Source organism: Kitasatospora sp. Root107 (genome assembly GCF_001424875.1).
GTDB lineage: Bacteria > Actinomycetota > Actinomycetes > Streptomycetales > Streptomycetaceae > Kitasatospora.
Window position 1 is genome coordinate 45810 of record NZ_LMCT01000040.1, and the last position, 42613, is coordinate 88422.

47 protein-coding genes and 1 pseudogene are annotated in these 42613 nt (G+C 72.4%); 22 read left to right on the forward strand and 26 right to left on the reverse strand.

Features of this window, described 5'->3' with window-relative positions; all coding sequences use genetic code 11:
- From ASC99_RS41280 to ASC99_RS27850, 4 genes and pseudogenes are all read left to right on the forward strand, one after another.
- Positions 1 to 497: pseudogene (locus tag ASC99_RS41280) on the forward strand (RimK family alpha-L-glutamate ligase); the annotation flags it as partial.
- 8 nt (positions 498 to 505) lie between these two features.
- On the forward strand, positions 506 to 1279 hold the full coding sequence (locus ASC99_RS27840) for a RimK family alpha-L-glutamate ligase (RefSeq protein ID WP_369825182.1): 774 nt from the start codon (positions 506 to 508) through the stop codon (positions 1277 to 1279).
- A gap of 154 nt (positions 1280 to 1433) precedes the next feature.
- Positions 1434 to 2102 (forward strand): HD domain-containing protein, encoded by a 669-nt coding sequence (locus ASC99_RS27845; protein WP_057237208.1) that lies wholly within the window; start codon positions 1434 to 1436, stop codon positions 2100 to 2102.
- A complete protein-coding gene (locus ASC99_RS27850) occupies positions 2090 to 3094 on the forward strand; it encodes a GlxA family transcriptional regulator (RefSeq protein WP_235502560.1) in 1005 nt (334 codons plus the stop codon). The genes ASC99_RS27845 and ASC99_RS27850 overlap by 13 nt, the downstream gene beginning before the upstream one ends.
- Before the next feature lie 40 nt (positions 3095 to 3134).
- Here the strand turns inward: ASC99_RS27850 and ASC99_RS27855 are convergent, their stop codons facing one another.
- From ASC99_RS27855 to ASC99_RS27865, 4 genes are all read right to left on the reverse strand, one after another.
- Complete coding sequence (locus ASC99_RS27855; RefSeq protein WP_057237110.1) at positions 3135 to 3365, reverse strand: ferredoxin; 231 nt, start codon at positions 3363 to 3365, stop codon at positions 3135 to 3137.
- Positions 3362 to 4144, reverse strand: a complete 783-nt coding sequence (locus tag ASC99_RS27860; RefSeq protein ID WP_369825183.1) for a cytochrome P450 — start codon at positions 4142 to 4144, stop codon at positions 3362 to 3364. The genes ASC99_RS27855 and ASC99_RS27860 overlap by 4 nt, the downstream gene beginning before the upstream one ends.
- On the reverse strand, positions 4141 to 4563 hold the full coding sequence (locus ASC99_RS42310) for a hypothetical protein (RefSeq protein WP_369825184.1): 423 nt from the start codon (positions 4561 to 4563) through the stop codon (positions 4141 to 4143). The genes ASC99_RS27860 and ASC99_RS42310 overlap by 4 nt, the downstream gene beginning before the upstream one ends.
- Before the next feature lie 184 nt (positions 4564 to 4747).
- The gene (locus ASC99_RS27865) at positions 4748 to 6196 is read right to left on the reverse strand and encodes a DUF2252 domain-containing protein (RefSeq protein ID WP_082598692.1); all 1449 of its coding nucleotides are present in this window, start codon (positions 6194 to 6196) and stop codon (positions 4748 to 4750) included.
- A gap of 17 nt (positions 6197 to 6213) precedes the next feature.
- On the opposite strand from ASC99_RS27865, the gene ASC99_RS27870 reads away from it, so the two are divergent.
- Together ASC99_RS27870 and ASC99_RS27875 are read left to right on the forward strand one after the other, a co-directional pair.
- A complete protein-coding gene (locus ASC99_RS27870) occupies positions 6214 to 6615 on the forward strand; it encodes a TIGR03618 family F420-dependent PPOX class oxidoreductase (RefSeq protein ID WP_057237114.1) in 402 nt (133 codons plus the stop codon).
- 109 nt (positions 6616 to 6724) lie between these two features.
- A complete protein-coding gene (locus ASC99_RS27875) occupies positions 6725 to 6916 on the forward strand; it encodes a hypothetical protein (RefSeq protein ID WP_057237116.1) in 192 nt (63 codons plus the stop codon).
- On the opposite strand, the gene ASC99_RS27880 is transcribed toward ASC99_RS27875, so the two are convergent.
- From ASC99_RS27880 to ASC99_RS27940, 13 genes are all read right to left on the reverse strand, one after another.
- Entirely contained in the window at positions 6850 to 8406 is a 1557-nt protein-coding gene (locus tag ASC99_RS27880) for a M4 family metallopeptidase (protein WP_200948448.1), read from the reverse strand. The genes ASC99_RS27875 and ASC99_RS27880 overlap by 67 nt on opposite strands.
- Positions 8407 to 8658: 252 nt before the next feature.
- The gene (locus ASC99_RS27885) at positions 8659 to 9465 is read right to left on the reverse strand and encodes a DUF3050 domain-containing protein (RefSeq protein WP_057237121.1); all 807 of its coding nucleotides are present in this window, start codon (positions 9463 to 9465) and stop codon (positions 8659 to 8661) included.
- Positions 9466 to 9482: 17 nt separating this feature from the next.
- Positions 9483 to 10451: an alpha-ketoacid dehydrogenase subunit beta gene (locus tag ASC99_RS27890; RefSeq protein WP_057237123.1), complete on the reverse strand. Its 969-nt coding sequence runs from the start codon at positions 10449 to 10451 to the stop codon at positions 9483 to 9485.
- A complete protein-coding gene (locus ASC99_RS27895; RefSeq protein WP_235502561.1) occupies positions 10448 to 11416 on the reverse strand; it encodes a thiamine pyrophosphate-dependent dehydrogenase E1 component subunit alpha in 969 nt (322 codons plus the stop codon). Before ASC99_RS27895 ends, ASC99_RS27890 begins: the two co-directional genes overlap by 4 nt.
- On the reverse strand, positions 11413 to 12318 hold the full coding sequence (locus ASC99_RS27900; RefSeq protein WP_057237125.1) for a phytanoyl-CoA dioxygenase family protein: 906 nt from the start codon (positions 12316 to 12318) through the stop codon (positions 11413 to 11415). The genes ASC99_RS27895 and ASC99_RS27900 overlap by 4 nt, the downstream gene beginning before the upstream one ends.
- A 9-nt stretch (positions 12319 to 12327) precedes the next feature.
- Positions 12328 to 13320 carry a 4-hydroxyphenylpyruvate dioxygenase gene (gene hppD, locus ASC99_RS27905; protein ID WP_057237127.1) on the reverse strand — a complete coding sequence of 331 codons (993 nt, stop codon included), beginning with the start codon at positions 13318 to 13320 and terminating at the stop codon, positions 12328 to 12330.
- Positions 13317 to 14600: a beta-ketoacyl synthase gene (locus tag ASC99_RS27910; protein ID WP_057237212.1), complete on the reverse strand. Its 1284-nt coding sequence runs from the start codon at positions 14598 to 14600 to the stop codon at positions 13317 to 13319. The genes hppD and ASC99_RS27910 overlap by 4 nt, the downstream gene beginning before the upstream one ends.
- Positions 14597 to 16159 carry a class I adenylate-forming enzyme family protein gene (locus ASC99_RS27915; RefSeq protein ID WP_157531792.1) on the reverse strand — a complete coding sequence of 521 codons (1563 nt, stop codon included), beginning with the start codon at positions 16157 to 16159 and terminating at the stop codon, positions 14597 to 14599. Before ASC99_RS27915 ends, ASC99_RS27910 begins: the two co-directional genes overlap by 4 nt.
- 84 nt (positions 16160 to 16243) lie before the next feature.
- Positions 16244 to 16744, reverse strand: coding sequence for a hypothetical protein (locus ASC99_RS27920; RefSeq protein ID WP_063857219.1), 501 nt, complete (start codon positions 16742 to 16744; stop codon positions 16244 to 16246).
- A gap of 68 nt (positions 16745 to 16812) precedes the next feature.
- The gene (locus ASC99_RS27925) at positions 16813 to 17874 is read right to left on the reverse strand and encodes a beta-ketoacyl synthase (RefSeq protein ID WP_057237133.1); all 1062 of its coding nucleotides are present in this window, start codon (positions 17872 to 17874) and stop codon (positions 16813 to 16815) included.
- Positions 17871 to 18119 (reverse strand): hypothetical protein, encoded by a 249-nt coding sequence (locus ASC99_RS27930; RefSeq protein WP_057237135.1) that lies wholly within the window; start codon positions 18117 to 18119, stop codon positions 17871 to 17873. Before ASC99_RS27930 ends, ASC99_RS27925 begins: the two co-directional genes overlap by 4 nt.
- On the reverse strand, positions 18116 to 18379 hold the full coding sequence (locus ASC99_RS27935; RefSeq protein WP_057237137.1) for a phosphopantetheine-binding protein: 264 nt from the start codon (positions 18377 to 18379) through the stop codon (positions 18116 to 18118). The genes ASC99_RS27930 and ASC99_RS27935 overlap by 4 nt, the downstream gene beginning before the upstream one ends.
- Positions 18380 to 18463: 84 nt before the next feature.
- Positions 18464 to 19894, reverse strand: coding sequence for a class I adenylate-forming enzyme family protein (locus ASC99_RS27940; RefSeq protein WP_057237139.1), 1431 nt, complete (start codon positions 19892 to 19894; stop codon positions 18464 to 18466).
- 182 nt (positions 19895 to 20076) lie between these two features.
- Here ASC99_RS27940 and ASC99_RS27945 point away from each other — a divergent pair, with 182 nt between their 5' ends.
- From ASC99_RS27945 to ASC99_RS27960, 4 genes are all read left to right on the forward strand, one after another.
- Positions 20077 to 21162 carry an alpha-hydroxy acid oxidase gene (locus ASC99_RS27945; RefSeq protein WP_057237141.1) on the forward strand — a complete coding sequence of 362 codons (1086 nt, stop codon included), beginning with the start codon at positions 20077 to 20079 and terminating at the stop codon, positions 21160 to 21162.
- 99 nt (positions 21163 to 21261) lie between these two features.
- The gene (locus tag ASC99_RS27950) at positions 21262 to 21978 is read left to right on the forward strand and encodes a class I SAM-dependent methyltransferase (RefSeq protein ID WP_082598700.1); all 717 of its coding nucleotides are present in this window, start codon (positions 21262 to 21264) and stop codon (positions 21976 to 21978) included.
- A gap of 59 nt (positions 21979 to 22037) precedes the next feature.
- Positions 22038 to 22940: an alpha/beta hydrolase gene (locus ASC99_RS27955; RefSeq protein ID WP_057237145.1), complete on the forward strand. Its 903-nt coding sequence runs from the start codon at positions 22038 to 22040 to the stop codon at positions 22938 to 22940.
- The gene (locus ASC99_RS27960; protein ID WP_057237147.1) at positions 22937 to 24217 is read left to right on the forward strand and encodes a PLP-dependent aminotransferase family protein; all 1281 of its coding nucleotides are present in this window, start codon (positions 22937 to 22939) and stop codon (positions 24215 to 24217) included. The genes ASC99_RS27955 and ASC99_RS27960 overlap by 4 nt, the downstream gene beginning before the upstream one ends.
- A 54-nt stretch (positions 24218 to 24271) precedes the next feature.
- Here the strand turns inward: ASC99_RS27960 and ASC99_RS27965 are convergent, their stop codons facing one another.
- From ASC99_RS27965 to ASC99_RS27975, 3 genes are all read right to left on the reverse strand, one after another.
- Entirely contained in the window at positions 24272 to 25027 is a 756-nt protein-coding gene (locus ASC99_RS27965; RefSeq protein WP_057237149.1) for an ABC transporter permease, read from the reverse strand.
- A gap of 40 nt (positions 25028 to 25067) precedes the next feature.
- Positions 25068 to 26024, reverse strand: coding sequence for an ATP-binding cassette domain-containing protein (locus ASC99_RS27970; RefSeq protein ID WP_057237151.1), 957 nt, complete (start codon positions 26022 to 26024; stop codon positions 25068 to 25070).
- A gap of 179 nt (positions 26025 to 26203) precedes the next feature.
- On the reverse strand, positions 26204 to 27487 hold the full coding sequence (locus ASC99_RS27975) for a glycosyltransferase (RefSeq protein ID WP_235583155.1): 1284 nt from the start codon (positions 27485 to 27487) through the stop codon (positions 26204 to 26206).
- 37 nt (positions 27488 to 27524) lie between these two features.
- On the opposite strand from ASC99_RS27975, the gene ASC99_RS27980 reads away from it, so the two are divergent.
- From ASC99_RS27980 to ASC99_RS28005, 7 genes are all read left to right on the forward strand, one after another.
- The gene (locus ASC99_RS27980) at positions 27525 to 28457 is read left to right on the forward strand and encodes a 3-oxoacyl-[acyl-carrier-protein] synthase III C-terminal domain-containing protein (protein WP_057237154.1); all 933 of its coding nucleotides are present in this window, start codon (positions 27525 to 27527) and stop codon (positions 28455 to 28457) included.
- A 110-nt stretch (positions 28458 to 28567) separates the two neighbouring features.
- On the forward strand, positions 28568 to 28855 hold the full coding sequence (locus ASC99_RS27985) for a phosphopantetheine-binding protein (protein ID WP_057237156.1): 288 nt from the start codon (positions 28568 to 28570) through the stop codon (positions 28853 to 28855).
- Positions 28856 to 29431: 576 nt separating this feature from the next.
- Positions 29432 to 29602, forward strand: a complete 171-nt coding sequence (locus tag ASC99_RS39005) for a hypothetical protein (RefSeq protein ID WP_157531793.1) — start codon at positions 29432 to 29434, stop codon at positions 29600 to 29602.
- The gene (locus ASC99_RS27995) at positions 29599 to 30372 is read left to right on the forward strand and encodes a 4'-phosphopantetheinyl transferase superfamily protein (protein WP_057237160.1); all 774 of its coding nucleotides are present in this window, start codon (positions 29599 to 29601) and stop codon (positions 30370 to 30372) included. Before ASC99_RS39005 ends, ASC99_RS27995 begins: the two co-directional genes overlap by 4 nt.
- Positions 30365 to 31246 (forward strand): hypothetical protein, encoded by an 882-nt coding sequence (locus ASC99_RS28000; protein WP_057237162.1) that lies wholly within the window; start codon positions 30365 to 30367, stop codon positions 31244 to 31246. The genes ASC99_RS27995 and ASC99_RS28000 overlap by 8 nt, the downstream gene beginning before the upstream one ends.
- Positions 31243 to 31686 carry a hypothetical protein gene (locus ASC99_RS41285; RefSeq protein ID WP_235583156.1) on the forward strand — a complete coding sequence of 148 codons (444 nt, stop codon included), beginning with the start codon at positions 31243 to 31245 and terminating at the stop codon, positions 31684 to 31686. The genes ASC99_RS28000 and ASC99_RS41285 overlap by 4 nt, the downstream gene beginning before the upstream one ends.
- On the forward strand, positions 31601 to 32869 hold the full coding sequence (locus ASC99_RS28005) for a hypothetical protein (protein ID WP_235583159.1): 1269 nt from the start codon (positions 31601 to 31603) through the stop codon (positions 32867 to 32869). The genes ASC99_RS41285 and ASC99_RS28005 overlap by 86 nt, the downstream gene beginning before the upstream one ends.
- 7 nt (positions 32870 to 32876) lie before the next feature.
- On the opposite strand, the gene ASC99_RS28010 is transcribed toward ASC99_RS28005, so the two are convergent.
- Both ASC99_RS28010 and ASC99_RS28015 read right to left on the reverse strand, forming a co-directional pair.
- Complete coding sequence (locus tag ASC99_RS28010; protein ID WP_057237166.1) at positions 32877 to 33089, reverse strand: EF-hand domain-containing protein; 213 nt, start codon at positions 33087 to 33089, stop codon at positions 32877 to 32879.
- A gap of 138 nt (positions 33090 to 33227) precedes the next feature.
- On the reverse strand, positions 33228 to 33596 hold the full coding sequence (locus ASC99_RS28015) for a cupin domain-containing protein (protein ID WP_057237168.1): 369 nt from the start codon (positions 33594 to 33596) through the stop codon (positions 33228 to 33230).
- Between the two features lie 168 nt (positions 33597 to 33764).
- On the opposite strand from ASC99_RS28015, the gene ASC99_RS28020 reads away from it, so the two are divergent.
- Positions 33765 to 34493 (forward strand): tyrosine-protein phosphatase, encoded by a 729-nt coding sequence (locus tag ASC99_RS28020; protein ID WP_057237170.1) that lies wholly within the window; start codon positions 33765 to 33767, stop codon positions 34491 to 34493.
- Between the two features lie 8 nt (positions 34494 to 34501).
- On the opposite strand, the gene ASC99_RS28025 is transcribed toward ASC99_RS28020, so the two are convergent.
- Positions 34502 to 35227, reverse strand: a complete 726-nt coding sequence (locus tag ASC99_RS28025) for a helical backbone metal receptor (RefSeq protein WP_057237172.1) — start codon at positions 35225 to 35227, stop codon at positions 34502 to 34504.
- A 545-nt stretch (positions 35228 to 35772) separates the two neighbouring features.
- Here ASC99_RS28025 and ASC99_RS39880 point away from each other — a divergent pair.
- From ASC99_RS39880 to ASC99_RS28035, 3 genes are all read left to right on the forward strand, one after another.
- Entirely contained in the window at positions 35773 to 36027 is a 255-nt protein-coding gene (locus tag ASC99_RS39880; RefSeq protein ID WP_200948449.1) for a hypothetical protein, read from the forward strand.
- A 35-nt stretch (positions 36028 to 36062) separates the two neighbouring features.
- On the forward strand, positions 36063 to 36188 hold the full coding sequence (locus tag ASC99_RS41775) for a hypothetical protein (RefSeq protein ID WP_255359282.1): 126 nt from the start codon (positions 36063 to 36065) through the stop codon (positions 36186 to 36188).
- Positions 36189 to 36283: 95 nt separating this feature from the next.
- Complete coding sequence (locus tag ASC99_RS28035) at positions 36284 to 37210, forward strand: diiron oxygenase (RefSeq protein WP_057237176.1); 927 nt, start codon at positions 36284 to 36286, stop codon at positions 37208 to 37210.
- A 90-nt stretch (positions 37211 to 37300) separates the two neighbouring features.
- Here the strand turns inward: ASC99_RS28035 and ASC99_RS39010 are convergent, their stop codons facing one another.
- Positions 37301 to 38467, reverse strand: coding sequence for a transglycosylase SLT domain-containing protein (locus ASC99_RS39010; RefSeq protein WP_057237180.1), 1167 nt, complete (start codon positions 38465 to 38467; stop codon positions 37301 to 37303).
- A gap of 302 nt (positions 38468 to 38769) precedes the next feature.
- On the reverse strand, positions 38770 to 39417 hold the full coding sequence (locus ASC99_RS28045; RefSeq protein WP_082598694.1) for an SMI1/KNR4 family protein: 648 nt from the start codon (positions 39415 to 39417) through the stop codon (positions 38770 to 38772).
- A gap of 312 nt (positions 39418 to 39729) precedes the next feature.
- Between ASC99_RS28045 and ASC99_RS28050 the strand changes: the two genes are divergently transcribed.
- A complete protein-coding gene (locus tag ASC99_RS28050; RefSeq protein WP_057237181.1) occupies positions 39730 to 41211 on the forward strand; it encodes a LamG domain-containing protein in 1482 nt (493 codons plus the stop codon).
- Between the two features lie 302 nt (positions 41212 to 41513).
- Here ASC99_RS28050 and ASC99_RS28055 read toward each other — a convergent pair whose 3' ends face one another.
- Positions 41514 to 42440: a pseudouridine synthase gene (locus tag ASC99_RS28055; RefSeq protein ID WP_057237182.1), complete on the reverse strand. Its 927-nt coding sequence runs from the start codon at positions 42438 to 42440 to the stop codon at positions 41514 to 41516.
- Between the last annotated feature and the right edge of the window lie 173 nt (positions 42441 to 42613).

Consider the following 42613-nt stretch of genomic DNA (forward strand, 5'->3'; position numbering starts at 1 on the left):
CCGGCCGAGGGCCGGCCGAGGGCAGTCAGGGGCGGTCGGTACACCTGGTCGACGACCCCGGGCAACTGGTGCTGGCGGCCGGGGAGTTCGCGGGCGAAGGGATGCTGATCGCGCAGCCCTGGGTGCAGAACTCCGGCATCGACCTCAAGGTCTACTGCGTCGACGGCGAACTGTTCGGCACCGAACGGACCTCGCCGCTGGTGCCCGGCAAACGGCAGGAGCGGGCGGTGCCGCTGAGCGCCGAGGTGGCCGGAATAGTCGCCAGGGTCGGCGCGGTCTACGGGCTAGACCTGTACGGCGTGGACGTCGTGCTCGGGCCGGACGGGCCGATCGTGGTGGACGTGAACGACTTCCCGAGCTTCCGTCAGGTGCCGGACGCGGTTCCCCGGGTGGCGCGGGCGATCATCAACCTGGCCCGGCGGGGCGCGGCGCTGCCGCCCCCCGTGCTGCCGGTGCCCCGGGTGGAGCTCGACCCGGTGGGCGGGGGCGTGCGGTGAGAGTCGGTGTGATCGCCCGCGACCCCCGGCACCCGCTGCTGACCGCGACGGCGGCGCTGCTGACGGCGGCCGGACACTGGGTGGAGTTCGCCGCCCCGGATCCGGCCGATCCGGCCGACGTCTACCTGCTCAAGGCCCGGACGCCCGCCGCGCTGGCCCTGGCCCGGCGGCTGGAGACGGCGGGTTCGGTGGTGCTCAACTCGGCCGCCGCCACCGAGCGGTGCCAGGACCGGGCGCTGATGGCCGAGTTGGCCCTGGCGGCCGGGCTGCCGTTCGCCCCGTCCCTGTCGCCGAACGCGCTGCGTTATCCGCTGGTGGTGAAGAGCCGGCACAGCCGGAAGGACGACCTGGTCGCCAAGGTGCCGGACCGGGCCGGGCTGGCCGAGCTGCGGCGGCAGTGGCCGGACGAACCGCTGATCCACCAGGAGTTCGCCGCGGGCGACGGCTGGGACCGCAAGCTCTGGGTGGTCGGCCGCCAGGTGTTCGGCGAACTGCGCCGCTCCGAACTGGCGGCCGGCTCCGGCACCGAGAGCTGGACCGTCCCGCTGGAACTGGCCGAACTGGCCCTCTGGGTGGGAGAGGTGTTCGCCCTGGACGTCTACGGCGTGGACGTGCTGGAGACCGACGGCGCCCCGCTGGTCGTGGACGTGAACGCCTTTCCGGGCATCCGCGGCCAGCAGGGCGCGCCGGAGGCGGTGGTCCGGCTGGTGCAGCGCCAACGCCCGGTCCCCGGGCGGGAGAAGACCCGGTGGCCACGCGGGCCCGGCGGCTGGGGGAGCTGACTCCTCGAGCCAGGCCGCCCGCGCCTGACCGGCGAGGGCAGGTCGTGATCCGTGGGATGGACGGCGCGATCGCCATGGCGCCGGACCGCCGCGCGGGCGAGGCTGGAGGCAGCGCCCGACCGGGCGGCAGGACCGGACCCGATGGGTGGACGAGATGGCAACGACCGACTTCGACGTGGACTTCGGCTTCGACGGCGCGGCGGACGTGCGGGTCCCGGGTACGAAGCTCGCCCGTGCGGCGACGGAGCTGATCCGGGACGTCACGGACGACCTGATCTACCACCACTCGCGGCGGGTGTACTTCTTCGGCAGTCTGCAGGGGCGCCACCGGGACCTGAGCTTCGACCCCGAGCTGCTCTACATCGGGGCGATGTTCCACGACCTGGGCCTGAACGAGGAGTTCCACCACACCGGCCGTCGCTTCGAGGTGGACAGCGCGAACGAGGCCCGGCGCTTCCTGCAGAGCCACGGCGTACCCGAGGACGGCATCCGCCGGGTCTGGACGGCGATCGCCCTGCACACCACCCCCGGCATCCCCGGCTTCATGGAGCCTGAGGTGGCGCTGGTCACCGCCGGTGTCGAGTACGACGTGCTGGGCATCGGTTATGACGCCGTCTCAGCCGAGGACCGCGCCGCGATCGTCGCGCTGCACCCGCGCCCCGACTTCAAGCGCCAGATCCTGCGGGCGTTCCACGAGGGCGTCGGCCCCAGGCCGGAGACCGCGTTCGGCAACGTCAAGGCGGACGTCCTGGCGCACTTCGACCCCGGCTTCGAGCGGGTGGACTTCGTCCGCACGATCCTGGACTCACCGTGGCAGGAGTAACCCCTCGGGGCCGCCGGACCGTGGCGGTGGTCGCGTTCGACGGTGTGCAGCTGCTCGATGTCACCGGCCCCGTCGAGGTCTTCACCACCGCCAACCGTTACGGCGCCGACTACCGGGTGCGCGTGGTCTCCCCGGCGGGTACCGCGGTCGCCACCTCCGCAGGGCTGGTGATCGGCACCGACGGCACGGCCGACACCCTGCCGCACCGGATCGACACGCTCCTGGTGCCCGGCAGGAGGGACTGGCGCTCGGCGGTGGCCGACCAGGACCTCGTCCGGCTGATCGCCCGGCTGGCGCCGCGTGCCGAGCGGGTGGCGTCGGTCTGCGCGGGGGCGTTCGTGCTGGCCGAGGCGGGCCTGCTGGACGGTCGACGGGCCGCCACCCACTGGGAGTTGACGGCCGAGCTGGCGGCCGCCTACCCGCTGGTCCGGGTGGAGGATGACCCCGTCTTCGTTCGGGACGGCAAGGTCGCCAGCTCGGCCGGGGTCACCGCAGGCATCGACCTCGCCCTGTCCATGGTGGAGGAGGATCTGGGCGCCGAGGTGGCGCGCAGCGTGGCCAGGCAGCTGGTGGTCTTCATGGCCCGGCCGGGCGGGCAGGCGCAGTTCAGTGCCCGGCTGACCACGAGTCAGCCCCGGCACCCCGCCGTACGACGGGTGATGGACCAGGTCAGCGCCGACCCGGCGGCGGACCACTCACTCGCCGCGCTGGCCACGGTGGCCGGTGTCAGCGGTCGGCACCTGGAACGGCTCTTCCGGACCGAAGTCGCCATGACACCGGGCAGATACGTCGAGTCCGTCCGGGTTGAAGCCGCCCGGGCCCTCCTGGAGGGCAGCCTCGAGACGGTGGAGACCGTCGCGCAGCGGGCGGGCTTCGGCTCGTCGGAGTCGCTGCGCCGGGTCTTCCAGCAGACACTCGGCATCTCCCCGACCGCCTACCGGGCCCGCTTCCGCACCACCGACGCGGGTGCGGGCGGCGGGCCGCCGCACTGACCTGGTCCGGCCGGTGTCGGCCGGACCAGGTGGCACGGAACTAGCAGGCCGGGGCGACCTGATCGCCGGTGTCGGCGCGGTGGATGGTGATGGCCTCAACCGGGCAGAGCTCGGCCGCCTCGGTGAGCTGGCCGAGGTGGACCGGGACCGGGGCCAGGAGCTGGGCCCGGCCGTCCGGGCCGAGGGTCAGGTCGGCGGGGGCGGTGGCGGCGCAGGCGCCCGTGCCGACGCAGCGGGCGCGGTCGACCCGGCTCTCCAGTGCGGCGCTCACCAGGTGACCGGGAGGGTGAGCGGGCTGCGGGTGAGCAGGCCCTCGCGCCACTCGATCTGCTCGACGGGGTGGGCCAGCCGGAGCTCCGGCAGGCGGGCGGCCAGGCTGTGCAGGCCGGACTCCAGCTCCATCCGGGCCAGCCAGGCGCCGAGGCAGTGGTGCGGCCCGGCGCCGAAGGTCAGGGTGGGTACGTCGACCGCGGCGAACAGGTCGGGCCACTCGCCCTCGCCCGTCTCGGGGTGGACCGCCGGGTCGTGGTTGGCCGAGAAGGTGTCGGCGGCGACCACCGCACCGGCCGGGATGGTGACCCCGCCGATCTCCAGCTCCTCGGTGGCGCGCCGGAGCATCCCGGGCAGCGCGACCCGGTCGCCCAACGGGATGGTGCGCAGCAGCTGTTCGGTGGCGGCCCCGGCCTCGTCCCGGGAGGTGCTGATCCGGGCCCAGGCCGCCCGGTCCTCGGTGAGCAGGAAGACCAGCGCGTTGCCGAGCGTGGTCATGGTGGTCTCGTGCCCGGCGACCACCAGGCCGAGCACCAGTTTGGTGATCTGCATCTCGGTGACGCCGTCGGCCTCGTCGGCCGCCTGGACCAGGCTGCTGACCAGGTCGTCGCCGGGGTTCTTACGCCGCTCCAGCACCAGGTCGAAGCAGAAGGCGCCGAACTCGCCCATCGCCTGCTGGATCTCCTCGGCGGTGTACGCCGTGGTGGAGAGCGCGTGGTCGCTCCAGTCACCGAGCTTGCGCAGGTCGAGCCCGTCCAGGCCCATCAGCCGGCTGATCACGGCGACCGGGCGACCGGCAGCCGCCGGGTGTAGGCGGCGACCACGTCGGCGGGGGCCGGCTGGGCCGTCAGCTCGTCGATCAGCTCCTCGACGACCGTCGAGACCCACGGGCGCCAGCGCTCGATCGCCCTTGGGGTGAAGGCGCGTTGGACGGTGCGGCGGAGCTTCTGGTGCTCGATGCCGTCGATGTTGAGCAGGCCGTCCGGGTCGTCCAGCAGGTTCGGGACGACCGAGAGGGCGGGAGCGCCCGGCGCGTAGAGCGAGGCCCGGTCCAGCCTCGGGTCGGTGAGCGCCTGCCGGACGTCGGCGTGCCGGGTGAGCAGCCAGGCCGGGGTCCCGGTGGGCAGTTCGGTGAGCCGAGGCGGACCCGGTTCGGCCTGGCGCAGGCAGTGCAGGGGGACGAGGGGAGCGGTGGTCATGACGGCTTCTTCCTCTGCTGGTGGTGCCGAGGGATACAGGGCCGGGGGACGGGGCGGACGTCGACGGAGCGAGTCCGGGCCACCACCGACCGTAGCCCCGGGGTGCCGTGCCCGACAGGGCGCGAACCGGCCAAGCGGGCGCGCCCTTTCGGTCACCGGACGCGCCCCACCACCTGTCGGCCCGTCAGACTCCGCTCTCGGCCGGCAGCCGGCCGGTGCGGACGGCCGCGACCAGGTCGGCGTGGTCGGCCTCGGTCCGGTCCGCGTACGCCACCGCGAAGGCGGCGATCGCCTCGTCCAGCGCCCCGCTCTTGCCGCAGTAGCCGGAGACCACGGCCGCGTCCAGGGTGTGCGCGTGCGCCCGGGCCAGCAGCGCGCCGGTCAGCCGGCCGTAGTCGTCGAGCTGGCCGGGCTGGAGTGCGGCCGGGTCGACGCTGCCCTTGCGGTTACGGAACTGCCGTACCTGGTACGGGAGTCCGTCCACCGTGGCCCAGCCCATCAGGGTGTCGCTGACCACCTGCATCCGCTTCTGGCCGAGCACCACCCGCTGGCCCTCGTGCGCGACCGGCTCGGCGACCGCGTACCCGGCCCTGGCCAGGTGCGGCAGCAGCACCGAGGGCCTGGCCTCCTTGACCTGGAGCACCAGCGCCTCGCCGCGCTGGTCGAGCAGCAGCACCACGTACGAGCGGGTGCCGACACTGCCGGTGCCGACCACCCGGAACGCCACGTCCTGGACGCTGTACCGGGAGAGCAGTGGGTGCAGTTCGACCGGGACGGTGGCCAGGTAGCCGGTCAGCGCGGCGGCCACCGAGGCGGCGGTACGGTCGTCGACCTCGCTGAGCACCGGCGGCGCCGGGGTGAAGCGGTGCCGGCCGTCCTGGTCCTCGACGGTCGACCTGGCGGCGAACCGGGCACTGGTGTTGCGCAGCGCCTTCGCGGCCACCCCGCCGATCACGTCCCGGAGTTCGTGGGCGTCGGTGACGGCGACCAGCTGCTCGTCGGCGATCGCGTTCCAGGCCTCTATGGCGGGCAGCCCGGACAGCACCCGCATGGTCCTGCGGTAGGAGCCGACGGTGTCGTACGCGGCGCTGCGGCACTCGTCCTCGCTCGCGCCGGACTGACGGCCCGCCAGCACCAGGCTGGCGGCCAGCCGCTTGAGGTCCCACTCCCAGGGGCCCGGCACGGTCTCGTCGAAGTCGTTGATGTCCATCACCAGCCGGCCCCTGGCGTCGCCGTAGAGGCCGAAGTTTGCGGCGTGCGCGTCGCCGCAGAGCTGGGCGGTCAGGCCGCTGGTGGGCCCGGTGCTCAGGTCGTGCGCCATCAGCCCGGCCGAGCCGCGCAGGAAGGCGAACGGCGAGGCGGCCATCCGGCCGGTGCGGATCGGCACCAGGTGCGCCAGCCGTCCGACGTTGGCCGAGTCGACCGACTCGACCACGTCCGGCCGGTCGGCCGGCAGCTGCAGTGCGCTGTGCGACTCGCGCGGCGTCTTCTCCCGCAGCCGCTTGCCGCGCCGTCTGGCCCCGCCCTGCGGCGGCCATGCCGCGAACCCGTCGACCTCGAACTCCCGCACTGCGACCCCTCCCGTACCCGGTTGACGGGAGGTACGGTACCGCGCGCCGGGCCCGCCGAGCAGGCACGTAGCATTCCGGTATGGCTCATGACCTCGGTGCTCTCGGTGACTCCTTCCACGACTTCTGGCGGGAACGGCACCTGGCCACGTTCACGACGCTGCGCCCGGACGGTACCCCGCACGTCGCCCCGGTGGGGGTGAGCTACGACCCGGAGGCCAGGATCGCCCGGGTGATCAGCAGCGGCAGCAGTCGCAAGGCGCTCAACGTGCTGGCCGCAGGGGAGGCCGGGCTGCGGGTGGCGGTCTGTCAGGTGGACCGGGCCCGCTGGTGCACGCTGGAGGGCACGGCGGTGGTGCGGTCCGAGCCCGAGGCGGTCGCCGAGGCGGAGCGCCGGTACGCGGAGCGGTACCAGACGCCGAGGGTCAACCCGGCCCGGGTGGCGATCGAGATCACCGTGGACCGGGTGCTGGGGCGGTTCTGAGCGGAGTTGCGAGCAGAGTGAACAGCGGTGCGTTTATCGACTGTTGAGACGGGCAGGGCAGCATCGCCGACGTCAAGCGAACGCACCGTCAGATTGCGAAGCCCTCACCGTGAACGAGCAGGACACCGCCAACTTCCAACGGCTGCTGGACCGGTTGGCCGGCTACTTCGAGGCGGACCGTGCGACGGTCCGGAGCGGTGACCCGCTCCGGACCGAACAGGCGGGACCGGCCGGTCAGTTGACCGCGACGGCGGACCAGGCGGCGGCGACCGCGGCGTACTCGGTGCTGCCCGCCCCGTAGAGGTCGGTGGCGGCCTTGAGGGTGGCGGTGCGGGCGCCCGCGTAGTTGGTGCTGGACGTCATGTAGACCGTCAGCGCGCGGTACCAGACCTTGCCCAGCTTGTCCCGGCCGATGCCGTTGACGGTGGAGCCGTTGCAGGTCGGGCTGTCGTAGGAGACGCCGTTGACCACCCGGGCTCCGCTGCCCTCGGCGAGCAGGAAGGCGAAGTGGTTGGCCACGCCGGAGGAGTAGTGCACGTCGAGCCCACCGACGCTGGAGCTCCAGCAGTCCGCGGACTTGGTGTCCTTGGACGGCTTGTCCATGAAGCGCAGCGCCTCCTTGCCGAAGCCGGGCTTCACGATCTCCTCGCCGATCAGGTAGTCGCCGGTGTCGCCGCCGTTGGCCGCGTACCACTCCACCAGGGTGCCGAAGATGTCGGAGGTGGCCTCGTTCAGGCCGCCGGACTCGCCGGAGTAGGTGAGCTTGGCGGTGCGGGAGGTGACGCCGTGCGACATCTCGTGCCCGGCCACGTCCAGCGAGACCAGCGGGCCGAAGACGTTGCCGTCCCCGTCGCCGTAGGTCATGCAGAAGCAACTGTCCTGCCAGAAGGCGTTGTTGTAGTTGCTGCCGTAGTGCACCCGGTTGTACGCGCCCTTGCCGTCCCCGGCGATGCCGTTGCGGCCGTGCACGTTCTTGTAGTAGTCCCAGGTGACGTTGGTGCCGTACTGGGCGTCGACCGCCGCGGTGGAGCGGTCGGCGGTGGTACCGGTGCCCCAGTGGTTGTCGGCGTCGGTGAACAGGGTCGCGGGCGCCCGGCTGAAGCAGATGCTGCCGAAGCACAGGTCGGTCTTGTTGGCCGCGTCGCCGGTGTAGGTGTTGCCCCGGGTCGGGTCCTTGAGCTGGTACGTGGAGCCGGAGAGCGTCGACTCCAGCGGGACGGTGCCGCCGTAGAGCGACTGGCCGTCGCCGGTCGCGGTCTCGATCGCGTCCCAGGCGTCGATCTGCGTGCCGGTACGGGCGTCTACCAGCACGGTGCGGGCGACCGGGTTGCCCAGCGAGTCCTGCCCACTCGCGGTGGTCTGCCAGGCCAGCCGGGGTGTGCCGTGCAGCGCGTCGATCACCAACTGCGGTGCTGCCTCGGTTTGTTGGACAGTCTTGCCCTCCGCCTTGGCGGACCGGTTCAGCTCGCCGACGGCCAGCTGTCCGGCACGGTCGGCGGAGACCGAGGGCGTGGTCGAGCCGACGGCTATCGAGCCCGGCACCGCTCGGTCGGTGGACTTGGTCGCACCACCGGGTGCCAGATGGACGATCAGGTCGCCGCCCAGCACGGGCAGCCCGGCGTACGTGCGGTCGTACCGGACGTGTCGGCTGCCGTCCTGGTCGGTCACCACGTCCCGGACGGTCTGGACCTGGCCCTGGCCCGAGCCGTCCGGAGTGACGGCCGGGGCGGCGGCGGTGGTCAACGCGCCGGCGGCCAGGGCGACCACGGTGGCGACTGCGGCGGTTCGCATGCGGATGTGCATCGTGCTCCTCGGATCTCGGGGGCGCCGGACGGACGGAGCCGTGGGTCGGCTCGGTCCCCGGGCGGGATGCGATGAGACAGACTGCGAACCGGCAACGATCCGTCGGGCGCACGCGAGAGGGGGAGGCGCTGTACGTGTGAGGGCTGGAAGGGGCGGACGCTGCCGGGACGCCTTTCTACATGTACCGGTCATGTCGTGTCCATAGTGCGGACACGCGTCGCCCGCCCCGCCGGCCGCCTGTCAGACCGTCAGGGGCGAAGCCGGGAAGGCCTCCTCGACAGCCGTCCAGAGCCGGACCCGGCCGGCCAGCGCGGTGCGCACGGTCTCTGCGCACTCGTCCCACTTCTGCTGGTCGTCGCCGCACAGGTCGATCAGCATCTGCATCGCCATCGGCGTGTGCATCTCGCCGTCCACCTCGATGTGCCGGGCGAGGTAGTCCTTGAAGACGGTGAGCACACCGTCCGGGTCCTCGATCCGGATCACCTGCTCGAACATCTCCGGGATCAGGTCCTCGCGGCCGAACGCGAAGGCCGCCGCCCGGCAGTGCACCGGCGCGCTCTCGATGATGTCCCAGGTGACCGAAGTGAAGTCGGCCGCCGCCGACGGCACCTGAGCCAGCTTCAGCGCCTCCGGCACCGGGGTGCCGTTGCCCAGCAGCTCCAGGAAGGCCGCCATCGGCGCGGTGTCGGCGCCCGCCTGGCGCATGCCGTCCAGGTAGAGCTCGAAGTGGCTGATGAAGCCCTCGCCGAGCTCGTCGCTCTCCTCCACCAGCACGATCTCGTTGATCAGTCTGCGGCTCGCGGTCGGGCCGGTCGGCACCCACGGCACGTCCACGCTGGTCAGCTCGCGCTGCAGGCTCTTCAGCAGCGACATGAAGTCCCAGACCGCGAAGACGTGCCGCTCCAGGAAGGTGCGGACCCGGGCCTGGCTGTTCAGCTCGGCGTAGATCGAGTGGTCCACCACCTGGCGGCGGAGCGGCTCGATCGCCGCCTGCAGGCCGGACAGGCCCGGGTGCGTACGGTCCCAGCTGTAACGGTTGTTGGACATCTCTGCTCCCGGAAGATTCAGTGTTTGAGGACGGCGTGAACGGCGTGCCGGAGTTGATCCCCGCTGGGCTGGAGGGCCCGGTCGAGCTCGCGGGCGAACGGCAGCACGGCGCCGTCCGGGCGGGTGATCCGGCGAGGTGGTGCGGTCAGGCGGTACTGCTCGGCGGCCGTGGCCAGGATCTCTGCCCCGATCCCGCAGCTGCGGTTGGAGTCGTCGATCACCACCAGCCGCCCGGTCTTCTCCAACGAGGCGCCGAGCGAGTCCCAATCGAAGGGGTACAGGGTGCGCGGGTCAAGTACCTCGACCGAGATTCCCTGCTCTGTCAACTCCCTTGCCACTGCCAGGGCTTCGTGCACCAGATGGCCGACGGCGACCACCGTGACGTCCGTGCCGGGACGGTGTATCCGGGCCTGGCCGAGCGGGATCGCGGGCAGCGGGCCGGTGACGTCCTCCCGGACACCGAGCGCGGCCGCCGGGGCGAAGACCACCACCGGGTCCGGATCGGCGATCGCCGAGCGGAGCAGCCCGTAGGCGTCGGTGGGGGTGGCGGGCACCACGGTCTTCACGCCCATATGGGCGAACAGCCCGTACGGGTGGTCCGAGTGCTGTCCGGCCCAGCCGTCCCGGGAGCCGGAGCCCGGCACCAGGCAGGTCAGCGGCACGCTGGCCTGACCGCCCGTCATCAGCGAGAACTTGTGGGCCTGGTTGACCAGTTGCTCGAAGACCAGGAAGAGCAGCGCGGGGATCTGGAACTCGATCACCGGCCGCAGCCCGGCCAGCGCCGCGCCGACCGCCACCCCGGTGAAGCCCTGCTCGGAGAGCGGGGTGTCCACCACCCGGCTCGTCCCGAACCGCTTCTGCAGCCCGAGGGTCGGCCCGGCCAGACCGGCCCCGATGTCCTCGCCGAAGAGACAGACCGAGGGGTCCTCGGCCAGCGCGTCGGCCAGCGCCCGGTTCAGCGCTTTGGTGTAGGAGAGCCAGCTCATGCCACCGCCCCCGCCCGGGGCCGCAGCCCGCTCGCGTACAGGTGGTCGCAGGCGCCGGCCGGGTCCGGTGCGGGTGAGGCGAGCGCGAACTCCCTGGCTTGGTACAGCTGTTCGGCCACCTCGGCGTCGATCGCGGTGGTGTCGCCGACCAGCGCGGCGGCCCGTGCGAGTGGGTCGCGCTCGCGCCAGGAGGCGATCTCCTCGGCCGGGCGGTAGTCCAGCTTGATCCGCCGTTCCATGGTGTGGTGCCCCTCGAAGCGGTACGTGCTGCACTCCAGGAACTCCGGGCCGCCGCCCGAGCGGGCCCGGTCCACCGCCGCCAGCGCGGCTTCGCGGACGGCCTCGGTGTCCATGCCGTCCACCGCCACCGCCGGGATGCCGAACGCCTCGGCCCGGCCCAGTGCGCTGCCCGCCACCGCGACGGCGGCGGGCAGGGTGGTGGCGTAGCCGTTGTTCTCGCAGACGAAGACCACCGGCACCTGCCACATCGCGGCCAGGTTGAAGGACTCCAGCAGTACGCCCTGGTTGAGCGCGCCGTCCCCGAAGAAGCTGACCACCACCCGTGGCTCACCGGCGAGTTGGGCTGCCCAGGCGGCGCCGACCGCGATCGGCGCACCCGCGCCGACGATACCGTTGGCACCCAGGATGCCGAGCGAGAGGTCGGCCGCGTGCATCGAGCCGCCCCGGCCCCGGTTCAACCCACCTTCGCGGCCGGTCAGTTCGGCCAGCAGCCGGGCCGGGTCCGCGCCCTTGGCGAGCACGTGCCCGTGGCCCCGGTGGGTGCTGGTCAGCCGGTCCTCCGGCCGCAGCGCCGAGCAGACCCCGACAGCGACGGCCTCCTGCCCGATGTACGGGTGCGTGCCGCCGACGATGTCGCCGGAGGCGACCAGTTCCAGGGCCAGTTCCTCGAAGCCTCGGATCAACCGAATCATCCGGTAGCGGTCGGCCGGGGTTCGCAGGCTCACACGGCACCTCGCCAGATCGGCGGGCAGAACTCGGGGTCGGCGTAGTCCGGGCGCCCGTCGGCGGTCCGGCGGACCAGCACGTCGTGGTTGTAGACCACGGGGGTGCCGTCGGCCCTGGTGTGGGTGCGGTACTCGTTGGCGCCGTCCTGCAGGTGCAGCGAGACCGCCCGGCGCGGGATCTCGGCCAGGTTCGGGCCACTGCCGTGGTAGGTCCGGCAGTGGTGGAAGCTGACGTGACCGCGCGGGATCACCACCGGGACCTTGCGGACCTCGGCACCGTTGAACTGTGCGTTCTCGAGCAGCAGTTGTTCCAGCTCGCTGCGGTCGCGCTGGGCGAAGTGCCGGCTGGAGTCCTCGCCGGCGGGCCGCTCCCGCCAGCGGTGGCTGCCCTCCACCATGGTGATGGTGCCCATCTCCTCTCCGCAGTCGTGGAACGGGACGAACGCGGTGAGCATCCGCTCGGAGGTGCTGGTGGCCCAGTAGTGCCGGTCGAAGTGCCAGGGCACCTGGTTGCTCGGCTCGCCGGGGATCGGCGGCTTGAGGATCAGGGTGGCCTGGAACACCCGGATCTCCTCGGCGTCGGCCAGCAGCGCGGCGACGGCACCGAGCAGCGGCTTGCGCAGGATCCGCCCGATCGCCTCGCTCTCGTAGTGCACGTAGTCGTTGTGCCGCTGGACCGGACCGTGCGAGGGCTCCCAGGCCGCCAGATTCGGCGGGCGGACGGCCAGCGTGCGGTCGCGGTGGCCCTCGTAGTACTTCTCGGTGGCGTCCTGGAGGAGATCGAGCTCCTCGTCGGTGAACAGCTTCCGGGAGAGGTACCAGCCGCGCTCGGCGTACCCGGCCACCTCCTCGGGCGTCGGGAGCAGGGCGCGCTCGGCCTCGGTCAGTTCGAACTCGGTCATCGGTGCTCCTCAGTTGGCCGGGGTGGTGGCGTGCTGGCGTTCGACGGCCTCGTACAGGGCCCGGATGTTGGCGGAGCCGAAGGTGCCCGCGCCCTGACGCTCGATCAGCTCCAGGAAGAAGGTCCGCCGGTCGTGCGCCGAGCGGGTGAAGATCTGGTACAGCTGGCCGCCGTGGTCCTGGTCGACCAGCACGTTCAGCTCGCGCAGGGTCTCGACCGGGACGCTGGTGGCCCCGATCCGCTCCGGCAGCACGTCGTAGTAGGTCTGCGGGGTGGTGAGGAACTCGACGCCGCGCCGGGCGAGTTCGCGCACCGCGACGGCGATGTCGCCGGTGTGGAAGGCCAGGTGCTGGACGCCCGAACCCTCGTGCCGGTCCAGGAAGGTGTCGATCTGGCCCGGCGGGCGGGCGGTGTCCGGCTCGATCAGCGTGAAGGTGACCAGGCCGGACGGGCTCTGCACCACGCTGGAGTCCATCGCCTGGGCGCCGACCTCGATGTACTCGTCGAAGATCCGGGTGAAACCGAGCGCCTGCTCACAGAACTTCACCGCACCCGCCAGCTCCCCGGCCGRCACGCAGAGCGCGGCGTGGTCCAGGAACTGCAGCAGGTCGGCGGTGGCGGCGGGCTGCTCCGGCAGCGGTTCCGGCAGGGGGACGAACCGCAGCGCGACGTCGCCGAAGCCCGCCACCAGGCCGGGCGCCAGTGGCCGGGCACCGTTGCGCAGCGCCTGGTCCAGCGCGGCCGCCGGATCGGCGCAGCCGAGTGCGAAGACCGCCACCCCGTCACCGTGCCGGGCGACGAACTCGGCCACCGGGTGGCCCGGTTGCTCGGCCGAGCTGAGCAGGAAGCGGATCGCGCCCTGCCGCACCCAGACCCGGCGGACGCCCGGCTCGGCGGCGACCGGCGGCTCCAGGGCGAAGGCGTACGCCTCGACCAGGTAGGCGGCGAACCGGTCCGCGTCGGCGCAGTGGAACTCGACGTGGGCGATGCTCTGGATGCTCAACGGATCTCTCCCGGCTGGTGTCTGGTGGCGCGGGTGGACGGCGGGCCGAAGATCAGGCTGAGGTTGTGACCGCCGAAGGCGAAGGAGTTGGAGAGCGCGGCCCGAACCGGGCCGGTGCGCGCGGCGCCCCGGACGTGGTCGAGGTCGCAGGCCGGGTCGACGTCGTCCAGGTTGACGGTGGGCGGCAGTTCACCCCGGGCCACGGCCAGTACCGAGACCACCGCCTCGACCGCACCGGCCGCCCCCAGCAGGTGGCCGGTGGCGCCCTTGGTGGAGCTGACGGCGGGCTGTCCGGCGCCGAACACCTGGCGCAGTGCGGCGACTTCGGCCAGGTCGCCGAGTTTGGTGCCGGTGCCGTGCGCGTTGACGTAGTCGATGTCGCCGGGCGCCAGACCGGCACTGCGCAGCGCCAGGTGCATCGCGTCGGCGGCTCCGGAACCGTCCGGGCGAGGCATGGTCGGGTGGTGCGCGTCGGTGCTGCCGCCCCAGCCGGCCAGGTCGGCATAGCCCGCCGCGCCGCGGGCGTCGGCGTGCTCAGCCCGCTCGACCACCAGGACGGCGCTGCCCTCGCCGAGCACGAAGCCGTTCCTGCGGGCGTCGAACGGGCGGCTGGCCTGCCCGGGTTCTTCCCAACCCTGGGCGAGCGCCCGGGCGTTGGTGAACGCGGCGGCGATGGTCGGGTGCAGCGAGGACTCGCTGCCGCCGCAGACCACCACGTCGGCGTCACCGGCCCGGATCAGCCGGAGCGCCTCGGCAACCGCCTGGGCGCCGGCCGCGCAGGCGGTGACGGGGGCCGAACTGTAGCCTCGGGCGCCGTACTTGATGGCGATCCGGGCCGCCGCCATGTTGGCCAGCATGCCCGGCAGCAGGTACGGGCTGACGGCGGGACGGCCGCGCTCCAGGCGGCGGTGCGACTGCTGCTCGAAGGTCTCCAGGCCCGCGCCGCCGGTGCCCAGCACCACGGCGATCCGGTCCGGCGCGACGTCCCGGCCGACCACGATCCCGGCGTCGGCGAGTGCGTCGTCGGCGGCGGCCAGCGCGAGCAGGACGAACCGGTCCACGCAGCGGGTCTCGGTCGGCGGCAGCACCTCGCGGCCGTCGATCGCCGGGGCGATCCCGGCGGCCGGCAGCCAGCCGAAGGCCGGGTGGCCCTCGGGGACCGGGCCGATGCCCGAGCGTCCGGCGGTGAGCGCCTCGAAGACCTCGGCCGCCTTCCGGCCGACCGGGGTGACCAGGCCGAGGCCGGTCACGGTGGCGGCGGGTACCGCAGCGGCGGTCACCGGCCGGCCCGGGCGCCGGCCAGGTGCCACTCGCGGAGCAGGACCTTGCGCACCTTGCCGGTGGGCCCGAGCGGGATGCGGTCGTCCGAGACCACCAGTACCCGGCGGACGGTGGCGGCCACCCGCTCCTCCAGCGCCGCCGTCACCTCCTCGGTGCGGTCGGCCAGTCGGTCCGTCTTCGGGTCCAGCTGGAGCAGTACGTCCGTGACCACCCGGTCGCCCTCGCGGACCGCGACCACGGTGCAGTCCAGCACCTCGGGGCAGGCCGCGAGCACCCGCTCCTCGGACATCGCGGTGTGCAGCCGGTGCCCGTCGCCGAGGTCGACCGAGTCCACCGCGCGGTCCACGTGGTAGTAGTAGCCCTCCTCGTCCCGGTAGACCAGGTCGCCGGTGAGGAAGTAGCCACGCACCCGGGTGCGGTAGGTGGTGACCGAGTCGTTCCAGTAACCCAGCGCCAGGGTCGGGGACTTGGTGCCCAGCTCGCCGATCTCGTGCGGCCCGAGCTCGCTGCCGTCGGGCCCGAGCACCACGCAGTCGACGAAGGCGTGCGGGCGGCCGACGCAGCGGCCGTAGCGGTCGGTGTCCTGGCTGTGCGTGATGAAGAAGTGCGAGTGGCCCATCTCGGTGGAGCCGAGGCCGTCCACGAAGACCGAGCCCGGTGTGCGGACCCGGCCCGCGCGGGTGACGCCCGCCCGGGAGCCGGTGGCGATCAGGCGGCGGATGTGCGCCTCGTGCGCGCAGTCGCCGGTGTTCCACCAGAGCGCGACGCTGTCCAGCTGACGGCTGCTCAGGTCGTGCCTGGCCAGGTCGGCCCAGGTGGCGGCGAAGCCGATCACGCCGTGCGGCTGCCAGCTCTCCACCGCGTCCAGCACGCCCTCGCCGCCCTGGGCGGAGAGCAGTGCGAGCTGGGCCTGCGAGCTGAGCGCCAGATTGGTGATGATCAGGGTGGCGGCGTGCGGGGAGGGCAGTGCGGAGAGCATCCGCTCCGAACCCTGCGGGCGGGGCAGCGCCAGGCGGTGCCGGATCGCCGCGTACAGGCTGTCGTGCGAGTGCACCACGGCCTTGGGCAGGCCGGTGGTGCCGGAGGAGTGGGTGATCGCCACCGGGTCGCCGCCCCAGTGCCGGTACGGCCGAGGATGTTCTTGCCGAGGTACCCGGCCTCGTACGCCTTCGGTCAACACCCCGGCGGCGCGCAGCCGGTGGATGTAGCGGGCGGCCTTCTCACCGTCCAGGTTGGGGTTGAGCAGGGCGGGGATCGCGCCGAGCCTTGCCAGAGCCAGGAAGCCGAGCACGTGGTCGGCGGCGGCGGTCGCGTAGATCACCACCGGGTCGCGGCGGCCGATGCCGAGCCCGTGCAGGGCGGCGGCCCTGGCCCGGACCGCACGGTCGAGCTCGCGGAGGGTGAAGGGCTGCCAGGCGGCGTGGTCGTCGACCGGGGTGTCGAAGGTCAGCAGTGGTTCGTCGAGGCCCTCGCCGAGGGCGATCCGGGTGGTCAGGACGTTTCCTGCGCCGACGGCGGGGTCGTCCGCGAGTCGGGCCCGGATGCTGCGGATGCTCACGGTGGGTGGTCCCTCCCGATGGCCGGTGGCCATGCCGGTGAGATGAGCCGCTGGCGGACAGCGGCGGGGGATGAAGGAGGAGTGTCAGGCGGTGGTGCCGACCAGCACGGCCACGGCCCGGCCGGGGTCGGCGGGGTCGGCCTGCTCGGCGGCGATCACCAGCAGCTGGTCGGCGTCGTCGTCGGCCAGCAGCAGGGACGCCAACTCGAAGGCGTCCGGCGGTACTTCACCTGGCACGGCGGCCGGTGGGCTGGTGGCCACCACCGGTCCGGTCAGGTTCCAGCGGGCGGCCAGGTGGCCGAGTACGGCGTTCGGGTTGGACTGGAAGAACAGCAGCGGCGGTACCCGGCGGCCGCTGCCGGCCGCTTCGTTGATGGCCCGGGCGGTGCCCAGGTCACCGCTGTGGCTGGTGAGCAACAGGCCGGTACGGCCCGGTAGTTCGCGGCCCCAGGCGTGCAGGCAGCGCTCGGCGGCGGTCACCACCAGCGGGTTGAACGGGGAGTCGGTGAAGCCGGGCAGCCGGGGGAGCTCGGTGTCGCCGGGCTCCGGCCAGCGGCCCTGCGCGAGCAGACGGAGACCGTTCACGTCAGCGTGAGCGTTCACCTTCCCGGGACTGTTCGCGCGCTCGTCGCCGTTCGCCCCGTCGGAACCGTTCACGCGGCGGCCACCAGCAGCGCGGTGTTCGCGCCGCCGAACGCCGAGTTGAGGCTCAGTGCGTACCGGGGCCCGGCCCGGTACGGCCCGGTCAGCACCAGGTCCAGCGCGCAGTCCGGGTCCGGCCCGAGCCACCCCGCGTTGACCGGCAGCAGGCCGGTGCGCAGCGACTCGACGGTGACCGCGAGTTCGAGCAGGGCGGACGCCTCGAGGGCGTGCCCGTGCACGGACTTGCTGGAACTGACCGGCGGCGGGTTCGGCCCGAAGACCGTGTGCAGCGCCCGTACCTCGGCCTGGTCCGCCAGCGGCGAGCCGGTGGCGTTGGCGTTCACGTACCCGATCTGATCCGGCGTCAGATCCGCCCGGCCGAGCGCGGCCCGGATCGCCCGGGCCAGTCCGGAGCCGTCCGGCGCCGGACGGCAGACGTGGTACCCGTCGCCGGCCCGGCCCCAGCCCGCCAGCACGGCCAGCACCTCGGCGCCGCGCCGTAGCGCCACCGCCTCGGACTCCAGCACCACCGCCACCACGCCGTCGCCGAGCAGCAGCCCGCTGCGGCCGGCGCTGAACGGCCGGGCCTCGCCGTCCCGGGCCAGGGCCCGGCCGGCGTCGAAGACCGCGAAGGTGTCCGGCTCGACCAGGTAGCCGGCCGCGACCAGCACCCGGTCCTGCTGTCCGGCGGTGATCAGCGCTGCGGCGTCGGCCACCGCGGTGCCGGCTGCCACGCACGCGCCGGTGTAGACCCGGCCCGAGCCCCAACGCTCCTGCACGGGTGCGCAGCCGGCGGCGGTGACCGGGTCACCGTGCCGGGCCAGCAGGAGCGGTCCGTCGGGCACGCCCGCCTGGTCGGCCGCCTCCGCCAGTACCGCCGTGAGCGCTTCGCCGAGGACAGGGGAGCCCGGCGCCAGCGCGGCCCGGCGGGCCTGGCGGTGTGTCACATCGAAGCGGTCGACCGGGCCGAAGCCGGGCCTTCCGTGCGCGGCGGCGGCCAGCAGCGGGCCGATCCCGGCGCCGAACGCGGAGCGCACCCCGAGCCCGGTGACCGCCACCCGGACGCCGGTCACGGCTGCCCGCGCCCGGCCGGGCCGACCGCGGTCCGCAGCAGCTCGACCGCGTCGGTGACCGTACGGACCGCGTCCACCGCCTCGTCGGGCAGCTCCAGGTCGCCGTAGCGCTGCTCGAACTCGGCTATCAGCCAGGTGAGTTCGAGCGATCCGAGTTCTTCGTCGACCGCCTCGGCGGAGCGGTCGTGGAACTGCGCCAGTACGGTCAGCACCTCCGCCCGGTCGGGCAGCGGCGCCCCGGTCACGCCGGGGTACCGGCGGCGGCGAGCCGGTTGGCCACGTCGGCGGTGAACTGGTCGAGAGTCATCAGCGCGGTGCTCTCCATGTCGTCCAGGTCGAACTTCACGCCGTACTCCTCCTCCACCTGGACGGCCAGGTCGGCGAGCGCGAGCGACTCCAGGTCGAGACCGGCCGGTCCGAGGTCGGTGTCGCCGGTGGCCTCGGAGATGTCGTAGTTCATCTCGGTCAGGGCGGCCAGCACGAACTCGCGGATTGCGTCCTGCATCGGGGGCTCCGTTCAAGGGGTGGGTGGAACTCATAGGGAATGCCCAGGAATTGCCCAGGTACTGCCCAGGTAAGTGTGGCGAGCTCAGTGCTCGGCCGGCTCGGCCAGCGCGGCCGCCCGCAGCCCGGCCGGGTCGCGCAGCAGCTTGCCGGTGGCGGTCCGGGGGAGCACCGGGAGCAGGGACAGCCGCCGGGGCCGCTTGTAGCCCGCGAGTCGGTGCTCCAGCCCGGCCCGGATCTCCTCGGCCCCGGCGCCGTCGGCCGGGACCAGGTAGGCCGCGACCGCGCCGGACTCGAACACCACCACGGCTTCCCGGACTTCGGGCAGCGCGGTCAGGGTGTGCTCGACCTCGGTCAGGTCGACCTTGAGTCCGCCGATCGAGACCTGCGAGTCCCGTCGGCCGAGCACGGTGAGCAGGCCGGTCTCCCGGTCCAGTCCGGCGGCGTCGCGGGTGTGCAGCCAACCGTCGGACCAGCGGCTCGGATCGGTGAGCCCCAGGTACGGCGAGTCGGCCCGCCGGATGTGCAGTTCGCCGCCCTCGGTGCGCAGTTCGAGACCGGGGACGGGGCGGGTGCCGGGGTACCGGGTGCCCGTCAGATCGGTGGCGTTCACACCGAGTTCGGTCATCCCGTACATGGTCCCGAGCGGTACCCCGTACCGTTCGCCGATCGCCGCGGCCACGCCCGGTCTGGTCAGCTCGCCCGCGACGATGATGCGGGTGAGCTGGGGCAGCGGGCGCGGGGCACGGACCCCGGCGAGCAGTTCGGCGTGGAACGGTACGCCGATCACGGTGGTCGGCAGATCGTCCTCGGCGACGGCGGCCAGGATGCCGGCCGCCGTCATGCGTTCCGGCACGGTGAGCCGGACCCCGCTGTGCAGGCTGTGCAGCAACCCGCCGACCAGGCCCAGTACATGGACCACCGAGGAGAGCAGTACGGTCCGTGAGCCCGCCTGGGGGAAGCCGGGCAGAGCGCGGTAGCAGGCGAGCTCACGGAGCAGATCGGCGGCCGTCCGGCCGATCACCTTGGACGGTCCGGTCGAGCCTGAGCTCAACTGGACCAGTGCGTGCGGCGATCGGGCCGGCTGCCCGCCGGGCAGTGGGACGGCGACCGGTTCGATCTCGCTGAACCCGCGCAGCCCCGAAGCCGGGTGCCGGTCCGCCTCGACCAGTACCTGCGGGGTGAGCCGGTCCAGCGCTGCCGCCACCTCGTGTTCCGTCAGCCGGTGGTCCAACAGGCAGACCTGGCCGCCCAGCTGCCAGGCAGCGAGCAGGGTGCTGACGTAGCCGAGCGAGGGCGGCAGCCGAAGGGCCACCGTACCGCCGGGCGCGAGCCCGGCGGCGGTCAGTTGCGTCACCTGGTCGGCGACCAGGGAACGCAAGTCGGCGCGTGTCACCGGCTTTTCGAACCGGAGACACACTTCTTGACCGGGACCGGCCAATAGGAAGTGCTCGACCCAGCCTTCCGGTGCTTCGGAATGCGGGGGCGGAGAGCTGGGGAAACCGGTCAACGCCACTCCACGAATGGGGGAGACAAAGATGGCAGTCGGTTCACTTTCGGCGGGTTGGAATTCCGCGTTCCCCGACCCTGGCACAGACGATTGGATCGGGTCAAGGTCTATACCAATGAGGGATCGGGCACCTACGCTGCCGACCCGGGAGCGGCCCGCGCGCGGCCGCCCGGGAGGGTGGGGCGCCGATGGGTCCGCTGACGCTGCGGGAGATCGAGGAGGACGCCCGGGACCGACTCCCGGTCGCGGTCCGGGAGTTCATCGACGGGGGCAGCGACCAGGAACGTACGCTGGGGGGCAACCTGAGCCAGTACCGTAGCTGGGGCTTCCGCCCTCGGGTGCTGGTCGACGTCTCGGCCCCGGATCTGACGGTGGATCTGCTCGGCAGCACGCTGGCCGCGCCGATCGGGGTGGCGCCGATGGCCTACCACCGGCTGGTCGACCCGGCGGGTGAGACCGCCACGGCCCGGGCCGCCGGGCAGCACGGCCTGCTCACGGTGGCCGCGATGTTCGCCAGCCGGACCATCGAGGAGATCGCCGCCGCAGCCACCGGGCCGCTCTGGCTGCAGCTGTACTGGCTGCGGCAACGGGACGTGCTGACCGGGCTGGTCGAGCGGGCCGAGCAGGCCGGCTACCGGGCCCTGGTGCTGACCGTGGACGCCCCGAGGATCGGCCGCCGACTACGTGACCTGCGGAACGGGTTCGCCGTTCCACCGCAGGTCAGGGCGGTGAACCTGGATCCGGAGCTGATGACCGCCAGCGGCCGCTCGGCGGCCGGCAGTTCGGCGATCGCCGAGCACGCCAGGCAGCAGTTCGACACCACGCTCAGCTGGGCGGACCTGGCCTGGCTGCGCGAGCGGACCAGCCTGCCGCTGGTACTGAAGGGCATCCTTCACCCCGAGGACGCCCGGCTCGCGGTCGAGCACGGCGCGGCCGCGGTGGTGGTCTCCAACCACGGCGGCCGCCAACTAGACGGCGCGGTACCCACCCTGACCGCGCTCCCCGAGGTGGCCGCCGCCGTCCCCGCCGACTTCCCGGTGCTGCTGGACGGCGGCATCCGCACCGGCACCGACGCGGCCACCGCGCTGGCGCTCGGGGCGCGGGCGGTGCTGGTCGGCCGCCCGGTGCTGTGGGGCCTGGCGACGGGCGGCGAGGCCGGTGCGGCCCGGGTGCTCGGACTGCTCCGGGACGAACTCGAACACACCCTGGCACTGCTCGGCCGCCCCCGCCCCGGCGACCTCGACCGCAGTGCCCTCGCGCGACTCGGCGCCTGACCCGTTCTCATATTCCGTGCATTTCCAGTGAAAGGCAGCAGCGCAGTGGACAAGTTTTCCGACTGGGACTGGGAGAATCCGGATACGCTGGCCGTCCGGATGGAAGAATTCAGTGCCGGAGTGGCCGGCTGCGAGAAACTCGAACCGATATCCGGAACACTTCCGCACAGCCACCAGGATTTCCTCGACCTGGGCCTGACCGGAATCGAGTTCGCCGCATTCAAGACCGCGCACCCGAACGGTCTCGGCAGCGATATCACCGCACTCACCAGCCCCGAGGCCACGACCGAGCCTGGCACCCTCTACCGGGTCGACGGCGAACGCTGCTTCACCCAGCTCGACATCTCCCGGCCGCTGCCGTTCGCCGACGCCAGCGTGAGCTGGGTCTACGCCGAGCACCTGATCGAGCACGTGCCGCTACCGGTGGCGCTGGGCTGGCTGCGGGAGTGCCACCGGGTGCTGCGCCCCGGCGGCGTGCTCCGGATCACCACCCCGGACCTCCGGCGCTACCTGGCCGGCTACGTCAACGGTGACGGCTTCCTGGCCAAGCACCGGCGACGCCTGAGCATGCTCGGCTTCGGCCCGCCGATGCCCGAGCGCAAGGCGTTCCTGATCAACCAGATCTTCCAGTACTACGGCCACCAATGGATCTACGACCAGGAGGAGTTGGAGCACGTGTTGGGCGAGGCCGGTTTCGCGGCCGAGGCGGTGCAATTGTGCGCCTATCGTGAAGGTATGCACACCGAGATCGCAGATCTCGACACCGCCTTCCGCAGTGACGAGACGATCTATGTCGAGGCATACCGGCAGAGCTGACGAATGGTCACCTGGAACCCCATCAGCTCCCTTTCCCCGAACGGAGGTTGAGCGAAGCCATGCCGCTCGACCCGCAAGTCCTGGCCCTGCTGGCTCGGCGCGCCCAAGCCGGTACACCCCCCCTCTACACCCTGACCCTGGACCAGGCCGAGCCGGTCCACTCGGTCACCGAGCTGGAGATCCCCGGCCCCGGCGGTCCGCTCACCGTGCGGCTGTACCGGCCGCACGGCGGCGCCCGGCTCCCCGCGCTGGTCTATCTCTTCGGCGGCGGCTGGACGCTCGGCTCATTGGACACCTGCGACGCGATCTGCCGCCGGCTGGCCAACGCCGCCGACTGCGTCACCGTCTCGATCGGCTACCGGCGGGCTCCCGAACACCCCTTCCCCGCCGCCGTCCAGGACTGCCAAGCCGGCACCGGCTGGCTGGCCGAGCACGCCGCCGAGCTGGGCCTGGACCCGGACCGGATCGCGATCGGCGGCGACAGCGCGGGCGGCAACCTGGCCGCGGCCGTCACCCTGCTGGCCCGCCGCGAGGGCGGCCCCGCCCTGTGCCACCAGCTGCTGGTCTACCCCAACACCGCGTACCGGGCCGACACCGCCTCGGTCCGCGAGAGCGAGGACCCGCTGCTGTTCAACCGGCACTCGGTGGACTGGTACTGGGGGCACTACCTGAAGGCCGAAGCGGACGGCGAGGACCCGTTGGCCTCTCCGCTGCGCGCCGACGACCTGTCAGGGCTGCCGCCCGCCACCGTGATCACCGCCGAGTACGACCCGCTCCGGGACGAGGGCGAGGCGTACGCGGCCGCCCTGACGGCCGCCGGCGTGCAGATCGCGGCCCGGCGGTATGACGGCATGGTGCACGGCTTCTTCGCGATGGCGGGGGAGTTGACGGCCGGCTGGGACGCCCAGGACTGGGCGGCGCTGCGGCTGCGGACGGCTTTCGGGACGGACGGGCCGTCATGAGCCTGCGGCTGGACCAGCTGCACGGCTCGCTGGCCGACCCGCTGCTGGACTCGATGACCTTCCTGAACGAGATCACCGGCCGCCACCCGGAGGCGATCTCGTTCGCCCCGGGGCGCCCCTACGAGGGGTTCTTCGAGACCGACCGGGTGGCCGAGTACCTGGACGCCTACCTGGACCACCTGCGGGAGCGGGGTCTGACGGAGGAGCAGGTCCGCAGCACGCTGTTCCAGTACGGTCCCACCAAGGGCATCGTGGCCGAGCTGATCGCCCGGACCCTGGCCAACGACGAGGGCCTGACGGTGGCGCCACCGGCGCTGGTGGTCACGGTCGGCGCGCAGGAGGGCATGCTGCTGGTGCTGCGCGCCCTGTGTGCCGACCGGGACGACGTCCTGCTGGTCAGCTCACCCTGCTACGTGGGCGTCACGGGGGCGGCCCGGCTGCTGGACATCAGCACCGTGCCCGTCCCCGAGGGCGACCCGGCGGCGGTCGCGGCCGCCGCCCGGGCGCTGCGGGCCGAGGGCCGCCGTCCCCGGGCGCTGTACGTGGTGCCGGACTTCGCCAACCCGTCCGGGGTCAGCCTGCCCACCGCCGTGCGCCGGGAGCTGCTGGCCACCGCCCGGGCCGAGGGCCTGCTGGTGATCGAGGACAACCCGTACGGCTTCTTCACCCGCACCGGCCGCACCCGGCCGACCCTGAAGGCGCTGGACCGGCACCAAGTGGTGGTCCACCTGGGCTCGTTCGCCAAGACCTGCTTCCCCGGCGCCCGGCTCGGCTACGTGCTGGCCGACCAGCAGGTGGTGGCGCCGGACGGCAGTGTGACGCTGCTGGCCGACCAGCTGGCCAAGCTGAAGAGCATGACGACGGTGAACACCCCGGCGCTCAGCCAGGCCGTGATCGGCGGCCTGCTGATCCGGTACGACTTCCGGCTGCGGGCCGCCAACGCCACCGCGGTCGCCCACTACGCGGCCGGACTGACCACCCTGCTGGCCGAGTTGGAGCAGCACTTCCCGGCCGCCGAACGGGCCCGGCTCGGGGTGGGCTGGAACGAGCCGGAGGGCGGCTACTTCACCGTCCTCACGGTGCCGTTCCGGGCCGACGCGGCGGCGATGCGGCGGTGCGCGGAGCAGTACGGCGTGCTCTGGACGCCGATGGCCGACTTCTACCCGGCCGGCGGCGGGGAGTACCGGCTGCGGCTCTCCTCCAGCAGCCTGACCACCGGTCAGATCGGCGACGGCATCAAGAGGTTGGCGGCGTTCATTCGGGAAGAGGCCGAGTAGGGGCATGCCGAAGCGGGGCGGGGCCGACGGCCCCGCCCCGCTCGGTCGTGCCGGTCAGCGCACCCGCTCCGCGAACAGCCGGGCCGACCACCAGACCGCCACCACGGTGAGCACCGAGACGATCAGCAGGCTCTGCCAGACCGAGCTGTCCCCGACCTGTCCTGCGAACAGGGCCCGCATGCCCTCCACCGCCCAGTAGAAGGGGTTCCACTCGGCGATGGACCGCAGCCACTGCGGCGCCAGCGCCAGCGGCAGCAGCACGCCGGAGAGCAGCGCGATCGGCTGGGCCACGGTGTTCACCACCGGGGCCAGCGCGGCGTCGCTGCGCACCAGCAGGGCGATGCCGTAGGAGATCGCGGAGGTCATCAGCGCCAGCAGGGCCATCAGGAGGTAGGCCAGCAGCAGGTCGAGCGGGGCGACCGAGAGGCCGAACGGCAGCGCGAGCAGCGTGATGATGACGGCCTGCACCATCAGCGCCAGCACCTCGCGCAGCGCCCGGCCGAGCAGCAGCGCCAGCCGGCTGACGGGGGTGACCCGGGAGCGTTCGATGATCCCGGCCCGCAGCTCGCCGAGCAGGCTGAAGCCGGTGAACAGGCCACCGAAGATGACCAGCACGGCGAGCAGGCCGGGCACGTAGATGCGGTACGCCTCTTCGTAACTCCCGGCCCCCAGCACCTGCTTGAGCAGCGGCGCGAAGAGCAGCAGGTAGAACAGCGGCTGGACGACGCCGACCACCAGCCAGACCGGGGTGCGGACCATCAGCAGCACCTGACGCTGGAAGACCAGCCAGGTGTCACGGGCGAGTTTCATGGGGCGGGTTCTCCGGCTTCGGGCTAGCTGCAGGGCAGCTTCAGGCGAGGGAGCGGCCGGTACGGGCCAGGAAGACGTCGTCCAGGCTGGGGCGCTGGAGCTGGATGGTGGCAGGGGCCACGCCCGCGCCGTCCAGGGTGCGGAGCAGCTGCGGGATGGCGGAGGCGCCGTCGCGGACGTAGAGCCGCAGCCCGCCGTCCTCGGGCGTCTCCAGCCGGTGCAGGGCGGGTTCGCCGCGCAGTGCGCCGGCCGCCTTCTCCACGCTGTCGCCGTCGGTGAGGCCGACCAGCAGCACGTCACCGGAGATCTCCTGCTTGAGCTCCTCCGGGGTGCCCTCGGCGACGATGCCGCCGTGGTCGATGATGCCGATCCGGTCGCAGAGCGCGTCGGCCTCGTCCAGGTAATGGGTGGTCACGAAGACCGTCATGCCCTCGCCGCGCAGCCGCCGGATCTCCTGCCAGACCTGCGCCCGGCTGGCCGGGTCGAGACCGACGGTCGGCTCGTCCAGGAACAGCACGCCGGGCGAGTGGATCACGCCGAGCGCGATGTCCACCCGGCGGCGCTGGCCACCGGAGTAGGTCTGGCACGGCCGGTCGGCGAACTCGCCCAGCTCGAAGGCGGTGATCGCCCGCTCGGCGCGCTGCCCGGCCTCGGCCTTGCCGATGCCGTGCAGCCTGGCCTGGTGGACGAGCTCCTCCCGGCCGCTGACGGTGTCGGTGGTGCCGCCGCCCTGGGCGACGTAGCCGATCCGGCGGCGGACGCCGGCCGGGTCCTGCCGCAGGTCGGCGCCCGCGACGGTGGCCTCGCCGCCGTCCGGGCGGATCAGGGTGGCGAGCATCCGCAGGGTGGTGGTCTTCCCGGCGCCGTTGGGGCCGAGGAAGCCGTAGATCTCACCGGCGGCGACGCTCAGGTCGAGGCCGGCGACGGCGTCGACCGTGGTGGCCTGGCGGCCCTTGCGGGACTGGTAGGACTTGCGCAGCCCCGTGGTCTCGATCAAGCCGGAACTCCCGTACTGGGGTGGGCTGTCAGGGGAAGGCCCGCGCTGTGGGGCGCCCGCTCCGGGCGCCGCGACCGGGCACTGCGAGTCACCCTAGGGTCTGGGCAGGGTCCGGAACAATGGTCTGGACCATCGGGTTTTCGCGCCGGGCGGCCGTGGCGGCCAGCAGTTCAAGGCGGTCAACTGCCGTGCGTGCGCCACCACAATGGTCTGGACCATCGGGTTTTCATCGGGTTTTCGCGCCGGGCGGCCGTGGCGGCCAGCAGTTCAAGGCGGTCAACTGCCGTGCGTGCGCCACCCTTCGCCCGAAGTTCCGCGCCGAGCCGCTCGGCCCCGGCGCGCAGGGCAGGTCCGTCCAGCACCCGGCGCAGGGCCTGGGCGATCTCCTCGGGCCCGGCCTGCTCGAAGGAGATCCGCAACCCGGCTCCGGCGGCGGCCACCCGGGCCGCCACCAGCGGCTGGTCGTGCCGGATCGGCGCCAGCACCGGCGGTACGCCGTACGTCAGGGCCTCCCCGGTGGTGCCCAGGCCGCCGTGGCCGAGCACGGCCGACAGGCTGCCGCGCGCCAGCAGCTCCAGCACCGGCGCCCGCTCGACCGTCACCGCCTGGGCCGGGAACGCCGGCCAGAGCTCGCGCGGTGCGACCACCACCGCCTGTACGTCGGGGCCGAGCCGGTGCAGGGCGGCCGCCGTCCGGCGCAGGAAGTCGGCGGTCACCTCCTCGGCCAGCGTGCCCATCGAGACCAGCACCTGACGGTGGGTCGGATCGAGCCGCTCCCAGGGGAAGTCCGGCTGGGCCGGACGGTCCGCCAGCACCGGGCCGACCAGCGCGTACTGCTCCGGGTGCGGGCCGCCGGCCAGCACGTCGCTGGTCAGCGCCAGCACCAGGTCGGGGGAGAAGCGCGGGTCCAGGTACGCCCCGGCTGGCAGGCCGGCCCGCTGCCACAGTCCGCGCAGCCGCTCCTCGATCCACGGCTCCAGCTCGGCGAACGGGCGGCCCAGCTCCATCAGGCCCGGGGCCAGCGAGGCCCAGGGCAACCCGTGCCGATGCGCCGTCAGGGCGCCCGCCGGAGTGTGCTGGTCCACCACCAGCACGTCGGGCCGCCAGCTGCGGACGGCGGAGCCCAGGGCCTTCGCGGTGAACCGCGCGTACGGCACCACGAAGCCGTCCCAGAGCGAGTGCACCGCCGCCAGGCCCGAGCCGCCCTGCGGGCGGAACAGCCGGGAACCGGTGCCGAGAATCCCACTGCCCGGGTCCAGCAGCGAGCGAAGCACGGGCTCCGAACCGGTCCAGACCACCTGGTGGCCACGGTCCAGCAGCTCGCGGCCTAGACCAATTGTGGGAAATACGTGGCCGGTCAGCGGTGGCACGACGAGCATGAACCTGCTGGTCAAAGGGGTATGACGCACCATCAGGGAGGTCTCCACCTGCTCGGGGTCGCCCGCGTCGGAAGCGGAACGCATCTTGTGCGGTGCGCGGGGCGTGGGAATACTAGCCCGGGTGACCGCACTGGAGGCAGTGGCCGTCCATCTGCCAGACCGTGCTGTGCCCATCGAGGCGGTCGGGGAGCGGATCGGTCTGACCCCGCGCCAACTCAAACTCTTCCGCCGCTTCCACGGCCTGGACCAGGTGCGCCTGGACCCGGACGGGACGCTGCTCGACCTGCTCACCGGCGCCGTCGGCGCCCTGACCGAACTCCGGGGACGGGAACACCAGGTCCGGTACGTGCTGCACGCCCGCAGCATGCCGGTCTCGACGCCCTACCCGGCCAACCCGCTGCACGAACTGCTCGACCGCTTCGGCCTCGGCCACGCCAACGCCTTCGCGGTCACCCACCACGCCTGTGCGGCAAGCCTGCTGGCCATCGACCTGGCCGGCAGACTGCTCGCCGCCGAACCCGACCCGGAGGCACTGGTCCTGGTGCTGACGGGGGAGAAGACCTTCACCCGGGACGCCCAACTCGTCCCGGAGACGGCCGTCTTCGCCGAAGGCGCGGCCGCCTGCCTGGTCCGGGCCGGTGGCGGCCGGGACGAGGTGCTGTCGTACGCCGTCCGGCAGCTCGGCGAGTTCGACGGTCGGCTGGCCGAGGACCCGGAGCTGATGGCCGGGTACCAGCGGGCCTACCCGGAGGCGATGGCCGAGGTGATCCTGCGGGCGGTCGACCAGGCCGGACTCGGGCTGGACGACATCGCGCTGATCCTGCCGCACAACGTGAACAGCATTTCCTGGCAGCGGCTGTGCCGTCGGCTGGGCTACCCGGTGGAACGGGTGGTGCTGGACAACGTGGCCTCGGTCGGGCACAGTTTCGCCGCAGATGCTTTCATCAATCTTCACACCGCCACCGCGCGAGGCCTGCTCCGGCCAGGTGACCGCTACCTGATCGCGGCCTCCGGTCTCGGCGCCACCTTCTCGGCGATGACCGTCCGCCACTGACCGTCCGCCACTGACCGTCTTCCACTGACGTGCCGTCAGTTCTCCTCTCCGCCAAGCCGGTTCCGGCTCTGCTGTCCGAGCCGTGCCATGCCCGATGGGACGTACCACCGATGGACGACACCACCCTGCAGACTGATCCCGCCCTCCGTGGCCGGGTGCTGACCAGCATCGGCACCCTGCTGCCCCGGGTGCTGAAGAAGGAGCTCACCGAAGTCCCGGAGAACGCCTGCCTCTTCGACGACCTCGGGCTCACCTCGGCCGGCACGCTGGAGCTGATCCTGGAGCTGGAGGAGGCGCTGGACATCCAGGTCGACGTCGAGCAGATCGGCGAGGACGACCTGCGCTCGGTCGCCAGCCTGGCCGACTTCGTCGCCGGACACACGATCGCCGAGGACTGACCGGAATGCACCCGCACCCCGCCGGGCCGTACCTCCGGCCCGGCGAAGGCGGACTGCGGATCAGCCGGGTGCTGGCCCAGGAGTTCGACGGACACTCGGAGGCCGCGCTCGACCCGGACCTGCGGGTCTTCGCGGGCGACCTGGCCCGGCCGTACGGGCTGCCGCTGCGCGAGGACCTGCTCGAGCAGGGCGTCGGCCACGCGTACGGCGAGATGGGCGAGGCGCTGATCGACCGGCTCGGCCTGACCGGGGACCAGCCGGTGGAAGCGGTTATCCCTCCCGAACGTAGCCAACCAGCCATGCCCTGTCCAACCCGGCCGGGCTGTCACGCTCCATCTGGCGCGCCGCTGTCCCGGGCAGCCGCTCGCCTTCGCGATCGGCGACCAGGGATCGGCCGCGCCGTTCACCGCGCTGCGGATCGCCGACCAGTACGCGCGGACCGGCGGCTGCCGGCGGGCCCTGGTGCTGATCCTGGAGCAGAGCGCACTGCACTACCGGCCCGCCGGTCCTGTGACGCTGCCGAGGCGGCATCGGGGTGTGCTTCTGCTGCTCGAACCAGCCCTGGAGGGACAGGAAATGACGATCAGTCAGATGCGTGGCCCGGCCGTCCGGCCGTCGGGCCATCCGGACCAGCCGCTGACCGGCCCCTGGTCCGAGGTGGCCGGCCTCACCGGCCCGCTGCGGGTGACCGACCTCGACGAGCAGTTCGGCCGCCGGTCGACGCTGGACCAGCCGGCCGTCCGGTGAGCATCGACACCGTCGCGCTCTGGGTGATCCCGACCGACCAGCCCGCGCCGGTGGTGGACCGCCTGCACCGGCTGCTCGACCCGGGCGAACGTGAACGGGCCAGGACCATGCCGGACCCGGCCCGCCGGGCCAGGTTCGTGGTCGGCCGGGGCGCGGTCCGGCTGCTGGCCGCCCGGCCGCTCGGGCTGCCACCGGCCGAGTTGGCCTGGCGCCGGGGCCCGCACGGCAAGCCCGAGCCGGTGCACAACCCGACCGGCGTGCAGTTCAGTTGGTCCGGATCAGGGTCGCTCGCGGTGCTCGCCGTCGCGCACGGCCGGCCGGTCGGCGCCGACGTCGAGGAGCTGCCCGCCGAACGGGTCGCGGTCCGGGTGGCCGACCGGTACTTCCCGCCCGAGGAGGCCCGGTTCGTCGCCGACGGGCCGTCCGGGCAGCACCGTTCGGCCCGGTTCGCCCAGCTCTGGTGCCGCCGGGAGGCGGGGGTGAAGGTCTACGGCGGACGGCTCGCCCAGGGCCTGCCGCTCAGGCTGGCCGGCCGCAGCCCGCTGCGGCTGGCTGCACTCAAGGGCCTTTCGCCGAGCCCCTGTTGGATCCGGGACATCAAGGTGCCCGGACCTTTCCGGGCCGCCGTCGCCCTGGCCGGACCGGCACCCTTCCTGGTCCGCCGCCGGACCTGGACCCCGCATGCCCCACTCGGCCTCGAACCGCCCGACCTCGAACCATCCGACCTCGAACCCTTCGAGCCACTCGAACCAGGAGCAGCCGATGACTGATCTTCACCCGTCGGGAGCGGCCACCCTGCTGCCCACCGACGTACCCGGCGTGGTCCTCTACTCCGGCGCCTTCGAGACACTGATCGCCGACCTGCGGCTGGGGATCGAGGTACTCGGCGCCGACGAACCCTTCGAGCGGATCGCCGTCCCGCCGGTGATCTCCCGCGCACTGGTCGAGCGGGCGGGCTACGCGAAAGCCTTCCCGCACCTGCTCGGCACGGTGCACAGCTTCACCGGCACCGCCGCCGAGTGGGGCGAACTCTCCGGCCGCCCGGACTGGCACGCCACCCAGCAGATCGGCGACGTGGTCCTGCTGCCCGCCGCCTGCTACCCGCTCTACGCCACGCTGGAGGGCCGGGAGCTCACCGAGCCCGTCAGGTTCGCCACCTCCGCGTACTGCTTCCGGCAGGAGGGCAGCCACGAGCCGGGCCGGCTGCGCAGCTTCCGGATGGCCGAGTACGTCACCGCCGGAAGTCAGCAGCACTGCGAGGACTGGCGGACGCGCTGGCTGGACCGGGTGGCCGACTGGCTGACGGCACTGGACCTCAAGGCCACCGTCGAGGTGGCCGACGACCCGTTCTTCGGCCGGGCCCGCAGGATCTTCCAAGCCGCCCAGCGCGCCCAGGAGTTGAAGTACGAGCTGCGGGTCGAGCTGGCCGACGGACTGGTCCAGGCGATCGCCTCGGCCAACTGCCACAAGGACACCTTCGGTACCGCCTTCGGCTTCACCGCCGACGGCGAGCCGGGGCACACCGCCTGCGCCGCGTTCGGGCTGGAGCGGATCGCGCTCGCGCTGATCCACGCCCATGGGGAGCACCCGGCGCAGTGGCCGGCGTCCGTCCGGCTGGCGCTGACCGGGGGCCTGGGCCGATGACCGTGATCACGGTTCAGTACGACGGCGGCAGTTCGGGTTCGGGGCCGCTGACCTTCGGTCAGGACAACATGATCCTGTGCATCCGCCGGGACGACCCCGACCAGATCAACAAGCAGGCGGTCTGGCCGGTCCCGCCGGGCGCCGGGCTGCCGGAGGTGCTGGCGGTGCTGCGGCAGCTGGCCGAGCGGCACGAGTCGCTGCGTACCCGGTTCCCCTCCGACGGCCCCGGCGGCGGGACCCGGCAGGTGGTGCACGCCGCCGGATCGTTCCGGGTGACCCTGGTGGAGGCCGGTCCGGAGGGTGAACTCGACGCGCTGGGACCTGGCGGCGGACTTCCCGATCCGGTACACCCTGCTGACCCGGGACGGCCGGCCGGTCCGGCTGGCCGTGGTGGTCTGCCACTCCGCCGCGGACGGCGCCGCCACCTCCCGGCTGTTTGAGGAGTGGTACACGCTGCTCAGTGGTGGCGAACTCGCGCCGCCGAGCGCGCCCACCCCGCTGGAAGTGGCCGAGTCCGAGCGCACCCCGGTGGGCCGCCGCCGGGCCACCGCCTCGCTGCGGCACTGGGAGAAGATCCTGCGCACCAGCCCGCAGGCGGTGTTCGCCGACTCGGGCATCACCGGGCCGCCGGGCCGGGTGGCCACCCTGGCGATCCGGTCCCCCTCGGCCGCCGCCGCGTTGGCCGCCGCCGCGCAGCGGACCGGTGCCAGCCCGTCCAGCGTGCTGCTCGGCATCTTCGCCGCCCTGGTCGCGCACCGGGCGGCCCAGCCCAAGCTGGTGATCGCCGCACTCTCGGCCAACCGGCACCGCTCCCAGCTGGTCGGCTACGTGGGCACGCTGGCCCAGGACGCCCTGCTCGCCGTGGACACGGCGGCCGAGAACCTGGACGAGGTGATCGGCCGGACCAAGGCTGCCGCGCTGGCGGGCTACTGGCACAGCACTTTCGACGCCACCCGGATCTGGGAGCTGATCGAGGACGTCGCCCACCTTCGCGGCTCGCGCTGGGCCCGCCAGGTGGTGGTGAACGACCTCAGCATGACCATCCCGGACGCCGCCGCCCAGGCGCGCCCGATGCCATACACCGATCCGGAGCTCAGCTGGTACCCGGAGGAGGAGGTGCCGATCCGGGTGATGCTCAACATCTGGCGGGTCAAGGACTGCGTCGAGCTCTCGCTGCACACCTGCCCGCAGGTGTTCGACCGGGTGGACAGCGAACGGCTGGCGCGGGGTCTGCTGACCCTGGTCGAGGCAGCCGCGGCCGGCCCCGTGGCGCTGGACAGGCTGACCGCACTGACGGGCCTGGCACCCGGGGTGCGGGACGGTGAGTGGGAGTCGGTCGACGGCTCGTGGATCGACCTGGCCGCCGTCCGGGAGCTGCTGACGCACGCGCTCGGCGCCAGGGTCCGTCCGAGGGTGGCGGTGGAGAACGGGCGGCTGACCGCCCGGCTGGACGCCGGCCCGACCGCGCTCACCCCGGCCGGGGTGCACCTCGCGGTGCTGGCCGCCCTGTCGGAGCGGCAGACCGCAATGGCCCCGCAGTACTACGTGATCGACGGGGCCGTCCCGGCCGAAGGAAGCGGCCGGGACGGTGGGGTGACCGACTGGCAGGCCCTGTTGGGCTGAGCCGGGATCAGCCGTTCTGGGCGGCCCAGAACTCGTCGAAGTTCAGCACACCGTCCTTGCTGGTGTCGGCCTTGTTGATGAGCGCCTGGGCGACGGTCTCGGTGACGTACGGGTCGCCGAGCTCCGCCATCGCCTTGGTGTACTCGGCCGCGGTGATGAAGCCGTCGCCGTCGGCGTCGAAGCGTGCGAAGGCCTGCTTGGCGGTCTCGATGTCAGCCATGGTGGTACCCCTCCTGATGGGTCGTGGTGCAGGTACTTTATCGGCCCATCGGGAGAGGTCCGGACGCCGGACCCCCGGCCACGGCCCCCCAGGTCAGCGCGTCGGTCCGGGTCGGGGCAGCGACCCGGTCCTGGCCGGTCAGGCGGGGCGCTTGGCGTAGTCCGCGTAGCCCTGCCAGTCGAGCACCACGCACGCCTCGTCACCGACCACCCAGGCGTCGTGCCCGGGGGCGATGACCATCGCGTCACCGGGGGCGAACTCCTGCTCCTCCCCGTCGTCCATCCGGACCGTGATCCGCCCCGACAGGCAGTAACCGGTGTGGGCGGACTGGCAGCTGTCGGTGCCCGCGATCGGCTTCACGTGCTCGGACCAGCGCCAGCCGGGTTCGAAGGTGGCCCGCCCCAAGGCGACGCCGTCCATGTCGACCAGTGCCAGCTGCCCCTTGCCCGCCTCGAACGGGCGGACCTCCTCGGGCGTCTCCAGACTCTTCCGCAGCATGCCGGACATCGCGCCTCCTTCGGTGGCCGTCCGGACGGACTCTGCCGTGGGGAGGACGGCCCTCCTCCCCACGGTACGCCGCCTGCGGGACGCGCTCCTGCTCGTGCCGGGGCCCCCGTGCGACGGCCCCGGCCACCGCCGTCGGCCGGCCTCGGGTGCGTGGATAGAGTGGCGGCCATGATCAGGCATCTGGAGTTCGAACGGCTGCACAACTTCCGTGACTTGGGGGGATACCGGACCTCGGACGGCCGGGAGACCCGGCCCGGGCTGCTCTACCGCTCCGACTCGCTGGGCAAGCTGGCGGGTGAGGATCTGGCGCGGTTCGAGAAGCTGGGCGTGCGGACGGTCATCGACCTGCGCTACCCGTGGGAGATCGAGCGCAAGGGCCGGGTGCCCGAGCTGCCCGGGCTCGGCTACCACAACCTGAGCATCGAACACCGCCCTTACGACCAGGCCGCGTTGGGCCCCGAGGTGGACCCGGCGGTGTACCTGGCCGAGCGGTTCGCCGAGGTGGCCTCGGACGGGGTGGCCGAGATCCGGGCCGCCCTGCAGGTGATCGCCGACCCGGCGAACGGGACGGTGGCCTTCCACTGCGCCTCCGGCAAGGACCGCACCGGCATCGTCGCCGCCCTGGTGCTCACCCGGCTCGGTGTGCCGGAGCAGACGGTGGTCGAGGACTTCGCGCTCACCGGGCTCGCCACCGAGCGGCTGGTCGCCGAGTGGCACGCCTCCTATCCCGACCTGGTGATGAAGTGGCCCGGCTACGGCCGGGCGCCCGCCGAGCTGATGCGACGTTTCCTGGCCGACCTGACCGAGCAGTACGGTTCGGTCGACCGCTACATCACCGAACAGCTGGGCCTGGGCGAGGAGTTCACCGCCGCACTGCGGGCCAAGCTGCTGATCTGATCGGGCGCCTACCGCCGGACGGCCCGGTCGAGGGCTGCCGACAGCACCTGCGGAGCCTCGGCCAGCGAGGGCCCGTACCAGGTCAGGTGACGCCCACTCAGCAGCGCCGTCGGAATGCCGGGGAAGGCCTCGGGCCCGTCCTCGGCGGTGAAGCGGTACGGCTCGTCCGGCAGCACCACCAGCTCCGGGCGGGCCGCCAGCAGCTCACCGATCGGGATCGCCGGGTACCGCTCCGGGTGCTCGGCGTGGATCAGCCGCACGCCGAGCCGCCGCAGTACGTCCCCGGCGAAGGTGTCCCGGCCCAGCACCATCCAGGGTCGCCGCCAGATCGGCACCACGGCCCGGGTCGGCGCCCGTTCGGGCAGCGCCTGCCAGGCCAGTTCGGCGGCGTCCAGCCAGTCCGGCCTGGCCAGCCCCAGATCGCCCGTCAGCAGCTGCGCCAGCTCGCCGAAGGCCTGCGGCAGCGTCCGCACCTCGGTGACCCGGACGGACAGCCCGGCCGCGCGCAGCGCCGCCAGGTCGACGGCCCGGTTCTCCTCCTCGTTGGCCACCACCAGATCCGGCCGCAGCGCCACGATCCGCGCCAGATCCGGATTCTTCGTCCCCCCGACCCGCGCCACCGTCAGATCTCCGGGCTCGCTGCACCAGTCGGTCACCCCGACCAACAGCTCCCGCCCGCTCACCGCGATCGCCTCGGTGAGCGAGGGCACCAGCGACACCACCCGCATCGTCATCCGGCCACGCTACCGCCCGGGCTCTCCCGGATGGGGCCGAGGGAGACGGGACTGTCACAGGGCCGCCACCAGGGTGAACCAACCGCTGGTGGTGGGCGTGGCGGGTCGCCGGGTGGGTACCCGGAAGGTCATGGGACTCATTCGCAGGCGCCGCCGGCAGGACTCCGTACCCGAGCCGGCCGGTGAGGACGTGGCGGGCGAGCTGGCCGCGCTCGCCACCGAGATGGAGCGCGACCTGCCGGAGGCGAGCCCGGCCGTTCGGGAGGCGTGGTACCGGCGGAAGGGCGGGCAGCGGGCCAGGGAGCTGATCCGTACGCTGACCCGGGTGCTCGGGCGGAGCGGGCTGGTGGCGGCGAAGGGGGCGGGGTGGGGAGGGAAGGCACTGGCCGACCGCGCGGGCCGCGCCGCGGATCCCGATCCGCAGCCTGGCGACTCTGCGCGCGCAGCACCCGACGGCGGCGACCCCGGAGGAGCTGGCCGAACTGATCTCGCTCGGGGCCTGCCGGTCGTCGTCCGCGCTCGGGGCCGGGGCCGGGGCGGCGGCGATGCTGCCGGTGCCGCCCGCGATGGCGCTGGAGATCGCGGCCGAGACGCTCTCGGTCGCGGCGGTGGAGATCAAACTGATCGCCGAGCTGCACGAGATCTACGGAATGCCCGCCGTCGGCACGGTCGCCCAGCGAGCCGGTGCGTACGTCGGCGCCTGGGCCGACGGCCGGGGGATCGACCGGGCGGCGCTGATCCGGCCGGCGAGTCTGGCCGCGCTGGCGGTCGGCTCGCCCTGCGCAAGCTGCCCTCGCTGATTCCGCTGCTGATCGGCGCGGGGATCGGCGCCACCATGAACCGCCGGGACACCCGCAAGCTGGCCAACCAGGTCCGGGCCGACCTGACCGGACACAAGGTGCTCGACCCCGGGTACTGGGCGGCGGCTGCGCCCGCCGGCGAGCGGGCGGTGGAGGCCTGACGGTCAGAACTATTGACGGTCCGTCTAATAATCTCTAGCTTCTCGGGCAGAGGGGTGCGCCGTGCCCTTCGGCCAGCCCGAGGAGGAGAGAGCCGATGACCACCGCAGCCGGCCGCAGGCCGACCGTCAGGACCGCGCCCGAGGAGTGGCCGGAGGAGCGCCGCCGGACCGCCGAGCGGCTGCTCGCCTCCTCCGCCAAGGTCTCCTTCGACCCGCTCACCGAGGTGGACTGGGCCTCCCCGCCGGTGCCCGGCCGCTACTACAGCCCGGCGCACAACCTCTCGCTCTACGGCACGCCGCTCTGGGACACGCTGACCGAGGAGCAGCGGATCGAGCTCAGCAAGCACGAGGTCGCCAGCATCGCGAGCGTCGGCATCTGGTTCGAGGAGATCCTGATGCAGATGCTGCTGCGGCACGCCTTCGATCGCGACCCGACCAGCGCGCACGTGCAGTACGCGCTGACCGAGATCGCGGACGAGTGCCGGCACTCCGTCATGTTCGCGAAGATGATCTCTTGGATGGGCGTGCCCGCCTACGGTCCAGGGCGGCTGTCGCACGAGCTCGGCCGGCTCTTCAAGGCGATCTCGACGCACAGCCAGACCTTCGGCGGCACCATGTACGTCGAGGAGATCCTGGACGCCTTCCAGCGCGAGCTGATGAACGACGAGTCGATGCAGCCGCTCACCCGTCAGGTCTCCCGGATCCACGTGATCGAGGAGTCCCGGCACATCACCTACGCCCGCGAGGAGCTGGTCCGCACCAAGGTCGGTCCGCTGCAACGCCGTTGGGAGCAACTGTTGCTCGGCCTGGTGGTGCACCGCTCCACCGTCGGCCTGATCAACCCCAGGCTGTACGCGGCCGTCGGCATCGACCCGAAGGTCGGCCGCAAGGCGGCCCGGAGCAACCCGCACTGGCGCGCCACCAAGAAGCAGATGGCCGCCAAGGCGATAGACGTCCTCGACCGGGCCGGCTTGGTCGGGCGGACCAACCGTTGGCTGCTCCGGTCGGCCGGGGTGATCTGACGGTCGCTCAGGCCGGCATGGGAGATGCGCCGTTCGGTGGGGTCCGAGCGGCGCGGGTGCGGACAGGGGTGGTTGCGAGGTGCGGCCGGGTCAGGGTTCGACCCGGAAGCCGTGCCTGCGGCCGAGCCAGGACAGCGACTCCATGCCGGGCCTGCCGTCGGCGTCCGGGCCCTTGTATCCGAGGTTGAGCTGGAGCTGCCGGTACGCGTCGATGGTCACCGTCCCGTAGGAGCCGTCCACGAACGGGTGGGCCAGCAGCCCCTCGGATTCGAGGGCCTTCTCCAGGCGGAGCACCTGCGCCCAGGAGTAGGAGCGGTGGCCCTGTTCGGCCGGCGGGTCCCAGGACGCCGCGTGGTTGACCTGTCCGACGTACAGCACGTCGGGAGGCTCGATGGGAATCTCCGCAGTCGTGGATCCGGTGCCCTGGCCGTCCTGGTTCTGGTAGGCGGGGTCCGCGCAGCGGATTCCCTCCGCGAACCTGGGATATCCGTACCCGTAGACGTACGGGTCCCTGCGCTCGCGGGTGACCAGGGAGACCTGGTCGTTCCAGTTGCCTTCCACGGAGGTGACGGTGGTCTCGGTGTAGCTCACGACGATGCCGGTGTGCTCACCGCCGCCAGGGCCGAAGACGACCTGTGCCCCCAGCCCCGGGTACTCGGAGAAGCGACCGTTGCTCTTCCAAGCCTCGGTGGACTTACCACAGTTGTCGAACTTGCCGGGGAGCAGGCCCACCAGCCCGACCCGGTTGAAGATGCACCAGACGAAGATGTCGCACCAGGCGACACCGTCCTCTCCGAATTCCTTGCCGAACTCCGTCCGGTTGTCGCCGGTCTCATGGATGCCGAGGTACGACTTCGCTTTGTTGATGACGAGATCTCGATCGAACATGCCCGATGCTCCTGGTGTCGGCCCAGCCTGGAGGTGAGCCTTGTAGGCGCCGTTCGTGAAGGTGCTCCACTGCTGCCACCCGTTGCCGCCCTTGAAGATGGCGTAGGCGGCGGCAGCGTTCTTCCGGGGATCGTGCAGAGCTGACTCCACACGGAGGGTGTCGGGAAATCCGTAGGACTGGGGCTTCCGCAGGGCGCGGATCTGCCAGAGCCCGACGGACGGTCCCCACTTGTCGTCCACCAGCGTGGTGTCGCCAAGGGCGTCCGGGTTGCCGCTCGACTCCGCCATGGCCACGGCTGCGGCGATCCCGACGTCCTGACCCGAGAACCCGGCCTGTTCCGCCAGGGATCTCAGCTCATTGATGTTCACGGCTACTCCTTACCTGTCCGACGGATCCTTGACGATCCCGGGCAGCGACGAGAGCGGGAGATGAAGAGCGCCTTTGGGGGTGAGGCGGTCACCTGCTTCCACGGAATCAGCCGACGCCATGGCAGGCGCGCGAAACTCAGAGCACATGACGGGGAGGGATGGCTGGCCGCACCTGAGGGCGCGCCTGGATTACGGCCATATATTCACCGTGCGCCCAGGCGTGGGCGGATGCAACCCCTGAGCATCTCTTGAATGGTCAAGTGAACTCGCCGTCGGCTGCGGTGAGTTCAGATCCTGCCGTGCTACTGCCAGGTGGGTTCGAAGGTCGGGGCCGGCAGCGACTCGTCACCCTCCTCCTCGTCCTCCTCTTCGAGGGAGAACGCCGCGGTGGTGATCCGCCCGCTCAGCAGGTCGTGGAGGAACTCGACTGCCCCCACCTCGTAGGCCTCGTAGTACCAACTGCGTGGATTCCATGCGACGACGGTCCAGCTGTCCGGTTCCCCCTCGGTGAGCCAGCAGAGCCGGGCTCCGTTGTCGACACCGGCCCAAGGCAGCAGTCCGCCGGGCTCGGGGTGGAAGGGATACGGACACTTGTCGGGATTGCTCCGCCGGAAGGACCGTTCGCCGTCCAACAGCTGCCGGGCGCTCTCGACCAGCAGGTTGCGACCGCCGAAGGGCGTCAGCGGCGCGATGAAATCGACGAACAGGCCGGAGCCGTAACGCTCGATCAGATCCTTGAAGTCTGCGGGAAGCCCGAGCCCGAGGGCGGCTTCGACCGCCGCCCAGTCACCGTTCGCATGGACCGGGTTCGCGGGTGGCTGCACCAGGCGTATCAAATCGTCGATCGTCGTCATGGCGGAGAGTGTATGGAGCTCTCGCTGGGCGTTTCGTCGCTGACCCTTGGAACGGGTCGGCCGGCTGTTCTGGCTTGTCGGGGCGTTGGTGGGCATGCCGATGGCCCCGCTGTCGCGTCGGGTGGGCGCCGGGTTGCACGGCTCCGGTGGCGAGGTCTGCTCGTCGAGGTGCGTGTCGGTCCAGGCCAGTGGCGCGCGAGGCAGAGGTAGTGGCGGCGGCCGGTGGCGAGGAGCTGGGCGGCGGCGGAGAACAGCTGCAGCCGCAGGCGCTTGGGTTCCCATCGGCGGGCGGGCTGGGTGGGGGCGAGCATGGGTATCCAGGCGAGCAGGTCTGGACAGCCCTACTGGTGAAAGCCCGAGGCTAGACTCTGCCGCCGACAGCGGTTCGATCACGTGGGGGGAATCACGATGGTGACCAGGCGTGGCCTGTTGAGTGGTGCGGCACTGGCCGGGGCCGGTGCCCTGGTGGGCGTGGCGCGCGGTACCGGGGTGGCCGAGGCGGCGCAGCCGCTGAACACCCCGTTCACCCCGGTCTCGGTGCCGCACCTGGTGCAGGCCGAGCAGATGGTGCAGTACCAGCGGATGCTGGCGGCGGGTCAGCTGACGGAGGGTCTGGCCGGGCACTGGCCGCTGGACGGCACCGCCACCGATCGGGCCGACTCCGCGCACACGCTGACCCGTGGCGCCGGGACGGCCTGGACGAAGCTGCGGGCCGGCGGCGAACTGGGCTTCGACGGCACGGCCAACGCCTACTCGGCGACCACCTCGGTGCTGGACACCACCAAGCCGTTCACCGTCTCGGCCTGGGTCCGCCTGGCCGAAGGCGTCCCGCTGGACAACATCTTCACGGCGGTCAGCCAGGACGGTGCGCAGACCAGCCGCTTCCTGCTGATGTACCAGGACACGCCGGGGGCCTGGGTGTTCCGGGTACGTAGCGCGAACCAGGCCGCCAGAGCCGAGGTTGTGGCCACCACCGCGCCGGTGCCGGGCCGCTGGACCCACCTGGCCGGGGTCTGGGACAACGGCACCCTCCGGATCTACGTGGACGGCCGACGAGAGGGCAGCGTCACCGACACCAGCACCACGGCCTGGGCCGCCGACCAGGGCTTCAACATCGGCCGGGCCAAGTGGGACGGCGCCCCGGTGAACCGGTGGAACGGTTCCATCTCCGACGTCCGGGCCTTCGCCCGGGCGCTGAGCGATCAGGACGTCGACCTGATCAGTGGTCAGGCCGCCAAGCGCAACAACGTCTACCTGATCGGCGAGGAGGCGGAGGTGGTCTGGGGCGACCCGGGCGACCCGGCGGGCTGGGTCAACCGCTCGCGCTGCAACTCCTTTACCACCGCGGTGCTGCGGCACACCTACAAGTGGGCGGAGAACGGCAGCTACTTCACCCAGTGGTTCGGCACCGACCACCCGACCGCGGCCCGCTACCAGTCCCGGTTCGCCGGGAACGACGGCGGCGCCGGCCCGCACTTCAAGGCGGTCACCAAGGTCACCGACCTCCAGCCCGGCGACCTGGTCTCGGTGAACTACCAGGGCACCGTGGACGGCAACACTGGACACATCGTCATGGTCCGCGAGGTGAAGGGCGTGCGCACCGGCTGGATGGACCAGGCCGACCGGACCCAGTACGTGGTCGAGGTGATCGACTGCACCGCCTCGCCGCACGGCGTGTACGGGACCGCGACGTACGAGCCGTACCCGGACACCCGGATGGTCGACAACCTTCCGGACACCGAGACCCTCAACCGGGCGGGCGCCGGTATCGGGCACATGGTCTTCTACGCCAAGGCGGACGGCTCCTTCGGCGGCCACCGGTGGAGCGTCAACTCCGGCACCTGGCACCCGGAGACCGAGCACGCCATCACTGCCGGCCGGGTGGTCTGAGTAGTCCGGCCGGGTGGTCCGAGGGGACTGACCATCCGGCCGGAAGACCAGGCGAGCAGGGTCGAGTGCGAGTTGGACGATCTCCAGCCGGACGTGGTTCTGTGCGGGCGGGGGAGTCCGGTGTCGCGGGTGGCGCGGATGCGGTCCCCGGCCCGAACACGGCCGGCTCGGCCTGCAGCATCGCGACATCGGCGGGCTTCGGGGCGTTCGGGTCGTCTTCGTAGTCACACCTGGCGGAGGTCGGAGCAGTGCCGCGTCCGTCGGTACGGAGTGACGCGCGGTCGTCGCGGCCCGTACGCGGGTCAGTCCGCTGACGGCCAGGCCGACAGGTGGCGGGTGCTCTCGAAGTGTCTCGGCTCGCCGGTCACCGGGTCGGTGAACTCGAGGGTGTGGGCGAGGAGTTGGAGGGGGTGGCGGAAGTCGTCCGGGGCCGTCTCGGGCAGGACCTCGGGGTAGAGCGGGTCGTGCAGGATCGGGATGCCCAGGGCGCTCAGGTGGACCCGGAGCTGGTGGGTCTTGCCGGTCTCGGGCAGCAGGCGGTACCCGGCCAGGCCGTTGCGGTGCACCAGCAGTTCCACCACGCTGCTGCTGTTCGGCGGGCCCGGAATCTCACGGGCCGTCAGTTCGCCGCGTTCCTTCACCAGGTGGCTGCGCACCGTACGGGGCAGCGTCAGCTCCGGGTCGAACGGTGCGACCGCGCGGTACTCCTTGCGGACCCGGCGCTCGGCGAAGAGTAGCTGGTAGGCGCCCCGGTACTCCGGCCGCGCCACGAAGAGCGTGAGCCCGGCGGTCAGCCGGTCCAGCCGGTGTGCCGGGCTTAGTTCGGGCAGCGCCAGCTCGTCCCGGAGCCGGGACAGTGCGGTCTCCGCCACGTGGCGGCCGCGCGGCGTGACGGCCAGGAAGTGCGGCTTGTCGGCCACCACGATCCGCTCGTCCCGGTACAGCACCGTCAGCGGGAACGGCACCGGCACCTCCGGCGCCAGTTCCCGGTGGTACCAGACGTAGCCGCCCGGCAGGTACGGCGCGTCGGCGGGGAGCGGTCCAGCCACCCCGTGCACCGCACCGGCGGCGAACATCGCGTCGACCAGCTCGGGTGGCACCGGCAGCCGGTCGACCAGGTAGTCGCGCACCGTCGCCCAGCCACCCTCGACGGGCAGCCGCCGCCGGACCGGGTCGACCCCGCGCCGCTGCGGCAGCGGGGCGGGCGGTACGGCGGATCTGCGTCTCATGTCGAGCCAGCGTAGTCGAGTGGCCGACGGCGGTTCCGGCCCCGGGCCGGGGCAGAATGGGGACCCGGACACCGAGCTCGGGAGGCAGTACCGTGACGCGACCGGCCCAGCAGAGCGAGGAGTTGGCGACGCTTCGTCAGCTGCTGCGCACCCGCCCGCCGATGGACCGGAAA

What these genes read in the sequence shown, in the direction of transcription:
- ASC99_RS41285 (WP_235583156.1), top strand. Translation starts at nt 31,243, where the DNA reads ATGACCGTGATCACGGTTCAGTACGACGGCGGCAGTTCGGGTTCGGGG.
- ASC99_RS27960 (WP_057237147.1), top strand. Translation starts at nt 22,937, where the DNA reads ATGAGCCTGCGGCTGGACCAGCTGCACGGCTCGCTGGCCGACCCGCTG.
- ASC99_RS27975 (WP_235583155.1), bottom strand. Translation starts at nt 27,487, where the DNA reads ATGCGTTCCGCTTCCGACGCGGGCGACCCCGAGCAGGTGGAGACCTCC.
- ASC99_RS27870 (WP_057237114.1), top strand. Translation starts at nt 6,214, where the DNA reads ATGGCTCATGACCTCGGTGCTCTCGGTGACTCCTTCCACGACTTCTGG.
- ASC99_RS27885 (WP_057237121.1), bottom strand. Translation starts at nt 9,465, where the DNA reads ATGTCCAACAACCGTTACAGCTGGGACCGTACGCACCCGGGCCTGTCC.
- ASC99_RS28015 (WP_057237168.1), bottom strand. Translation starts at nt 33,596, where the DNA reads ATGTCCGGCATGCTGCGGAAGAGTCTGGAGACGCCCGAGGAGGTCCGC.
- ASC99_RS42310 (WP_369825184.1), bottom strand. Translation starts at nt 4,563, where the DNA reads ATGACCACCGCTCCCCTCGTCCCCCTGCACTGCCTGCGCCAGGCCGAA.
- ASC99_RS27955 (WP_057237145.1), top strand. Translation starts at nt 22,038, where the DNA reads ATGCCGCTCGACCCGCAAGTCCTGGCCCTGCTGGCTCGGCGCGCCCAA.
- ASC99_RS27965 (WP_057237149.1), bottom strand. Translation starts at nt 25,027, where the DNA reads ATGAAACTCGCCCGTGACACCTGGCTGGTCTTCCAGCGTCAGGTGCTG.
- ASC99_RS28035 (WP_057237176.1), top strand. Translation starts at nt 36,284, where the DNA reads ATGACCACCGCAGCCGGCCGCAGGCCGACCGTCAGGACCGCGCCCGAG.
- ASC99_RS27985 (WP_057237156.1), top strand. Translation starts at nt 28,568, where the DNA reads ATGGACGACACCACCCTGCAGACTGATCCCGCCCTCCGTGGCCGGGTG.
- ASC99_RS28010 (WP_057237166.1), bottom strand. Translation starts at nt 33,089, where the DNA reads ATGGCTGACATCGAGACCGCCAAGCAGGCCTTCGCACGCTTCGACGCC.
- ASC99_RS28055 (WP_057237182.1), bottom strand. Translation starts at nt 42,440, where the DNA reads ATGAGACGCAGATCCGCCGTACCGCCCGCCCCGCTGCCGCAGCGGCGC.
- ASC99_RS28000 (WP_057237162.1), top strand. Translation starts at nt 30,365, where the DNA reads ATGACTGATCTTCACCCGTCGGGAGCGGCCACCCTGCTGCCCACCGAC.
- ASC99_RS27935 (WP_057237137.1), bottom strand. Translation starts at nt 18,379, where the DNA reads ATGCAGGACGCAATCCGCGAGTTCGTGCTGGCCGCCCTGACCGAGATG.
- ASC99_RS28050 (WP_057237181.1), top strand. Translation starts at nt 39,730, where the DNA reads ATGGTGACCAGGCGTGGCCTGTTGAGTGGTGCGGCACTGGCCGGGGCC.
- ASC99_RS27950 (WP_082598700.1), top strand. Translation starts at nt 21,262, where the DNA reads ATGGAAGAATTCAGTGCCGGAGTGGCCGGCTGCGAGAAACTCGAACCG.
- ASC99_RS27900 (WP_057237125.1), bottom strand. Translation starts at nt 12,318, where the DNA reads ATGACCGAGTTCGAACTGACCGAGGCCGAGCGCGCCCTGCTCCCGACG.
- ASC99_RS28025 (WP_057237172.1), bottom strand. Translation starts at nt 35,227, where the DNA reads ATGACGATGCGGGTGGTGTCGCTGGTGCCCTCGCTCACCGAGGCGATC.
- ASC99_RS27945 (WP_057237141.1), top strand. Translation starts at nt 20,077, where the DNA reads ATGGGTCCGCTGACGCTGCGGGAGATCGAGGAGGACGCCCGGGACCGA.
- ASC99_RS27890 (WP_057237123.1), bottom strand. Translation starts at nt 10,451, where the DNA reads ATGAGCTGGCTCTCCTACACCAAAGCGCTGAACCGGGCGCTGGCCGAC.
- ASC99_RS27845 (WP_057237208.1), top strand. Translation starts at nt 1,434, where the DNA reads ATGGCAACGACCGACTTCGACGTGGACTTCGGCTTCGACGGCGCGGCG.
- ASC99_RS39005 (WP_157531793.1), top strand. Translation starts at nt 29,432, where the DNA reads ATGACGATCAGTCAGATGCGTGGCCCGGCCGTCCGGCCGTCGGGCCAT.
- ASC99_RS28020 (WP_057237170.1), top strand. Translation starts at nt 33,765, where the DNA reads ATGATCAGGCATCTGGAGTTCGAACGGCTGCACAACTTCCGTGACTTG.
- ASC99_RS28045 (WP_082598694.1), bottom strand. Translation starts at nt 39,417, where the DNA reads ATGCCCACCAACGCCCCGACAAGCCAGAACAGCCGGCCGACCCGTTCC.
- ASC99_RS39880 (WP_200948449.1), top strand. Translation starts at nt 35,773, where the DNA reads ATGCTGCCGGTGCCGCCCGCGATGGCGCTGGAGATCGCGGCCGAGACG.
- ASC99_RS27880 (WP_200948448.1), bottom strand. Translation starts at nt 8,406, where the DNA reads ATGCGAACCGCCGCAGTCGCCACCGTGGTCGCCCTGGCCGCCGGCGCG.
- ASC99_RS41775 (WP_255359282.1), top strand. Translation starts at nt 36,063, where the DNA reads ATGAACCGCCGGGACACCCGCAAGCTGGCCAACCAGGTCCGGGCCGAC.